General features: G+C 72.8%; 59 protein-coding genes and 1 pseudogene. 41 read left to right on the forward strand and 19 right to left on the reverse strand.

Translation table 11 applies throughout. The annotated features are described in order from the left end of the window. Positions 1–37: 37 nt before the first annotated feature. The 10 genes from ACFXOZ_RS24300 to ACFXOZ_RS24345 all read right to left on the reverse strand — a co-directional run bounded on the left by ACFXOZ_RS24300 (position 38) and on the right by ACFXOZ_RS24345 (position 7,333). Positions 38–529: an AAA family ATPase gene (locus ACFXOZ_RS24300; RefSeq protein ID WP_380592588.1), complete on the reverse strand. Its 492-nt coding sequence runs from the start codon at positions 527–529 to the stop codon at positions 38–40. A 131-nt stretch (positions 530–660) separates the two neighbouring features. Beyond that, positions 661–1,440 (reverse strand): hypothetical protein, encoded by a 780-nt coding sequence (locus ACFXOZ_RS24305; RefSeq protein WP_380592590.1) that lies wholly within the window; start codon positions 1,438–1,440, stop codon positions 661–663. A gap of 8 nt (positions 1,441–1,448) precedes the next feature. Then, on the reverse strand, positions 1,449–1,979 hold the full coding sequence (locus ACFXOZ_RS24310; protein ID WP_380592592.1) for a hypothetical protein: 531 nt from the start codon (positions 1,977–1,979) through the stop codon (positions 1,449–1,451). A gap of 221 nt (positions 1,980–2,200) precedes the next feature. After that, the gene (locus ACFXOZ_RS24315; protein WP_380592594.1) at positions 2,201–4,411 is read right to left on the reverse strand and encodes a hypothetical protein; all 2,211 of its coding nucleotides are present in this window, start codon (positions 4,409–4,411) and stop codon (positions 2,201–2,203) included. Positions 4,412–4,626: 215 nt separating this feature from the next. Beyond that, positions 4,627–5,976 (reverse strand): hypothetical protein, encoded by a 1,350-nt coding sequence (locus ACFXOZ_RS24320; protein ID WP_380592596.1) that lies wholly within the window; start codon positions 5,974–5,976, stop codon positions 4,627–4,629. Further along, positions 5,973–6,440 carry a hypothetical protein gene (locus ACFXOZ_RS24325; protein WP_380592598.1) on the reverse strand — a complete coding sequence of 156 codons (468 nt, stop codon included), beginning with the start codon at positions 6,438–6,440 and terminating at the stop codon, positions 5,973–5,975. The genes ACFXOZ_RS24320 and ACFXOZ_RS24325 overlap by 4 nt, the downstream gene beginning before the upstream one ends. Next, positions 6,437–6,631: a hypothetical protein gene (locus ACFXOZ_RS24330; protein ID WP_380592600.1), complete on the reverse strand. Its 195-nt coding sequence runs from the start codon at positions 6,629–6,631 to the stop codon at positions 6,437–6,439. The genes ACFXOZ_RS24325 and ACFXOZ_RS24330 overlap by 4 nt, the downstream gene beginning before the upstream one ends. Then, positions 6,628–6,771 (reverse strand): hypothetical protein, encoded by a 144-nt coding sequence (locus ACFXOZ_RS24335; protein WP_380592602.1) that lies wholly within the window; start codon positions 6,769–6,771, stop codon positions 6,628–6,630. Before ACFXOZ_RS24335 ends, ACFXOZ_RS24330 begins: the two co-directional genes overlap by 4 nt. Further along, positions 6,768–7,016, reverse strand: a complete 249-nt coding sequence (locus ACFXOZ_RS24340) for a hypothetical protein (protein ID WP_380592603.1) — start codon at positions 7,014–7,016, stop codon at positions 6,768–6,770. The genes ACFXOZ_RS24335 and ACFXOZ_RS24340 overlap by 4 nt, the downstream gene beginning before the upstream one ends. Beyond that, positions 7,013–7,333, reverse strand: coding sequence for a hypothetical protein (locus tag ACFXOZ_RS24345; RefSeq protein WP_380592605.1), 321 nt, complete (start codon positions 7,331–7,333; stop codon positions 7,013–7,015). The genes ACFXOZ_RS24340 and ACFXOZ_RS24345 overlap by 4 nt, the downstream gene beginning before the upstream one ends. Before the next feature lie 301 nt (positions 7,334–7,634). Between ACFXOZ_RS24345 and ACFXOZ_RS24350 the strand changes: the two genes are divergently transcribed. From ACFXOZ_RS24350 to ACFXOZ_RS24380, 7 genes are all read left to right on the forward strand, one after another. Next, positions 7,635–8,438: a GntR family transcriptional regulator gene (locus tag ACFXOZ_RS24350; RefSeq protein WP_380592607.1), complete on the forward strand. Its 804-nt coding sequence runs from the start codon at positions 7,635–7,637 to the stop codon at positions 8,436–8,438. 38 nt (positions 8,439–8,476) lie between these two features. After that, the gene (locus ACFXOZ_RS24355) at positions 8,477–8,722 is read left to right on the forward strand and encodes a helix-turn-helix domain-containing protein (protein WP_380592609.1); all 246 of its coding nucleotides are present in this window, start codon (positions 8,477–8,479) and stop codon (positions 8,720–8,722) included. Between the two features lie 477 nt (positions 8,723–9,199). Next, positions 9,200–9,457 carry a hypothetical protein gene (locus ACFXOZ_RS24360; protein ID WP_380592611.1) on the forward strand — a complete coding sequence of 86 codons (258 nt, stop codon included), beginning with the start codon at positions 9,200–9,202 and terminating at the stop codon, positions 9,455–9,457. After that, on the forward strand, positions 9,454–10,926 hold the full coding sequence (locus tag ACFXOZ_RS24365) for a hypothetical protein (protein ID WP_380592613.1): 1,473 nt from the start codon (positions 9,454–9,456) through the stop codon (positions 10,924–10,926). Before ACFXOZ_RS24360 ends, ACFXOZ_RS24365 begins: the two co-directional genes overlap by 4 nt. A gap of 202 nt (positions 10,927–11,128) precedes the next feature. After that, positions 11,129–11,578, forward strand: a complete 450-nt coding sequence (locus ACFXOZ_RS24370) for a hypothetical protein (RefSeq protein WP_380592615.1) — start codon at positions 11,129–11,131, stop codon at positions 11,576–11,578. 1,213 nt (positions 11,579–12,791) lie between these two features. Continuing rightward, positions 12,792–13,352 carry a hypothetical protein gene (locus tag ACFXOZ_RS24375; RefSeq protein ID WP_380592617.1) on the forward strand — a complete coding sequence of 187 codons (561 nt, stop codon included), beginning with the start codon at positions 12,792–12,794 and terminating at the stop codon, positions 13,350–13,352. Then, positions 13,349–14,605, forward strand: coding sequence for a hypothetical protein (locus ACFXOZ_RS24380; protein WP_380592618.1), 1,257 nt, complete (start codon positions 13,349–13,351; stop codon positions 14,603–14,605). Before ACFXOZ_RS24375 ends, ACFXOZ_RS24380 begins: the two co-directional genes overlap by 4 nt. A 19-nt stretch (positions 14,606–14,624) precedes the next feature. On the opposite strand, the gene ACFXOZ_RS24385 is transcribed toward ACFXOZ_RS24380, so the two are convergent. Further along, positions 14,625–15,188 (reverse strand): hypothetical protein, encoded by a 564-nt coding sequence (locus ACFXOZ_RS24385; protein ID WP_380592620.1) that lies wholly within the window; start codon positions 15,186–15,188, stop codon positions 14,625–14,627. 283 nt (positions 15,189–15,471) lie between these two features. On the opposite strand from ACFXOZ_RS24385, the gene ACFXOZ_RS24390 reads away from it, so the two are divergent. The 3 genes from ACFXOZ_RS24390 (at position 15,472) to ACFXOZ_RS24400 (ending at position 17,660) form a co-directional block, all read left to right on the forward strand. After that, on the forward strand, positions 15,472–16,446 hold the full coding sequence (locus ACFXOZ_RS24390; RefSeq protein WP_380592622.1) for a tyrosine-type recombinase/integrase: 975 nt from the start codon (positions 15,472–15,474) through the stop codon (positions 16,444–16,446). An 89-nt stretch (positions 16,447–16,535) separates the two neighbouring features. Then, entirely contained in the window at positions 16,536–17,285 is a 750-nt protein-coding gene (locus ACFXOZ_RS24395) for a hypothetical protein (protein WP_380592624.1), read from the forward strand. A 51-nt stretch (positions 17,286–17,336) separates the two neighbouring features. Next, positions 17,337–17,660, forward strand: a complete 324-nt coding sequence (locus tag ACFXOZ_RS24400; protein ID WP_380592626.1) for a hypothetical protein — start codon at positions 17,337–17,339, stop codon at positions 17,658–17,660. Positions 17,661–18,115: 455 nt separating this feature from the next. Here ACFXOZ_RS24400 and ACFXOZ_RS24405 read toward each other — a convergent pair. Next, positions 18,116–20,722 (reverse strand): annotated as a pseudogene (locus ACFXOZ_RS24405) (Tn3 family transposase); the annotation flags it as partial. Between ACFXOZ_RS24405 and ACFXOZ_RS24410 the strand changes: the two are divergent. Further along, positions 20,637–21,080, forward strand: coding sequence for a hypothetical protein (locus ACFXOZ_RS24410; protein ID WP_380592628.1), 444 nt, complete (start codon positions 20,637–20,639; stop codon positions 21,078–21,080). The pseudogene ACFXOZ_RS24405 and the gene ACFXOZ_RS24410 overlap by 86 nt on opposite strands. Before the next feature lie 163 nt (positions 21,081–21,243). On the opposite strand, the gene ACFXOZ_RS24415 is transcribed toward ACFXOZ_RS24410, so the two are convergent. Next, positions 21,244–22,632 carry a hypothetical protein gene (locus ACFXOZ_RS24415; protein ID WP_380592629.1) on the reverse strand — a complete coding sequence of 463 codons (1,389 nt, stop codon included), beginning with the start codon at positions 22,630–22,632 and terminating at the stop codon, positions 21,244–21,246. A 765-nt stretch (positions 22,633–23,397) separates the two neighbouring features. Here ACFXOZ_RS24415 and ACFXOZ_RS24420 point away from each other — a divergent pair. From ACFXOZ_RS24420 to ACFXOZ_RS24500, 17 genes are all read left to right on the forward strand, one after another. Then, positions 23,398–24,576, forward strand: a complete 1,179-nt coding sequence (locus ACFXOZ_RS24420; RefSeq protein ID WP_380592631.1) for a ParA family protein — start codon at positions 23,398–23,400, stop codon at positions 24,574–24,576. Further along, complete coding sequence (locus ACFXOZ_RS24425; protein ID WP_380592633.1) at positions 24,573–25,334, forward strand: hypothetical protein; 762 nt, start codon at positions 24,573–24,575, stop codon at positions 25,332–25,334. The genes ACFXOZ_RS24420 and ACFXOZ_RS24425 overlap by 4 nt, the downstream gene beginning before the upstream one ends. 346 nt (positions 25,335–25,680) lie before the next feature. Continuing rightward, positions 25,681–25,932: a hypothetical protein gene (locus ACFXOZ_RS24430; RefSeq protein WP_380592635.1), complete on the forward strand. Its 252-nt coding sequence runs from the start codon at positions 25,681–25,683 to the stop codon at positions 25,930–25,932. Between the two features lie 70 nt (positions 25,933–26,002). Then, positions 26,003–26,551, forward strand: coding sequence for a hypothetical protein (locus ACFXOZ_RS24435; protein ID WP_380592636.1), 549 nt, complete (start codon positions 26,003–26,005; stop codon positions 26,549–26,551). Positions 26,552–26,767: 216 nt separating this feature from the next. Next, the gene (locus tag ACFXOZ_RS24440; protein ID WP_380592638.1) at positions 26,768–27,244 is read left to right on the forward strand and encodes a transcriptional regulator; all 477 of its coding nucleotides are present in this window, start codon (positions 26,768–26,770) and stop codon (positions 27,242–27,244) included. A gap of 102 nt (positions 27,245–27,346) precedes the next feature. Beyond that, positions 27,347–27,523 carry a hypothetical protein gene (locus ACFXOZ_RS24445; RefSeq protein WP_380592640.1) on the forward strand — a complete coding sequence of 59 codons (177 nt, stop codon included), beginning with the start codon at positions 27,347–27,349 and terminating at the stop codon, positions 27,521–27,523. 177 nt (positions 27,524–27,700) lie between these two features. Next, positions 27,701–28,498: an NUDIX domain-containing protein gene (locus tag ACFXOZ_RS24450; protein WP_380592642.1), complete on the forward strand. Its 798-nt coding sequence runs from the start codon at positions 27,701–27,703 to the stop codon at positions 28,496–28,498. A 92-nt stretch (positions 28,499–28,590) separates the two neighbouring features. Then, complete coding sequence (locus ACFXOZ_RS24455; protein ID WP_380592644.1) at positions 28,591–29,307, forward strand: hypothetical protein; 717 nt, start codon at positions 28,591–28,593, stop codon at positions 29,305–29,307. A gap of 1 nt (position 29,308) precedes the next feature. Further along, complete coding sequence (locus ACFXOZ_RS24460; protein WP_380592646.1) at positions 29,309–29,983, forward strand: Crp/Fnr family transcriptional regulator; 675 nt, start codon at positions 29,309–29,311, stop codon at positions 29,981–29,983. 308 nt (positions 29,984–30,291) lie between these two features. Next, positions 30,292–30,654: a hypothetical protein gene (locus ACFXOZ_RS24465; protein ID WP_380592648.1), complete on the forward strand. Its 363-nt coding sequence runs from the start codon at positions 30,292–30,294 to the stop codon at positions 30,652–30,654. Between the two features lie 9 nt (positions 30,655–30,663). Continuing rightward, positions 30,664–30,858 (forward strand): hypothetical protein, encoded by a 195-nt coding sequence (locus tag ACFXOZ_RS24470; RefSeq protein WP_380592650.1) that lies wholly within the window; start codon positions 30,664–30,666, stop codon positions 30,856–30,858. A 95-nt stretch (positions 30,859–30,953) separates the two neighbouring features. Further along, positions 30,954–31,571 (forward strand): hypothetical protein, encoded by a 618-nt coding sequence (locus tag ACFXOZ_RS24475; RefSeq protein ID WP_380592652.1) that lies wholly within the window; start codon positions 30,954–30,956, stop codon positions 31,569–31,571. A gap of 101 nt (positions 31,572–31,672) precedes the next feature. Further along, complete coding sequence (locus ACFXOZ_RS24480) at positions 31,673–32,098, forward strand: hypothetical protein (RefSeq protein WP_380592654.1); 426 nt, start codon at positions 31,673–31,675, stop codon at positions 32,096–32,098. Beyond that, positions 32,095–32,742, forward strand: a complete 648-nt coding sequence (locus tag ACFXOZ_RS24485; RefSeq protein WP_380592656.1) for a hypothetical protein — start codon at positions 32,095–32,097, stop codon at positions 32,740–32,742. Before ACFXOZ_RS24480 ends, ACFXOZ_RS24485 begins: the two co-directional genes overlap by 4 nt. Further along, the gene (locus tag ACFXOZ_RS24490) at positions 32,723–33,166 is read left to right on the forward strand and encodes a type II toxin-antitoxin system RelE/ParE family toxin (RefSeq protein ID WP_380592657.1); all 444 of its coding nucleotides are present in this window, start codon (positions 32,723–32,725) and stop codon (positions 33,164–33,166) included. Before ACFXOZ_RS24485 ends, ACFXOZ_RS24490 begins: the two co-directional genes overlap by 20 nt. Further along, a complete protein-coding gene (locus ACFXOZ_RS24495; RefSeq protein ID WP_380592659.1) occupies positions 33,163–33,471 on the forward strand; it encodes a multiprotein-bridging factor 1 family protein in 309 nt (102 codons plus the stop codon). The genes ACFXOZ_RS24490 and ACFXOZ_RS24495 overlap by 4 nt, the downstream gene beginning before the upstream one ends. 273 nt (positions 33,472–33,744) lie before the next feature. Then, entirely contained in the window at positions 33,745–34,269 is a 525-nt protein-coding gene (locus ACFXOZ_RS24500) for a hypothetical protein (RefSeq protein ID WP_380592661.1), read from the forward strand. Positions 34,270–34,713: 444 nt separating this feature from the next. Here the strand turns inward: ACFXOZ_RS24500 and ACFXOZ_RS24505 are convergent, their stop codons facing one another. Next, complete coding sequence (locus tag ACFXOZ_RS24505) at positions 34,714–35,346, reverse strand: hypothetical protein (RefSeq protein ID WP_380592663.1); 633 nt, start codon at positions 35,344–35,346, stop codon at positions 34,714–34,716. Between the two features lie 464 nt (positions 35,347–35,810). On the opposite strand from ACFXOZ_RS24505, the gene ACFXOZ_RS24510 reads away from it, so the two are divergent. Further along, a complete protein-coding gene (locus tag ACFXOZ_RS24510) occupies positions 35,811–37,337 on the forward strand; it encodes a hypothetical protein (RefSeq protein ID WP_380592665.1) in 1,527 nt (508 codons plus the stop codon). Positions 37,338–37,578: 241 nt separating this feature from the next. Here the strand turns inward: ACFXOZ_RS24510 and ACFXOZ_RS24515 are convergent, their stop codons facing one another. The 3 genes from ACFXOZ_RS24515 to ACFXOZ_RS24525 form a co-directional block, all read right to left on the reverse strand. Beyond that, entirely contained in the window at positions 37,579–38,355 is a 777-nt protein-coding gene (locus tag ACFXOZ_RS24515; protein ID WP_380592667.1) for a recombinase family protein, read from the reverse strand. A 133-nt stretch (positions 38,356–38,488) separates the two neighbouring features. Beyond that, complete coding sequence (locus ACFXOZ_RS24520; protein ID WP_380592669.1) at positions 38,489–39,097, reverse strand: hypothetical protein; 609 nt, start codon at positions 39,095–39,097, stop codon at positions 38,489–38,491. 100 nt (positions 39,098–39,197) lie between these two features. After that, positions 39,198–40,280: an NlpC/P60 family protein gene (locus ACFXOZ_RS24525; protein WP_380592671.1), complete on the reverse strand. Its 1,083-nt coding sequence runs from the start codon at positions 40,278–40,280 to the stop codon at positions 39,198–39,200. A 430-nt stretch (positions 40,281–40,710) separates the two neighbouring features. On the opposite strand from ACFXOZ_RS24525, the gene ACFXOZ_RS24530 reads away from it, so the two are divergent. The 8 genes from ACFXOZ_RS24530 to ACFXOZ_RS24565 are packed head-to-tail and all read left to right on the forward strand — an operon-like array spanning position 40,711 to position 50,190. Beyond that, entirely contained in the window at positions 40,711–41,601 is an 891-nt protein-coding gene (locus ACFXOZ_RS24530; protein WP_380592673.1) for a hypothetical protein, read from the forward strand. Next, positions 41,598–41,948 (forward strand): hypothetical protein, encoded by a 351-nt coding sequence (locus ACFXOZ_RS24535; RefSeq protein WP_380592675.1) that lies wholly within the window; start codon positions 41,598–41,600, stop codon positions 41,946–41,948. Before ACFXOZ_RS24530 ends, ACFXOZ_RS24535 begins: the two co-directional genes overlap by 4 nt. Then, entirely contained in the window at positions 41,948–42,730 is a 783-nt protein-coding gene (locus tag ACFXOZ_RS24540; protein WP_380592677.1) for a hypothetical protein, read from the forward strand. The genes ACFXOZ_RS24535 and ACFXOZ_RS24540 overlap by 1 nt, the downstream gene beginning before the upstream one ends. Continuing rightward, positions 42,723–44,795 (forward strand): hypothetical protein, encoded by a 2,073-nt coding sequence (locus ACFXOZ_RS24545; RefSeq protein ID WP_380592679.1) that lies wholly within the window; start codon positions 42,723–42,725, stop codon positions 44,793–44,795. The genes ACFXOZ_RS24540 and ACFXOZ_RS24545 overlap by 8 nt, the downstream gene beginning before the upstream one ends. Positions 44,796–44,798: 3 nt before the next feature. Next, positions 44,799–46,331, forward strand: a complete 1,533-nt coding sequence (locus tag ACFXOZ_RS24550; protein WP_380592681.1) for an SCO6880 family protein — start codon at positions 44,799–44,801, stop codon at positions 46,329–46,331. Then, the gene (locus ACFXOZ_RS24555; protein ID WP_380592682.1) at positions 46,331–47,887 is read left to right on the forward strand and encodes a type VI secretion protein; all 1,557 of its coding nucleotides are present in this window, start codon (positions 46,331–46,333) and stop codon (positions 47,885–47,887) included. The genes ACFXOZ_RS24550 and ACFXOZ_RS24555 overlap by 1 nt, the downstream gene beginning before the upstream one ends. A gap of 1 nt (position 47,888) precedes the next feature. Beyond that, on the forward strand, positions 47,889–49,652 hold the full coding sequence (locus ACFXOZ_RS24560) for a type IV secretory system conjugative DNA transfer family protein (protein WP_380592684.1): 1,764 nt from the start codon (positions 47,889–47,891) through the stop codon (positions 49,650–49,652). Beyond that, positions 49,645–50,190: a hypothetical protein gene (locus ACFXOZ_RS24565; RefSeq protein ID WP_380592686.1), complete on the forward strand. Its 546-nt coding sequence runs from the start codon at positions 49,645–49,647 to the stop codon at positions 50,188–50,190. The genes ACFXOZ_RS24560 and ACFXOZ_RS24565 overlap by 8 nt, the downstream gene beginning before the upstream one ends. A gap of 92 nt (positions 50,191–50,282) precedes the next feature. On the opposite strand, the gene ACFXOZ_RS24570 is transcribed toward ACFXOZ_RS24565, so the two are convergent. Both ACFXOZ_RS24570 and ACFXOZ_RS24575 read right to left on the reverse strand, forming a co-directional pair. Then, a complete protein-coding gene (locus ACFXOZ_RS24570; protein WP_380592688.1) occupies positions 50,283–51,896 on the reverse strand; it encodes a zeta toxin family protein in 1,614 nt (537 codons plus the stop codon). Next, positions 51,893–52,132: a hypothetical protein gene (locus ACFXOZ_RS24575; RefSeq protein WP_380592690.1), complete on the reverse strand. Its 240-nt coding sequence runs from the start codon at positions 52,130–52,132 to the stop codon at positions 51,893–51,895. The genes ACFXOZ_RS24570 and ACFXOZ_RS24575 overlap by 4 nt, the downstream gene beginning before the upstream one ends. A gap of 98 nt (positions 52,133–52,230) precedes the next feature. Between ACFXOZ_RS24575 and ACFXOZ_RS24580 the strand changes: the two genes are divergently transcribed. The 4 genes from ACFXOZ_RS24580 (at position 52,231) to ACFXOZ_RS24595 (ending at position 55,823) form a co-directional block, all read left to right on the forward strand. Continuing rightward, positions 52,231–52,428, forward strand: coding sequence for a DUF397 domain-containing protein (locus ACFXOZ_RS24580; RefSeq protein WP_380592692.1), 198 nt, complete (start codon positions 52,231–52,233; stop codon positions 52,426–52,428). Positions 52,429–52,587: 159 nt separating this feature from the next. Beyond that, the gene (locus ACFXOZ_RS24585; protein ID WP_380592694.1) at positions 52,588–54,069 is read left to right on the forward strand and encodes a competence protein CoiA; all 1,482 of its coding nucleotides are present in this window, start codon (positions 52,588–52,590) and stop codon (positions 54,067–54,069) included. A gap of 247 nt (positions 54,070–54,316) precedes the next feature. Further along, positions 54,317–54,922, forward strand: coding sequence for a hypothetical protein (locus ACFXOZ_RS24590; protein WP_380592695.1), 606 nt, complete (start codon positions 54,317–54,319; stop codon positions 54,920–54,922). Continuing rightward, complete coding sequence (locus tag ACFXOZ_RS24595) at positions 54,915–55,823, forward strand: recombinase family protein (protein WP_380592697.1); 909 nt, start codon at positions 54,915–54,917, stop codon at positions 55,821–55,823. The genes ACFXOZ_RS24590 and ACFXOZ_RS24595 overlap by 8 nt, the downstream gene beginning before the upstream one ends. The last annotated feature ends 13 nt before the right edge of the window (positions 55,824–55,836 follow it).

Here is a 55,836-nt window from a genome sequence, read left to right on the forward strand (position 1 = left end):
CAGGATCTCCGCAGGCCGGCGCGCTGGCGTGGGCCGGTCAGGCGTGGTGACGGATCTCGGTGAAGCCCTCGGTGGGCAGCGCGGCGCGGGCGGCGGCGAGCTGCCCGTGCTGGTTGCGGAGGACGTCCTCGGGCACCCGGGCGCAGGGGGGCCGGCGGGCGTTGCGCGCGATGCACAGGTCGAGCGGGGTGTCGACCAGGACGGCGATCGAGGGGCGTCCGAGGTCTGCGGCGAGTTTGGCCAGGGCGATCCGGTGGTCCGCGACGAGCGAGGTGTTGTCGGCGAAGGTGGTGACGCCGCGGCGCAAGCGAGCGATGAGGATCTGGTCCTGGAGGAGGACGGCGTCGGCAGTGGCGTCCTGGTCGCCGGGTTCGGAGACGACGGCGCGCAGGTGGTCCAGGCTGACGATCTGGTGCGCGGGGATGTTGGCGGCGCGCAGGAGGGTGGACTTGCCGGAGCCGGCGGGGCCGACGAGGACGACCAGGGCGCCGGGGGTGATGTCGGCGAGTGCGGCGGGGGTCGGGTTCACGGGTGGTCTCCTATGTCTCAGTGGGACAGGCCCGCGGGCGCCGGGCCTGGATGGGATGGGCCGCCTACGGGGCGCCGTGGGCGGCCCTGGTGGCGAACGTTCCGCCGGGACCGCCGGTGGCGCCCCGGGCCTCAGAGGCTGCTGTTCGGTTTGCGGCGTCGGCCGCGGGGGGCCGGGTCGGGGCGGGGGCGGGGTTCGTGCTTGCCGGTGATGGCGACGCGCTGGGTGCGCTGCTGGTCGGCGGCGGCCTGGGCGGTGTGGGTCATGCCGGTGAGGGTGATCTCGTGCTGGCGGGCCGCGTCCTCGGCGCGCTGCTGCTGCTGGGTGGCGAGCAGGGCGTTGTGGGCGGCCTGGTTGCTGGCGGCGATCTGCACGCCGTCGCGGGCGAGGGAGACGGCGTTGCTGCCGGCCTTGGCGATGTCGCCGACGGCACGGGCGCCGTTCCCGGCGGCTCCGGCGATCTGGCCGACCGCGCCGACGGTGGCGGTGACGGTGTTGAGCCCGGCGACCAGGACGCCGCCGAGTCCGGGTCCGGCCTTCGCCGCGCCGCGGGTGCCGAGGGCGGGTGCGGGGCCTCCGGCGAGGGCGGACGGGCCCTTGGCGGGGACGGTCTTCTTCGGGTTCTTGGGGGGCCGGGCGGCGATCCCGGCGAGCTTCGGGCCGTCGAGGGTGAGCTCGAACCGGCCGCGGCCGGGCATGGCCTTGAGCGCCTTGTTGGTGACGGCGGGGTGGGTGAACTGGTGGGCGTCGTCGGCGCCGCACGTGAGGGTGGCGAGGTCGCCCTTGGGGGTGAGGGTGATGGTGTGGCCGTGGCCCTTGCCGGTGTCCTTGCAGGCCGGGCAGGCGAGGGGGGTTCCGTCGATGGTGAGCGGGCCGAGGATGCGGACGGCGCTGCTGCCGAAGCCGAACACGGTGCCTCCTACTTCTCGATGCGGATGGTCTGGGTGATGGTCTGGGTGATCGTCTGGACGACCTCGACGGTGGGGCTGGACTTCTTGGTGCCGGAGCCGAGCACCTTGGCGAGGAGGACCAGGGCGAAGGCGGCGCCGCCGACCTCCAGGCCGAGCTTGAGGAGCTCGCCGAGGGCGGAGGCGAGGGAGCCGACTGCGGCCTCGGCGAGTGGGGCCAGGGCGAGCGCGCCGCCGGTGAGGCCGAGCCCGACGGTGCCCTTGACCATCCACGGCTCGACCAGGCGGGGCCGCTCGACGACGGCCGACGCGGTGGCAGCCGGGGCAGCGAGGGTGGCACGGGTCTGCTCGGCGGCCTGCTCGACGGCGGCGAGGGCCACGGCCGTCTCGACGCTGTCGGCGTAGACGTAGCGCAGGCCGCCACCGGGGTCCTTGACCTCGTAGACACCGGGGACGGCGGTGGTGCTCGCCGCGGCGGTGTCGAGCGGGGTGTCGAAAGGGGGGACGAGCTCGACGGCGGGGCGGCGGGTGGTGCTGTCCATGATCGCGTCCTTGATCGCTGAGGGGTCGTAGCGACCCCTTGCCGGGGGGGTGGATTTGTGCCTATTTGCCCTGGTCAGAGGCCCTCCGGAGGGGGCTCCGACCCCTCGGCGACCCCTACGGTTCCGGGAGGGGTCCGGGCCTTCGGGGCAGGGGTGGCGGAGGGGGCCGACCTGGGGGTTTGACCCCCTCCGAGGGGTCGGGCGAGGGGTGTTTCGCCCCGTTATGCCGCAAGTGCGAGGCGCAGGGCGGCGAGGGTGTAGCCCTTGCCCGCCTTGCCCGCGAGGTTGGTCACGTCGCCGGTCTTGAGCTCGCGCTCGGTGTTGCGCAGCGCGCTCGCGATCTCCTTCGCGAGGGCGGCGCTCATCCGGCCGTAGTGGGTGGCCTCGGCGACGTCGGCCGGGCGGGCCCACTTCGGGTCCAGCTCGCCGAGGAGGTCCAGCACCTCGTAGGTGCCGATCTCCTCGACCTCGCGGCCGGCCCGCTGGGCGGCGGTCTCGAAAGCTTGGAGGAGAAGGTGCAGGATGCTGCCCGCCTGGACGATGCCGCGGGCGGCGTACCCGGCGAGGGTGCTCGCCTGGATGCGCAGCTCCCGGCCGCGCAGGCAGATCTCCTCGAACTGCTCGGGGGTGATGCGGTCGACCTGGACGCGCTCGGCACCGGCCTCCTCGGCGAGGACGCCCACGCCGATGATGCCGAGGCCGGCTGCGGAGTGGCCGCGCTTGGCCATGCCGTCGCCGAGGATCATGTCCGAGCTGGTGTCGTCCACGGTGTGCACCGAGTAGCGCTTGAGGATCACATCGCGGAACGCGGTCGGCACGCTCTTGGCGTCGGGGCGCTGGGCGGCGGCGATGACGATCAGGCCGCAGGCCCGGCCCCGGCGGATCAGCCGGGCGAGCTTCTCGACCAGGGCGTCGAATTCCTTCTTGCCCTCGCTCATCGCGAGGAGCGCGCCGAACGCCTCCTGGATCTCGTCGATGATCAGCGCCAGGACCGGCATGCCGTGCTCGGCGGCGAGCTTCGGCGTCAGCCGCATCTCGGGGCGGAGCTTCTTCGGCAGGGAGCGGATCAGCCCGAACCGGCGGTCCATCTCGTCGATGAGCTTGTCGACCAGGCCCACGAACCGGTGCACGGCGGTGGGGTCGGCGCCGATGATGACCTCGGTGGCGACCTCTTCCAGGGCCTCCCAGTCCGCACCGCCCTTGAAGTCGGCCAGCAGCACCTGGGCGTGCGGGTCGAGGACGACTGCGGCGGCCGGCACCCGCATGGCGCTGGTCTTCCCGAAGCCCTGCGCCCCGCCGAACAGCATGGAGCTCCACAGGAGCTGGATGGAGCGGACGGCGCCGCGCCGGTTGACGCCGAACGGCAGGAGGTCCCACACGCTCCACTGCTTCGCGGCGACCAGGGGGGAGGTGCGGGCGGCGTCGGAGAACGGGACCTTCTTCGCGCACCAGATCGAGACCTGGTTCTCGGGGCCGTCCTGGGCGATGTCCATCTGCTCGGCGGACAGGCCGAGCGATCCGGCGATCTTCTGGCGCTTGGCGATGATGTCGGCGGCGATGATCCGCGACGGCAGGGTGTAGCGGTGGGTGGTCGCGCCGTTCTTGTCCCGGTCCACCGGCCCGTACGGGCGCAGCTGCTCGTCCTGCCTGAGGAGTCCGTGGGTGCGCAGTGCGGCGTCGATCCGCTCGTCCGTGACGGGGCCGTGGTCGGCCGGCAGGGCGTCCAGGAACCGGTAGACGTCGGCAGCGACGTCGGCGGAGCCCTGGGTCTTGTCGCGGTAGCCGAGGGTGGCGAGGGTGGCGGCGATGGTGGCCAGCAGCGGCCCGGCGACGATCCACGCGCCGACCATGGCGGTGACCACGGCGGTGGTGATGCCCAGGCCGGCCATGGCGGACGCGGCGACGAACCGCCTGCTGGTGACGCGGTCCTTGGAGACGTCGGACTTCTCGGTGCGCAGTTGGAGGACGCGGGCGCCGTCGCGGGCCTTCTTCGCGCTGCGGATCGCGTCGTTGTACTCCCAGGCGAGGGCGTGGTGCAGGTAGGAGTGGGTGGCGGCGCGGGTTCCGTGGCCGGTGAGGACGGCGATGCGGGCCGCGTACACGGGGGTGCGCATGCCGTGGAAGATGATCCGGTAGGCGGCCATGTCGCGCTGCTGGCGCAGGACCCCGGCGAGGGTCTCGGTGTTGAGCGCCCATTCGGGCAGGGCGCGGACGGCCGCGGTGCGCAGCCAGCCGTGGGGGGCGGGGGCGGTCGGCTCGACCAGCGTGCCGACCGTCGCCCCGGCGCGGCCGGCCTCGGAGAGCTCGGCCTCGGTCTGCATCGCGGTCTCCAGCTCGGCGAGCTGCTCCACGGTGAAGTGCTTGCTCATGTCGATCTTGCCGGGCTGGTCGTCGGCGGGGCCCGGGGTGGGGTTCGGGGTGTACTCGGACACGGGGGGCTCCTTCGGAAGCGCTGGGGAGGGGAGGCGGGGCGTCGTGCTGTCGTGCTGTGCAGCTCTCTTGCCTGGCTGCTGTCGTGCTGGTGTTCTCCGCGGGGCCCGGCTGGCGGTGCGGCCGGGCGGCGTCGGGGGGGGTGGGGCGGGGTTGCCTTCCCGTGGGCCCGAGCCCTTCGCCGGGTGGCGCTGCCCCGCCCTACGCTGCGTGACGTCTACTGGTCGTTGCGCTCGGCGAGGATCGCGTCGCGCACCCGCTGGGCGTAGACCTTGTTCTTGCCGAGGAGCTTGGCGACGGCGGGGGTGGAGAACTCCGCGCTGGTCCCTTCGATCGCCTTGGCGAAGGTGCGGGCCTTGCTCAGGTCGTCCTCCGCGAGGGGCTCGACGGCCCCCTTGTGGGGCGAGCGTCCGGTCGCCTTCTTCCCAATCCCCCCAAGGGCTCCGAGGGACTTGGAGGCGCCATTGGAGGGGCCGCCGGAGGGAGCGCTCGGGGCGGTCGCGGCGGGGGTGCCGCCGTCGGTGTCGTCGCCGCCGAGGATCTCCATCAGCTCGCGGTCCAGGTCCCGGTACACCGACCGCTCGGTGACCAGGGCGAGCACGTCGGCGAGCTTGGCGTCGGCGTCGACGATCGACCGGTACGTCGACTCCGTGTAACCGAGCGGGGCGCGGTGGACCCGGGACCAGGCGTCCGCCCAGGCGGCCTCGCGGCCGACACTGCCCCGGGGCGCGGCGGTCAGGATCTGCTCGAACTCGGCCCACACCGCCGGCTGCGCCGTGCGGCGCTTCGCCTCGTGCTCGCGGTCGAGCTTGGCCTCCGCCTCGGCCTTCTTCGCCTTGGCCTTGTCGGCGGCGCGCTGCGCCCGGTCGCGGGAGTCGACGGCGGCCCGGGAGTCCATCCACTCGCGCAGCTCCCACAGGAGCGGGGCCAGCAGTGAGAACGCCCCGAGGGTGGTGCCGGCGACCAGGCCGAAGTCCGCGGAGGTGTGGGTGAAGTTGATCCACCCGGCGAAGCCGGCGAGGCCTGCGGTCAGTCCCCAGAACGGGGCGAGGGGCAGGCCCTTGCGCCGGGCCCAGCTCGTGCCGCAGACGCCGACCCACGCGAGGAGTTCCAGGCCGAGCGGGGCCGGGGCGAGCAGCCAGGCCGGGCCGGCGCTCTCCTGCCCGGCCTTGTGCAGCCCGAGGAAGTAGGAGAGCTGGGCAGGCAGCGAGACGGCGAGCAGGACGATCACGGCGACCAGGGTCATCCGCTTGAAGACGAACCCGCCCTCGGCGCGGGCCTCGGCCCGCTTCGCCTTCCGCCGCTCGGCGGCGTCCGTGGCGGCGTCGTCCTGCTCGCGCTGGACCTCGGCGAGCCGGGCCCGCAACCGGGTCTGCTTGATCTCCTCGGCCAGGTTCGCGGTCTGCGCCTCGGCCTCGGCGCGCCCCGCGTTGATCGCGCTGTTCGCCGCGAACGCCTCGGCCTTCGCCTTGGTCAGCACCGCATCGGCGGACGCCCGCTCGGCCGCGGCCTCCTGAGTCTTGGCGTCGGCGTGCCGTTCCTCCCAGGACCGGTACGAGCTGCTCATCGGGTCTCCTCGGACGGGTCGATGGCGCGGGCCTCGGCAACGAGCGGGCAGCCGACGGACGGCGTGCCGGCCGGGCAGTCGCAGCGGCCGAGGGCGTGGGCGAAGTGGGCGGCGTCCTCAGCGTGGACCAGGCCGTCGTCCTCGGGCTCGGGCACGAGCACCTGGTCGATCTCGGCGGGGTCCATGCCGAGCTCCGTCAGGGTGCGGCGGATGTCGGGGCGGACCTCGTCCGCGGTGAGCGGCTCGGGCCGGTAGCCGTAGCGCCACCAGGCGCGGGCCGAGAGGTCGGCGCCGAGGGAGACCAGCAGGGTGACGGTCGCCGTGGTCGGGGTGACGTGCTGCTCGACCGCCTGCGGGTTGACGGCCCACCCGGCACCGAGGAGCGCGGCCAGGACGAGGGCCTTGTTGGTGGAGCCCACGACGGTCAGCGCGGCGGTGCGGGCGGCGGTGGCGATCTTCTTCACTGGGTGCTCCCGTTCGGGTCGGTCGGGGCGACGGTGTGGCGGGCGACGGCCGCACGGCTCGCGCGGGCGGCCGGGGTGTCGGGGTCGAGGTTCGGGAGGCCTCGGCGGGGGTGGACCTGGCGCCAGAGGGCGAGCACCCGGGCGGTCTCCGCGTCGTGCGCGGTGCCGGCCGGGGCGGTCCGGGCGTTCACGGCCGACCCGCGATCAGCCGGGCGAACGGCCGCCCGGCGTCGATCCGGTTGGCGTCGCGGCCGGTCAGGGCCCATCCTCGCGTCGTGCTGTCGTGCTCCGCCGTTTTCGTGCTGCGGGGCTGCGCGGTGGTCGTGCTCACAAGTTGCTCCCCGCGGGGGCGCGCCGGACCTTGAAGTTCGCCGGGTGCTCGGCGTGCGGGGCGTGGTGGGCGACGACGTCCAGGGCGAGGACGGCCAGGACGACCGGCACCAGGAGCAGCCGGGCGCCGGCGGAGATCTGCACGCCGAGCAGCCACAGGGCCAGGACGACCGGGGCGATCATCTTGAGGCGGACGGCGATGCCGACGAACAGCTCGCGCGGGCCGGGCAGGTCGGTGGTGGTCACGCCGCGGCCCTCCCGGAATCGGTGGTGCGGGTCGGCTGGGCCGGGAACGGGATCACCTGGCGGTCGAGCTCGACGTCGACCGCGACCTCGCCGAGGTAGAGGCCGACGGGGTCCTCGGCGAGCATGTCCCGCGCGGCGTCCAGGCGGGCGGCCTTCTCACCGGCGCTCTCGTCGATCAGGTCGTCCGCGAAGGCGAACAGGTCGACGCCGAGCAGGACGGCGAGCTCCTGGAGCTCGTCCGTGCTGGCCACCGGGGCAGCCGAGAAGTTCATGGCGGATTCGGCCCGCAGGGCGGGACCGGGCATGATGGTGTGCACGGTGTTGATCACATCCTCAGTCGCTTGAGGGTTGATCCGCCGAGCTGCGGGCCTCGGGGTGCGATCCCGGGAGCCCGCAGTGCCGTTTCCGGCATGGCGGTAGTGCGGATTCCGCGCCTTCCGTCGGGGTGCGATCCCGTCGTTTGGCGACGTGATGACTCTGGCACTGCCAGTGATTCCATGTCAACAGTCCAGTACTGTTCGCGTGTCGCGTTGACTACAGTCCAGTACTGTTCGCGTGTCGGGGCTAGCTCAGTCCTGTACTGCTGCGGTATAACTTGGCCCGACGAAAGGAGTCGGTGTGTCCAGCCGCTATGAGGAAATCGCCGCTGATCTGCGCAGGCGGATCAACGGGGGAGAGTTCGCCGCGGGGTCCACCCTCCCCGACTACGACGGGCTGACCAGCGAGTACGGGGTCGGACGGGTCACGATCACCAACGCCATCGACATTCTGCAGGCCGAGGGCCTGGTCCGTCCGGTGAAGCGCGTCGGCCTGGTGGTGAGAATCCCGGGAGAGCGCCGGCGGGTCCGACGCGGCAGCGCAATCATGCGTGACCCCCAGCGGGGGTACATCTTCCCGGCCGCCTCCAGCCCGGGCGAGCCCTGGGTCGTCCACGGCCGCCCGAAGGCCTCGGACGAGCCGCTCCCCGCAGACGTGGCCGAGCACTTCGGTGTGGCCCCGGGGACACTGGCGACTCGCCGACGGCGGGTCACCTCGCCGGCCGGGGAGGGCCCCTTCCAGATCGCCGACGCCTGGATTCCCGAGGCTGTGGCGGCTGAGGCCCCGCAGGCGGCGGATCCGGTGACCGGTCCGGGTGGGTACCTCGACCGGATCGAAGAGGCCGGGCACGGCCCCCTGGAGTGGACCGAGTACACCCGGCCCCGGCTTCCGTCGAAGGATGAGGCCAAATTGCTGGAGATCCCGGTCGTGATGCCGGTCCTGCAGGTGCTCACCGTGGGCGTCTCCGCGAAGACGAAGACCGCCGTTGAAGCCTCGGTGCGGGTCATCCCGGGGGATCGGGTGGAAGTGGTCTCCGACCTTCGCCGGGACCGGTCGGCCCGATGGCCGGTTGAGCCCGTGAGCCCCCCGTCCACGGCATCCTGAGTACGGACCACCCCCCGAGGATTCAGGAGACCGACACCATGGTCACGACGCTCACCGATCGCCTGGAAGAGTGCTCTGTCAACGCCGAACGGGTGTATGCCGAGCTGGCGGCGCGAGCTACTCGGGGGGATGGCCTGGACCTGATGCCGCTCGTCAAAGACCTGGCCGACAAGCTGGGACTGAGCCGACGGATGGTCACCGACGCGGTGCAGGATCTCACCGACGCTGGCCTGCTGACGACGCGCCGGGTCTATGCTCTGGAAACCGACCGTCTCGGTGAATAGCCAGGCGACCCGGTATGGTGGCTCCCGGTGATCCCTACGTGACCGATGTGGACCACCACCCGTGCTGTGCCCGGCCTGTGCCGGGAAAGTTAAAACCCCCGCGGCATCCTGCCTGCGGGGGTCTAACCGGAACTCGTCTGATCTTGGCGGACGGTTCGAGTTCCCTCAAAAGTCGTCGCACTGGGACGACCTTCGGCTGCGAGCTGCGGTGTGCGGCCCCTTTGGGGACACCTCACCCGCTTCCCAGCGCTGCCTACATGCTACCGGCAGCACGGCCCTGGGAAAACCGCACCCGAAATAGGCACGCCAGTTTTGCGACATCGGAGGCACTGGCGTATGCGTGTGTTCACCTGCCCGACCCCGGCCAGCACTGGCGCCGGGGCCACCGGATGCAGCAGGACTGTGATCAGTCGTTCGGTTGGCGTGTCGCGCCCCCGAACCGTCGGCGGCCGGCCAGGCCTCGGCGGTGGTGACGCGATGACCGGGGCTGCGTTCGGGATCGAAGAGGCCGACGCCGTTCTCCGGGGTGCCCCCGCAAAGGCCGTCACGATCCTCCATGAGATGGCCTCCGGCGGCATCCTAGTGCATGCCCTCGACCACCTGGGCCTGACGCATCTCCTGTTCGCCACCGCCCGTGCTGAGGAAATCACGCCTCAAATTGTCTGGAAGCAGCTGCAGAGCCTGGGCCTCTCGGTCCAGGAGTTCCACGCTTCCCGGGACGGAAGTGCACGGTGAGCGGGTTCGAGTACGACGACGACCAGGGCGAAGAGCTGGTCCCGGATGAGGACTGGCCAACCTTCTTCACGATGGTTCCGGTTTGGCTGCTGCTGTGTGGGTGCAGCGCGCAGGCGTACCGGATGTACGCGTTCCTGGCGGAGCACATCAACCAGCGCGAGCCCGGCAAGCGGATCGCCTGCCCGAAGCAGGTGGCGGTGGCGCGGGTGCTCGGACTCAAGGACGACCGGCAGGTCGCCCGGTACCGGCAGGAGCTGGCGGGGCTGGGCGCGCTCCGGGTGGAGGAGTACCGGTACAACGGCGGGATGCGCCGCGGGTACCGGTACGTCGTGCGGTTCAACCCGCCCGCCGGCTTCGAGGGGCTGCGCTCGCTGCAGGCGTTCTACGAGGCGAACCCGGACGTACGCTCGGCGAAGTCCGAGGGCCGGACCAAGACCGCAAAGACGCTGGAGATCCCGGCGCAGGCCGGGCCGCAGACAGGTAAGAGCGCGGCTCCGGCGGACGGCGCAGCCGCGCCCGGCGCGGCGAAGCCGACCAAGCCGAAGACCGGCAAGCGCGGCAACGTCGCGCTGCCGCCGGAGGTGCTGCAGGTCCTCGGTGCCTTCCCTCAGCCGCTGCGGAACGCGATGAAGGAGACGGCGCACACCGACTCGCCGAAGACGCTGGTGACTGCGGTGACCAAGGCCCTGCAGGGCCGTACCGCCGAGCAGCTGGTCGACCGGGTGTCGCGGCGGTGGTGGCTGCACGGGTACGAGACGAAGTTCGGGGCCGGCGAGCTGAACCGGCCGGTCGGCGTGGCGGTGGCCATGCTGCGGCACGGCGAGTGCCCCGACGCGGGCTGCGAGGACGGCGAGGTGCTGGCCACCGGCGAGCCGTGCCGGCAGTGCATCGAGCGCGGCAAGGACTACCGGGTCGAGCGGGCCGCCACCCGCAAGGCGCAGAAGGAGGCGGCGGCGTCCGCCAGGCGCCGGGTGATGTGCCCGGCCTGCGAGCGCGACCGGGGCACTGACGGTGCGCTCTGCCCGGGCTGCACGCAGGCCTTCGAGCGGGAGATCGCCGAGGCGGCCGATCGGACGGCCGCCGACGTCGCCGCGACGCCGGGCCTGACGCCGGAGCAGGTCGCCGGGGCGCGCGCGCTGGTCCTGTCGCTCGCCGAGCAAGCCCGCGAGCAGGCCTGCGCAGACGGCGCGAACGACCTCGCCCAGCTCCTGGCGGCCCGGATCGCGGCGGAGGGTGCTGCCCGCGACGCCAACCAGGCCCGGGTGGCGTCGGGTTCCGCGCCGCAGGACCGCGTGCCTATCCCGACACCTGCTCTCGACCTGCGGTCGGACCGGGAGCCTGAGCCGTGCCGGGGGGTCAAGCGGGACGGTTCGCCGTGCCACCGCAGCACCGATGCCGAAGACGGCCTGTGCGGGCCCTGCCAGGGCGCGCAGCGCGCCAAGGCCGAGGACTTCGCCACTGTCTGCTGACTCAGCACCGCTCCGACCCGGTCCGGCCGCCTTGGCCGGGCCGGGATTCGGCGTGCCCGCAGGTCAACCACCACAGGCTCGTTAGCTCCGACAGGTCCAACGCGGACGCCGTGCGGAACCAACGGCCGCCTGCCCCGGGCTGCCGGTCGTATGGGACAACGGCCCGTTGGCCGTCACGGCACAACGGTCGTACGGTCCGATTGTGGGTGACAGCCGGCGATGCCAGTGGTGCCGGGCACCGCTGACCGGTGGCCCGGGTCAGCGGTACTGCCCGCGGCCGCGCACCTGCCGCCAGTCCGCCTATGCCGCCCGTCGGCGGGCCGCCCGGGCCACCGAGCCGCAGGCGGCGCTCGCCCAGTTCGGCCACGAGCTGCAGCTGCGCGTCGAAGCGATGCGGGAGGTGCTGCTGCAGACCGTCCTCGCGGAGGGCAGGGCGCCCGGCCTGCTGGCCTCGGCGGCCGCCGACGTCGAGCAGCACGTGCGGGACCTGGTGGTGGTTGCCGTACTGGCCGAGCGGAGCGCCGGCGCCTCCTGGGCGCGGATCGGGGAGGCGTTCGGCATCAGCGCCGACGCGGCCCGCCACCGCTGGCGCTGGTACGAGATCCGCCGGGCGCCGGCGAAATCGCCTGCCGCCCGGAGCGGTTCGGGGTGACCAACCGGCCGCGAAACCGGCCCGGTTTCGCGGCGCATCCATCGCGGTTTTCGGGCCGTTTTCGCGCAAAACCGCAGGTCACACCGGAGGTGGTGTTTTTGCCACGTCCGGCAGTAGTGAAAATGCCACCTCGCGTGGTGGCGTTTTCGCAGCCGTGCGAGGTGGCAAACACGCCGCGCCAGAACTACACCAAGGTCAACTAGACCAAGTTGACCTAGACCAAAGACGGGTTGCGCCTTCGGCGCGTAGCGCCGGTGAACGCCGTAGGCCATCTACAGGTAGTGGCGCGCGAGCGCTCGATGGCGGCTCCGCCGCGGCCGCCGGCGCGAGCGCCGGAACCGATCCGCCCACCGTCCTCCCCTAACAGGCCCTGGCGCGTCCGGCTGTCTCGGCGGGGACCACCCGCGGTGGTCCCCGCCATACCCACCGAACCCACCGTTGCCGAGGCGACCCCCCGCCCGGAAAGACCAGGTCAGAAACCGCAACCACCGCCGACCCGCACCCGAGTACGACGGGAGGACGGCACGCGGCGCCGCTCAAGGGCGCGAGGGCCTGTTAGGGGTCCTTTGGAGGGCGCGGGGCCGCGTCACCCGATCGGGTGAACGTGGGCGGTGACCTGCGGGTTTGCCCGTGGCCGGGGTCATGACGCGGCCCCGCGCGTCGTGGCTGGCCTCCGTACGGACAGTGGCCGTGGTGGAGAAGCGGAAGACCGGGGAGGGTGCGCGGTGGCCCGGAGTGCCGGTGGTGACCGCCTGACGGGCCGCGCGTGCTCCGTCCCCGCCCGTGCGGCCGTGGCCGGCCGCCCGACCGGTGCCGGGCGCGGCCCGCCGGTGGCTCTGGTCAGGACCAGGCGACCGGGCTCCGCCCGGGCTGACTACGGCGGGGGTCCGGTCGAAAACCGCTGTGCGGCCGCCTGCGGGCCGATCTCGGGTTTGCGCATCGCAGGGGGTGGATGTGGCGCGAGAGGGCGTCAGGGGGCCTCTGGGGCTTCCTCCTGGCGGTCGATCAGGCCCGACGTCAGGCCCCGGTGGTTGGCTGGCCGCGGGACGGGGACGCCGCGGACCCTCGTGTCAGGGATTCCTGACACGCCGACCTTTTGTCAGGAGTTCCTGACGTCACCGACTCGCGTCAGGATCGTTGACGTCTCCGAGTAGCGTTAGGAGAGCTTGACGCCATGGGGCGTCTGTCAGGAGGTATTGACATGGAGCCGGACATGGCAGTGGACGTGCCGGAGGAGGAGCACGTCGGTGAGCTGCTGGCGCTGGCGGGCAGCGGGGCCGAGCTGGACAGCCCATGGCACCGGCACGACGGCCAGAACGGCCGGGCCCGAGCCGTGGCCGGGCGGGCGACCTGCTCGTGCGGCTGGCGCGGGGAGATGGTCGCGCTCGACTTCGCCGACCGGGCCGTGACGGACGGGGTCGGGTCGGAGTGGTACACGGCGTGGGAACAGCACCTCGCCCACGTCGCCGGCGACCAGGTCCCCGAGGACGTCCTGCAGCTGATCGCGCAGTTGCGGCGGCGCCTGCAGGAGCTGACCGTCGAGCGCCCCCTCGCTGGCGTCCGGGCCGCCGACCAGGTCGAGCGGATGGGCCGGACGGTGATGTTCGACGCGGTCAAGGCGGCCCGGGCCGGGCGAGCGAGCTGGCAGGACGTCGGCGATGCCGCCCGGGTCAGCCGGCAGACCGCCCATCAGCGGTTCGCCGCGCTGATGGACGCGCCGACCGGGCGTGGCGTGCGGCAGGCGCCCCGCCGCGGCGAGGGGACCGGCTCGTGACCGTCGACACCGCGCTGACCGGCCGGGCGCTGCTGGCGGCGGCCGCCGCCGAGGTGGCGTCCTGGCCCGCCGTCTCCGACTCCCGCGCCCGCCAGGTCCGGTGGGTGGCCGGCGAGTACGGGCGCGCCCTGGAGCACGCCGACCACCCACTCGGCGACGGCGCCACCCGGGGCGAACTGTTCCGCCGGGTGCCGGTGGACGCCTACCTGGTGCTGGCCCGCAGGGGCGAGCTGCGGGTGCGCGCGGCCCGCGACCCGAAGAAGCCCTCCCCCCACAGTGAGCAGACGCGCGTCGAGGTGCTCGGTCTGCTGGCCACCGCCTGCGAGGCCCTGGCCGAACTGCCCCCGCAGCCGGACCCGCCGAGCAAGGCGCCGGTGGCGCCCCGGCCTCGGGCGCTGCTGCGGGACTCCCTGCACGAACTCGCCGACCGTGCCGACGCCCTGCCCGGGCAGGTGAGGATGCTGGCGATCGGCGCGGTCGTGTCGGACACGGCCGCCCGCTCCGGGGAGCTGTGCGCGGTCACCCTGGAGGACCTGGCGCCCACCCTGGAGGAGGTGCGGCTGCTGCGCCGGCCGCAGGGCCGGGCGGAGGACCAGGCCTACCGGGAGCTCGCCGCCCTGTCCGGGCTGGCCCGGGCCGCGCTGCGGCGCTGGCTGACGGAGCGGCAGGCCCTGATGGCGCGCGTCGGCGGCACCGCGACCGCGCTGTGGGTGAGCCTGCACGCCAACCACCACGACGGCCAGGCCGTCCCGCCCGGCACGCCGCTGATGCCGCGCGGCCTGTCCCGGGCGTGGACGCGGGCGGTCGCCGAGACCAACGACCAGATGGCCGGGGAACCGTCGTGGGCACCGCTGCCCACCCGCATGGAACAGCTGCGGCGCGGCGTGCGCCCGACCGCCACCGAGGCCCCCCGCGAGGTCGACGCCGAGAAGGCGGTCGACCTGCTGGCGGCGGTCACCGCAACCGCCGTGGCCCTGGCGGCCGCCCGGGCCGACGGCGGTGAGGGCTCCACAGCGGAGCTGCGAGCGCGCGTCGCCGCCCGCCAGGCCGTGCGCGACGCCTGGGCCGAGGGCATCGAGCACCACGTGCTCCTGGGCGTGCTCGGCGACGCCGGACTGCGCGAAACCGCCGACCTGGCGGCCGCGGGGTGGGAGCCCGTGCTACTGGCCGCGCTAGACCGGGCGGTGGGATGGGGCCGGCCCCGTCGGGCGGAGCGCACCGGCAACGGCCGCCACGTCCCCGACCACCGGTAGGCCGTGGCCACCGTGGCGACTACAGGAGGGCTTCGCCGGGGCGCAGGTAGCGCACCAGGTGAGGCAGGTACAGGACCGGCCGGCCCGGCGCCGCCTTGATCGAGTACGTGATCCCGCGCCGCTCCCACACGGAAGTGCCCACCAGGTCCATACCCGCCTCCAGGAGCCGCCGGTCGGCCGGGTGGTACACCCACACCACCCGGTGGTAGATGCGGCCGCCTCCCGGGAGCCCCTCGACGGTGAGCACCTCGGCGTCGTCGGTCGCGGCCTCGGCCGCCCTGACCAGCTCGGCGTACGCCGTGTAGAGCGCCCACCGCTCCCGGTCCCAGTCCACCCGCCGCACCTTGGTGTGGCTGCCCAGGACGTTCTCCGTCCACCTCCGCCGCCGGATGCAGCCAAGGCCGGCCAGCACCGCGTCGCGCTGGGCAGCGGTCAGCGGGACCTCCGGGTGCTCAAGCCTCGCCACCGCCACGCCGAGCGGATGGCCGCCCGCATCGTCCAGCTCGAACGTCTCCGAGCGCCCGAAGTCGTCGGGCGTGGGGTACGCGAACACCTCGCACAGTCCCGCCTGATCGCCAGCCACGCCCGGCTCAACGAACCGCCGCCCCGAACGACACCCGCCCCCGGGCCGGCCGCTCTGCAGGACGGTCGACACCAGGCCGGGGGTCGAGGAACATCGGAACGGAAACCGGCGCTAAGCCCGGATCGGTCCAGGTGAGCGGCTGACGGGCCGTCGGTGCCGGGTGGTCGTGAAGTCGTTCCACAGATAACGCCCTATTATCTGCGGTATCACTGAGCGCGACCTGCGGGGACGTCTTCCGCACGCTGCGTGAAGCGACCCTGTTATCTGTGGCAAGGGAGAGACGGTGCCCGCGGTCCTGCTGCTGCCGACCGGGAAGGCGCTGACCGTCCGGACGGCGGCCGACGCCTTCCTCGACTCGCTCGGCAACCCGAACACCGCCCGGAACTACGGCATCGCCGTCGGGAAGACCGCCGAGCGGATCGGCGAGGGCCGCCCGCTCGCCGCCGTCGCGGACGACGAGATCGGCGAGGCGCTGGAGCTGCTGTGGGGCAGCTCGGCGGTGAACACCTGGAACGCCCGCCGCGGCGCGGTGCTCTCGTGGACGAGCTGGTGCGCCGAGCGCGGCTACGACGGCCCAGCGGTCCCGGCCTGGGCCAAGCGGATGCCGCCGCCCGACTCCGACACCCCGGTGCGCTCGAAGATGGCGATCGACCGGCTGATCGCCCGCCGCGACGTCCACCTGCGGGAGAAGACCCTGTGGCGGATGCTCTACGAGACGTGCGCCCGCTCCGAGGAGATCCTGGACGTCAACATCGAGGAGCTGGACCTGGCCGGACGCCGCTGCCCGGTGAAGTCCAAGGGCGCCCAGCCCAAGGTCCGCCGCCGCGGCGCCGCCCGCGCCGACTACGTGCTGGAGACGGTGTTCTGGGACGCCGGCACCGCCCGGCTGCTGCCCCGCCTGCTCAAGGGCCGCACCCGCGGGCCGGTGTTCGTCACCCACCGCCGCCCCGGCCCCGGCAAGGTGCTCTCCGCCCGCGACGTCTGCCCGGACACCGACCTGGCCCGCCTCTCCTACGGCCAGGCCCGCGCGCTGCTCGACCAGCACACCGCGCTGGCCGGGCCCGGCACCGGCTGGGACCTGCACGAGTACCGCCACTCCTCCCTCACCCACCTCGGCGAAGCCGGGGCCAGCGAGCTGATGCTGATGGCCAAGTCCCGGCACAAGAAGGCGGAGAACGTCCGCCGCTACTTCAAGCCGTCCGCCGAGGCCATCGCCAAGGTGACCAGCCTGCTCGCACCTGGCGACGCCCGCCGCTGAACACGTCAACCTTTTCAACCGAAAAGGCTGGACTGAGGCGTTAACCGAACGTGAATCGGCCCGCTGACGTCACCTCTACGCTGGGTCGCATGACGGTTACTCAGACCACTGGCGTCCTCACCGCCGTAGCCACCGCCGCCGGCGCGACAGGCGTCACCGGCGACGCCGCCTACGTGCACACCCTCGCGGACGGCACCGTGGCTGCCTGCCTGGTGGACGGCATCGGGCATTCGCCCCGGATCACCGCGCGGGCCGCATTTCTGGCGGAGGTCGGCGCCCGAATCGGGGCGACTCGGGGCCCGCTCCACGGACTCCTCACCGCTGCGGAGATGATCTCCGACCCCGGTCCGGAGGACTGCCCGGAGGAGGATGCGGTGGCGGTTGTCGCCGTGGCGCACCCCGACCGCGGGGAAGTCTCGATCGCCTGGACCGGCGACTGCGCGGCCTGGAGCTACGACCCGGACACCGAGAAGGTGGTGCGGCTGACCACCGATCACACCATGGGCGAATTCCTCCGCCAGGTGCACCCGGGCGGCCCGCCAGCCCGCGCCGACCACCATGACGACTGGGTGCGGGTCAGCCTCGCCCGGTCGTCCATCGCCACTGTGCGGGAGACGGAGACCACCGCCCGGCTGGTGCTGCTGGCCAGCGACGGCGTCCACAAGCCGCTCGGCGACGGCTTCGCCGATCTGATTCGCTCGGTCGCCCCCCTTCATGGCCCGCAGCGACTCGTGGACGTCCTGCTCCAGAGCGCCCTGGCCCGCGCCGTCTACCCCCACCAGAAGGGCGAGCGGGACGACGCCACCGTGATCGTTCTCGCTCTGCCCGAAGGCTGCTGACCACGCCTGCCGCCGGACGCCACGGATCGGCTCCCCGGTCGTTTCCCCGATGTGAGCACCCGCCCGTACGAGCACAGCCTCGGCCTCCTCTTCCTGGACCTCGCCCCGGAGCACCTGGGCGAGCAGGATGCCGCCCTCTCCCTGATCGCCCACCTGCGTGAGAACGGGCCGGCCCGCATCCGGCACGCTCTCGCCTGCCGGCACTTCGTGCTGACCGGCGACCCCTCCCGGCTCGACTCCTACTTCGCCGCCGCGGACATCGGCCCCGACGATGAGTTCGGCCGCGAGGAGGTGGCCGCCGGGCGCCAGTACGTCGAGCAGGGGCGGATGCTGGAGTGGGTCGCCACCGGGATCCACTCCTTCGACGCCGAGTAGCGCCCCGGCGGTGCCCGGGGTGCCGGTCCACTCGGCGGGCCGGACGTACGGTGGAGGCATGGCCGGGCGGCGCCGGTGCGCGCACTGCTTCAAGCCGCTGCGGGCGACCGCCCGCAGCGATGCCCGGTTCTGTGGCCGCGCCTGCAAGGCCGCCGGTCGCCGACAGTGGCGCCACATCGCGGAGGCCGTCCGCATCGGCCTGGCCCTGGTCACCGGGGAGGACGACGAGCGGGTGGTGCGCTGCCCGTCGTGCCGCCACCGCTTCGTCCTCGGCCACCTGCACCGCCGGGACTCCGTCTACTGCAGCCCGCGGTGCAGGCAGGCCGCCTACCGGGCGCGCCAGCGGGTCCGCGAAGCCGTCACTACCCCGCCGGGCGTGACGGCTCCCGTACCCCTCTGCGGCCCGCTGACCAGCGCGGACGCTACCGGGGAGACCACGGCGGCGGGGAAGGCGCTCACCACTCGCCGGCGGCGTTCGGGTCGCGCAGGGGCCGCAGGCCACCGGGCAGCTCCGGCAGCTGGAAGGAGTACCGACCGAGCATGTTGACATGGTGGCGCACGAACGGCGAGAGCCGGGCGACGTCCTCGTCCTGGACGTCGAAGCCGCCGACGCGCAGGCGGGCCAGGGCGGCATCCATGTAGCGGGTGTTGAAGAGCACCAGGGCGTTGAGGACCAAGCCGAGCGCGCCGATCTGGTCTTCCATGCCCTCCTGGTAGTTCTGGTAGAGCTGGCCGGCGCGGCCGTGGAAGATCTTGCGGGCGAGCGCGTGGCGGCCCTCCTGCAAGTTGGCCTGGGTCTTGATCTGGCGCCGGTAGGAGGGCTCGTCCGCGAGCCGCAGGATGTGCAGGGTCTTGGCGATCCGGCCGTAGTGGGCGATCGCGTCGCCGAGCTGGGTGGGCCGGCCGTCGCGCGAGAGCATCCGGATCACGTCGTAGGCCCGCACCGCGCCGGTGTGGATCGAGCCGATGATCCGCAGCACGTCCTCCCAGTGCTTCTCGATCCGGTCCAAGTCGACCCGGCCGCGAGCCGCGTCCTGGAAGGGGCCGTAGTCGGCGGTGCGGTCGATCCGCCACATCTTCTGGTCGGGCAGGTCGGCCAGCTGCGGGGCGTAGGTGAAGCCGGCCAGGGTGAGCAGGCCGAACACGATGTCGCTGTAGGAGGCGGTGTCGGTGACGATCACCTCCGGGCGCTGGCCGCCGTCGCGGTCGTAGAGGACGTCCAGCACGTAGAGGGAGTCGCGCGGGGTGCCGGCCACCACCTTCCCGCCGAGCCCGGCGGCCTGGTCGTTGATCAGGTTGAGCCAGGTCGCCCCGGCCCGGCGCCCGCCTCCGCCGGTGGAGGCGCCGAAGTACTTCGGGTTCGGCCTGGCGTACACCGAGGGCACCGGCACGACGAACCGCATGCCGTCGACCGAGGCGACCAGGCCGCCGCCCCACGCCTGCGCAAGCGGGATCGACGCCTGGGCTCCGATGAGGGAGGCGTTCGCGGCCCGGTAGGTCTCCAGCCGCAGGTACGTCTGGTCCACGTGGGACAGCCGGCCGTACTTGAGCGCGTCCGGCCCGCCGATCACCGGGGTGTAGCCGACGTTGCAGCCGTGCGCGACCAGCAGCGCCGCGATCGTCACGTGCAGGTCCTTGAGGCGGGCCTCGCCGCCGGTCACCGAGGTGAACGCCTGGTCCGCGCCGGTCCAGGAGAACACCTCCGGCAGATCCACCCGGGGCAGCATCGAGTTCACCTGCGCCCGCAGCTCCAGCAGCGAGGCGGGCTCCGGCTCGGGCTCCAGCGCCGCGAAGTGCAGCCGGCCGTCGTCGTCGAAGACGATCTGCGCGTTCGCCGGCACCCGGGAGGCCACCTCCCGGTAGGTGCCGTCCAGCAGCGCGGCCCGCGCCGCCAGGTGCTCGCCCGCGTCCTCGGGCAGGCCCAGGGAGGCCAACACGGTCGGCTTCGCCGCCTCCCACGCCTCGCCGGCCAGCAGCTTGGCCCGCGGGTCGCCCCACTTCGAGGAGTTCTTGGCGAACACCTCCTTGCGCCGCAGCAGCCGGTGGGCCTGCTCCAGCACGCAGAACGTGTACGCCTTCCAGTCCACCTCGCCCGGCTCCAAGTGCGGCGCCGCCAGCACCAACCGCTTCCACGAGCCGGACAGCAGCTCGGTGTCGATCTCGGCCTGGCCCACCTTCTTGCGGCCCATCAGCTCCGGCAGCGATTTGAGCGCCTTCACCACCGGCAGGCCCTCCGGGGTGGCTCCGAAGTCGACCACCTTCACCAGCAGCTTCAAGAACGGCCGCACCGTGGCGAACCGGGTGACCAGCACCCGCCGCCACGCCTCGTCGGCGTCCGAGTCCAGCGGCGGCGTCAGCTCGAACATCGCGGCGATCGCCGCCGCCAGCTCGTCGCGGGTCACCACCGCCTCGATCTCCTCCCACATCGCCGCCAGGGTGGCCACCTTCGGCTCGGTGACCTCCCCGGTGTCGGTGTCGACCTGCTCGGCCGTGGTGTCGAACACGACCTGCAAGGCCACGGCGAGCTTCGCGCCGGCCCGCTCGACCTTCGGCAGGGTCCGCAGCTTCTCCTTCGCCGTGTCCCGCTCCGCCCGCGCCAGCAGCCTGGTGGCGACCAGCACCTCCAGCAGGTCCAGCGCGTCGTCCACCGCCCGCGTGGTCAGGTACACCGCGGTGGCCAGCAGCGTGGCGAGGCGCCGGGAATCGCCGTGGCGCCGCAGCAACGACGCCTTGCCGTCCACGCCGTACCGGGACAGCTCCGCCAGCCGGCGCGGCGGCACCCCAGCCACGTCCACCTCGCCCAGGCCCAGCGCGGCGATCTCCTCGGCGCGCTCCAGCGCGGCCTTCATCTGCGGCCCCGACACCCGCACCGGACCACGCCGCAGCCGGTCCAGCTCCGAGACCCGCTGCCCGGCCGGCACCGTCAGCAGGTCGTCCAGCACCGCCCGCTGGCCCGGCGTCAGCATCCCGTGCAGGGTGTCCCACAGCCGCTGGTTCGCCGCCTCCCGCACCGACGCCACAAGCCGGGCCAGCGTCGTCACCCCCGGCAGCAGCACCCGCCGCGGTCAGGCCGTCGAGTGCGCCGACGCCCGCGAGGAGGCCGTGCTCGACCTCGACGCGGACGAGCTGCGCGAGCTCGCCCAGTTCGCCCGCGCGATGGGCGAGGCCCCGACGGCCGCGGTCGACCGGGCGGTGCGCGCCGCGCTCGCCGAGCTCGCCCTGTGGGAGGCGGAGCTCGCCGAGCTCGGCGAGCTCCTGGTCGCCGCCGAGCCGGAGCGGCCCGAGCTGCCGTCCGGGGCGGCCGACGTCGGCCGGGAACTCGACGGGCGGCTGCACCGGGCGCGGGCCGCGCTTCTGGCGGCCGTGTGCGAGTACCACCACGGCGGCTCCGGCCCCGGGCCGGGCACCCGGCCGTGGTGACGCCCGGGACAGCAGCCGACACCGGTTCGAGGGGACGGGGCTGTCGCCCGACAGGTGGCGCCGGCCGTGGGCAGGGGCGTCACTTCCCGCTGCGGCGGGCACCGGGGTGTCGGGTGTCGGGCGCCACCTGTCGGGTGCGGGGGTCGGGTCGTGTCGGGGGCCGTCAGGGCCGGGCCGACACGGCCGGGGGGCCCTGGACGGCCCGCAGGTGTCGGTCGGCGGCCCCCGCCCGCCGCATCAGCCGCTGACCGGTCCGCTCCGGGACTCCCAGCCGGCGTCCGGCCTCCGCACCCGACAGGGCCGGTTCGGCCTGCAGCCACTGGAGGATCTGCTGCAGCCGGGGGTCAGTACCGGCGGGCTGGGACGTGACGGCCAGCGCGGTGGCGCCGTTGGTGGCGGGTTGAGGGGCTGTCGGCCCGACCGGCGCCGACACCCGGCTCGTGACGGTCCGTGTCGCGGGCAGGGCCTTGCCCGACCCGACAACGCCCGCCCCCGCCCCGACAACGGACCCGACAGCGCCGGCTGTCGCGACGCGGGTCGCGGCGGGCCGCCCCGAGGTGACGGCCTGGCGGGCGGGCACCGGCCCGACAGGGGCACCCGACACCGGGGGTGTCGGTGCGCCGACGGCGACCGGGCTCGCGGCCGACGTGGCGGGGTTCAGAGTGTCGGCCTCCCAGGGCGACGGGAGAGCGGTCCTGGCGAGGGTGTTGCCGTGCTGGGCGACGGCAAGCTCGGCACGCAGGAGGTCGTGCAGCCGGGGGTCCCGGGCGACACCGGCAACCCGGAGCGCTTCCTGTTGGCGGCGGTTGACACGCTTCGCCCGCCACGAATCCTCGGGGAGCAGGCGCAGGCGGACGGACAGGGCCACGGCGCGGTCGAAGGCCCGGTCTCGGGCGATCTGGTCGGCGGCCCGTTCGCCAGCCGCCATGCCGAGGCGGGCCAGCAGCCGCTCGCGGGACTCCCGGGCAAGCATGGACAGCAGGTTGTTGGAGGCCTGGGACCCGCGGCCGTGGCGGAGCTCGATGCCCATCGCCAGGTGCCACAGCACGGCGGCGCCGACCGGCCCGAATCCGATCCGGAACACCGCCTCGGCGAGGCTGTGGGACTCGGCCACGGCCGAGACGGAGGCGAGAGCGGTGATCGCCCACACCAGTCGGCCCGCGGTGCCCGTGCTGCCGGTGTCCCGTAGGGACTGCCGGGCCATCAGTGCGCACGCCATGAGGGAGATCTCGGCCACCGCGAACAGCATGGTCCGTTCGTGCGGGTCCGTGATGGACAGCTTGTCACCCGCGAAACGCCAGTTCGTCGACAGGCCCACGCTCGTGGCAACCAGGGCGCCCAGGGTCGCCATAGCCGATCCCGAGCTGAAACTCCATCCCCACCTAGGGGCCTTCTCGTCCTCGCCCGCGGCGATCCGCGCCAGGCGCACGGCGGTCCGCGCCCGGATGAAAAGAGCGAGGACGACGGCGACGGAGACGGCGAGCACGACCGACGCGACGGCGGCAACCCCGTACCAGGGATGCCCTTCCAACCAGGTCAAAAATCCGCGCACGTCACGTTCCTCTGCTCGCTCATCCGGCTCTCCGGTGATCATCTGACGGGACGAGGGTAGTCCGGCGGAACTTCCGTTCAGATTCCGCCCGCTTCCGCGCTCGGGACGGCTGGCGCCTGGGTGGGGTGCCGATGGTTCTTGGCACACTGTCAGGCCGGGGTCTTGGATCGCTCGTGGCGCCAGATCAAGGGGAGCTGATGGGCTGGCATTTCCCCATGTCAGATGGGGTTCCATGGCCCGGCTGCACGTCTTGGCACGCTGTCTTGTGCGAGTAAAGAAACCCCAAAGGAGCACCCGGTGACACGGGCTTGGTCACGCTTTTGTTAACACTCTGCAGCACCCTGGCGTGTCGCCTGCCGCCTACGCGTTGGCAGACGCTCCCGCTCCCCCAAGGGTTCACACCATCGCTCGCAGGCCTGCCCATGCGTTCATCCACACCTTCGGGGCCACCAGTGGATGCGCCCTCATGTACGCGGCTCGATACGCACCTGGGCACAGGAGAGCAGACGCGGTGAAGAGCGATGCTCAGCGCGCTTTCGTGCGCACGTCGGCGTGCTGTTGAGTCAGCACTGGGCGGAGCGACGGCGATAGCGGCCCGGCGCGCGCGGCCGGACGCCCTGCAGAACCGGACAGTGGCCGTGAGGCGCGGTGCACCGTCAAGGGCGCGGTGCGCCGCGGGGCCGGACGCGTTTGGTTGGATAGTGCTACGAGCACTGCTGTGGCGACCGGAGTCCGGGACCGCCCGCGAGAGGACGAGAGCGAGAGATGACCCAACCCGCCGTACCCCCGATCGCGGGCGTGCCCGCGACCTTCGCGGGGCCCGCCGTCCTGCCCCAGCCGACGGTGCCGCCGCAGAGCGCCGGCGAGGAACCGGAGGTGGACGCCGAGGAGACCGCGCCGGCCCCGCCGCTGAGCGTCCGGGAGGATCCGCGGTGGGAGCCTCCCACCCGGGGCCTGCGCCTGGAACTCCTGGTGGCCTGGCTGAGGCCAAGACTGACGCGCACGATCGCGGTCATCAACGGCAAGGGCGGGCAGGGGAAAACCAGCGTGGTGTGCAACCTCGCCGTGCTGCTCGCCGAGGTCCTCGTCCAGTCCGGCTCGAAGCGGCGCGTGCTGGTGGTGGACCTGGACCCGCAGGCCAACACCGGCCTGGACCTCGGGCACCAGGACCGGGAGGGCGACGACGGGGGCGAGGGCCTGGAGGACGCGGTCCTCAAGGGCAGGCCGCTGCACGTCATCCGGGACGTACGCCCGCAGCTCGACGTCGTGCCGAGTGGCGACTCCATCGAGCTCCTCGGCTCGGACATCATGAGCCGTGTCACCCGCGACGGGGACACCGCCTGGCTGAACCTGGCCCTGGCGCTCGCGAAGATCGCGCACGAGTACGACTGGATCCTCATCGACTGCCCGCCGGGGGAGGCGAACATCCAGAAGCTGGCGCTCGCGGCCGCCCGGTACGCGGTGATCCCGGCTCACCTCGACGCGGCGTCCCGGCGGGGCCTGGCGAAGGTCTCGCGCCGGTTCGAGGACGCGGGACGCTACAACCCTGACCTCGACCTCCTCGGGGTCGTCCTGTTCGATTTCCAGCGGAGGATGAGCCGGCCCAAGGACGGCAGTGCGCCGGAGCCGATCGGCCAGGTCGTGCGCCAGCGGCGCCGTATCGAGGCGGTGTTGCGACGGGTGGGCTCTGACGCGCCCGTCTTCGAGGCCTTCGTCCGCAGCGCGGACCTGGTGGCCGAGCAGTGCCGCGACCGGGGGCAGACCGTGTTCGAACTGTCGCGGTCCACGGACGGCGTCCAGTGGTGGGAGCTGCGCGCCGGCCGGAAGAACGGCACGGTCCTGGCCTCCGACCGCGCGGAGGCCGTCGGGCAGGACTACGAGGACCTGGGCGCCGAGATCGTCGACCGGGTCCTCGCGATCGAGCAGCTGGAGGCGACCGCGTGAGCGACAACCCCGCCGTCCGTCCGCCGGCCGAGCCCGCCGTCAACGGCTTCGGGCCCGGCCGTGGCCGAAACCGGCTGCTCCAGAGCATGGCCCCCGGGGCCGTGACCGCCCCGCCGTCGTCGACCCCCGCCCCGGCCCGGCCCGCAAACCGGGAACCGGCCGCCCCGCCGCCCGCCGTCCCGGCCGCCCCGCAGCCCGATGCCGCGCGCGTTGCCGTCCAGGACGTGCGACCGGCCGTGAACCATCTGACTGCACCGGCCGGCCCGTCGGTGCCCGACCACGGACCGGAATCTCCGCAGGCGGTCCCGGCGCCAGCACCCGAAGGCCTCGCGGACGATGACGACTACGCACCTGACCCGGAGGAGGGGCTGACCCGGGAGGTGAAGCCGTTGCTCCCCCTGTCGGTGATCGCGCGGTTCGAGAAGTTCGAGCGGCGCACCCGGCTCCCGCGGGCGGTGATCCTCCTGGACGCGATCGACCACTGCCACAGCACCGGCGTTCTGGGCAGGCTGCTCGCCCCGCAGGCGGTGCGGCCGGAGGGGTCGCTGTTCCCCCGGCGGGCCCCGGCTCATCGCCGGCTGCCGAAGACCGAGAAGGAGACGCAGCTCTCCTTCCGCCTCACGGAGGCCGAGCGGGCGGTGATCGACCAGCTGGTGCAGGAGTGGAGCCGCAAGACTGGGCAGAAGATCCCGATGTCGAGGCTGATCGCGGCAGCGCTCGACGGCTACCTGCCCAAACCGAAGCCCAAGAAGGCATAGCCGTGACAGAGCCTCCCCCTTCCCCGATTGCCTTGGGGAAGGGGGAGGCTCTGTCACGCGTTCTGCGGCGGCCGCGCGGAGTGACAGTGCGACGACACGTCAGCACGAAGGTGGTGGAGCACGGTTGCGCGCGACACCCGAAGCGTCATACGCTTCGGGTGTCGAGAGACGCCGGTGGGGCCGCCGGGCAAGGGCGACCCCACCGATGAGACGCAACCGTTCGAAGGGTCCGAGCATCCCGTGATCATCGTATCCGCCACCGAAACGCACCGCCGCCCGCGAGGCGCCGACCCGCCCCGCCGTGGCCCGACACCCCGCGCCGGGCCACGGCCCCGAAGGAGCACCCATGCCGAGCAAACGCGTCCCGGACGCCGAGCTGCTGATCCGCCGCAAATCCGCGAAGGGGGAGAGCAAGCTCGACCGCAAAACGATCACAATCCCCCACACCCTGGTCGCCGAGGTCGAGAGCCTCGCCGCAGACGCCACCTTCTCCGCCGTCACCACCGAGGCCTTGCGGACCTGGGTGGCCACGAAGAAGCGCCGCGCCGCCCTGCACACCAAGGGCCAGTCCGAGTCCGAGTCCGACAAGACCACCTGACCCGCCACCGGTCGCGGGCGGCACGACCTCTCACACCAGCCGCCGCCCGCCCTCCCCGAAAGGACACCCCATGAAGGTCACGATCGTCTCCTTCGGCTTCCTCCACGGCGAACCGCCCGCCGCACACGCCGTGTTCGACCTGCGCGAGCACTTCCACGACCCGCACCGGGCCACGAAGGGGCAGAAGAGCTTCCGCGCCCTGACCGGCCAGGACCCCGAGGTCCGGGACGCGGTGCTCGGCACCGCCGGCATCCCCGAACTGATCGAGGCCGCCGTGATGACCGCCCGCGCCTACGCCTGCGGCCCGCGCGCCGCCGAGTTCGACCTCACCCTCGCGTTCGGCTGCGCCGGAGGACGCCACCGGGCCCATGTCACGGCCACGGAGACCGCCCGGCTGCTGTCCGCCGAGGGCTACGACGTCACCTTGATCCACCGCGACGTCCACCACGACAGCGTCGAGCGTGACGGCCGGGGCCGGCGCACCGCCCCGCCGAACCTGTCCGGCTTCGACTTTCGCGGTGGCGTGGGCATGGTCCTCGGAGACGTTGGCGAGATGACCATCATCCGCGGCCCCCGGACCGGCCCGGGTGATCGGCCCACCTGGCCGATCACCGACTGACCGGCCCCCGCCGCCGACCCGACCCGGGAACGGCCGACCGACCGCTGACGCGGCGACAGCAGAGGCACAGCACGACAGCACGACAGCGGCGGAGCACGGTGCATGCCGCAGCACCCTGTGGTGGCGGGCCCCGGCCCCGACTCCGGGCCGAGGCCCGCCACCCGGCCAAGATCCCGCCGAATCCGCGCACCAGCCAGATAGTCCGGAGGTCATCCCGTGGACACCACCGCCGCCGTCACGTTCGTCGCCGTGTTCGTCGCCGTCTTCACCGGCCACCAGGTCGGCGACTACTGGGTTCAGTCGTCCTGCCAGGCCGCTCGCAAGGGGGAACGGGGCTGGGCGGGGCGTTGGGCCTGCACCCGCCACGTGCTCGGCCTGACCGCCACCAAAGCCGTGCTGCTCGTCCCGACCGCCCTGATCCTCGGCCTGCACCTCAGCGCGCTCGGCGTCGTCCTCGGCCTCGGTGTCGATGCCCTTACTCACTGGTGGGCCGACAGGCGGACCACTCTGGCCTGGCTGGCGAAGGTGACGGGGAAGGCCGAGTTCTACGGCCTGGGCGCGGACGTCCTCGACACCTCCACCGCCGAGGACGGCATCACCGGACGGCATCTGGGCCGAGGCAGCCATGCGTTGGACCAGAGCTTCCACGTCCTGTGGCTGTTCGTCGCCTCCCTGATCGTCGCCGTGCTCTGACCACCTGCAGCGGCCCCCTGATCACCCGGGGCCTCGCCTGCCTCGACCAGCAGTAACCCACCGCAACGCCGGACGACCGTCCGAGCAACCGAAGGAGACGCCATGAGCACCCAGCGCTACTGGGCCGAGGTCCACGTCCGCACCACCGCCGGCGACCTGCTGACCTACTACGGGAAGGCCGGTACGAACCCCTCGGAAGCCCGCCGGTCGGCCGAGGCCGTCGCACTGGCCGAGAACCCCGGCGGGCGGGTCGAGGGTTACCGAGTGACCCGCGACTGACCCAACCTCCCCGGGGCGGCCGTCACAGGCCGCAACCAGCCGGCCGCCCCGGTCCCAACTCCCCCGGCCCAACGTGGCCGTGACGCCACCCACAGAAGCGCCACAGACGGCGCCCTGGCGCAGACGACTCACCAGTCGTTCCACATCCTCTGCACAGATCCCGAAGGGAACCCCGCAGTGAGCCACACCGAGCAGACCGCCGAGCAGATCGCCGCCGCCTCCGACCAGGTCCACACCGGCCTGCAGCGCCTGCTGGCGCTCGCCACCCCCACCGCCGACGCCGCCCCGCACCTGGCCGTCCTGCGCGCGCTGTGGGCCCCGGGCGGCGAGAGCCGGCACACCGTCGTCCAGGAGCTGGCCGACATCCTCGACACCATGTCCGTCTCCCTCTCCGGTGCCGACGACCCCCGCGCCGAGCTGGCCGCCGAGATCCTCGTCAACGCCCACGACGTCCTGGAGGACTCGGTCGGCGGCGACCACGTCGAGCGCGCCCAGCGGCTGCTCGCCGAGGTGGCCGAGGACGCCGGCAGCGACCAGGCCGAGGAGTACGCCGAGGACCTGGAGGCGATCCGCTACACCGCCGACGTGGTGTGCGTCCGCGAGGGCGACGTCCCCGCGGTGCTGATGATCCGGCGCCGCTGGGCCCCGCACGAGAGCCTGCTCGCCCTGCCCGGCGGCCACATCGACAAGGGCGAGACCAGCCTCGACGGTGCGGTCCGCGAGCTGGCCGAGGAGACCAGCGTCCAGGTCTCGCCGTTCGACCTCGGCCTGGTCGGCGTCTTCGACGGGCCCAACCGCGATCCGCGCGGACGGTACGTCAGTGTCGCCTACCTGGTGACCGTCCCGGCGGGCACCGAGGCGGTCGCCGGCGACGACGCCGCCGAGGTCGACTGGGTGCCGCTCGCCGACCTCCCGGACGAACTCGCCTTCGACCACGCCGACATCGTCTCCGCCGCGCTCCGCGCGCTGCGCTGACCGGCCCCGCCGTACCCGACCGGTACGACACCATGAACCCGGGGGCCCGCCACCGCGCGGCCCCCGGGCCCGTTCCCGAGGGAGACCAATCCGTGAGCGACACCTCCGCCAACGACACCGTGCTCGCCCTGCTGCCCGACATCCCCGAGGTCCTGGCGGTGCTCGACACCGTGGACGACCCGCTGATCGCCTGGCTCCAGCCCGCCGAGGGCCTGGGCCCCGACGAGGAGGACTGGGTACTGCCCGGCACGCTCAACGTCGTGGCCGTCACCGCGGCGTGGGACCGCATCCTCGGCCTGCGCCCGCAGCTGCTGCTCTGGGGCGAGAACGAGCGCGAGGGCGTGCCCGGCGCCTACTCGCTGGAGACCGCCTCCACCGGCTACCAGCGCGCCTCGCTCTACCCGGTGTCGGTGCCCCGCGCCGACCTCGCGGTGATGGCCGGCCTTCTGGAGCACCTGCGCCGCGCGCTCGCCCGAGACCGGCCCGCCGACCACGGCGACCTCGCCCAGATCCTGTGGGACGCCGCCGAGCGGCTCACCGACCAGCGCGGCAACAGCGTCTCCCCGAGCACGCGCCGGTACGAGGCCGAGGACCTGGTCGCCGACCTGGAGACCGCGCTGCAGCTGCTCGACCCCGGGCAGGACCCCGACGTCGCGCTGCTGCTGGAGGCGATCGGCGCCCCGGCCGAGGGCAGCACGGTGGTGCTCTCCGGCCCCGCCGCCGAGGCGTACGACCGATGGACCGGCCGCCTGATCACCAGGACGGCCCGCAGCTCCTTCGACGCAGCCCTCACCCGCTGGGCGAACTGAGATGCTGACGCCCGGCGAACGGGACTCCCGCCGCTCCCGAACCCTGGCCGACCTGATCACCGGAGCCGGGGGCGGCGCCGCCGTCCGGTTCCGTCCCGGCCAGACGCTCATGCGCCAGGGCGACCCCGGCACGCACGTGCTGCTGCTGCGTGGCGGCTCGGCCAAGGTGACGCTCCGGTCCAGGACCGGCGCCGAGGTCGTCCTCGCCCTGCGCACGGCGCCGCAGATCCTCGGGGAGCGAGCCGTCCTGGCCCGGGCGTGCAGGTCGGCCTCCGCGAGCGCGCTGACCGTGGTGGACGCGCTCGCCGTCCCGGGCGCCGACTTCCGGAACCTGGTCGACGCGAGCCCCCAGGCCATGGCGGCGGTCCTCGGAATCACGGTCGACCGCCTCCAGGAGGCCGACCGGGGCCGGCTGGAGCTGGCCACCCGCACCGTCACCCAGAGGCTCGCCGCCCGACTACTGGCCCTGCTCCCGCAGATCGGGGCCACCGACCAGGTGGAGGGCGCCGTACGGCTGCCCCTCACCCAGCAGGACCTGGCCGACTGGGTCGGCGCGTCGCGCGAGGCGGTCGTACGGACCCTGCGCCAGCTGCGGGCCGATGGCATCGTGGCCACCGAGCGGGGGCAGATCGTCGTCCACGGCCAGCAGGCGCTGCGGGAGCTGGCGGGGAGCTGAGGCACCCGGCCCCGGACGGCACAGACCCGCAGCCGCACCGGCCCCACGGACGGCACTCGTTGCGGGGACCGAGGGGCTTAGCGCGCCGCCGCAGACCTCCGCAGGTTCGTGCTGGCCAAAGGCCCGACATTGGCAGCACAGCACGACAGCGTTTCAGCACGACAGCACGAAAACGGCGGGGCACGGTTGCGCGCGACACCCGAAGCGTCATACGCTTTGGGTGTCGGGGAACGCCGAAGCCCGGGCGTTCCACACGCCGTTGAGACGGCCGCCGCCGTCCGTCGCCCGCTGACCCGAGAGGCCACGCCATGACCAGCAGCCACCTGCCGGACCACCCGATCACCGGCACGGTCGTCCACCAGGGCACCTCCGCCGACAGCGGCCTCGCCGGGGAGCTGGAACACCTCGCCCCGGCCGCCGCTGCGGCCCTGCGCCTGCTGGCCGACGCCATCACCCGCGGCGGCACCGACCACGGCGACGTCGTCCAGGCCCTCAAGGACTCGCAGGTCGCCGAGGCGTTCGCCTCGGTCTTCGACGCCGCCGCGGCGCGCGTCTGGGACGACCACGAGAGGGCCGGCGGCGACCCCTACGACTTCGACGTCCGCCTCGACGCCGACAACCTGTCCGCCGTCGCGATCGACATCCGCGACGCCATCCGCCCCTGGATCTAGGAGACCCCCATGACGTTCCGCCAGGACCAGAAGGTCATCGTCGTGGCCTGCAAGGACGACTCGCGCGCGGTCGGCCTCACCGGCTGGATCGTGGACGGCGCCGAACCCGGGCCGCTCACCGACTACCGGTGGACGGTCCGCTTCGGGCGCCTGCTGATCGGCCCGGCCCTGTGCGAGAGCGCCGAGCTGCGCGCCGCCGACTAGGACCCGCGCCACCACCGAACCCCGCACCAACACAGCGGCGGGGCGCCACGACCTCTCACAGCCGGCGCCCCGCCCATCCCCGAAAGGACGCTTCCATGATGACCCACCGCATCACCGAGCCCTACGCGCGTTCCGTGCACGGCACCCAGGCCCACGAGGAGATCACCGGACTCTCCTGCGCCGCCCTCGCCGCCCAGGCCGCCCGAAACTCCTACGTCGCCGCCCTGCTGGCCCGCAACCCCGCGGCGAGCGACACCGAGCGCGCCAAGCTCCACACGGAGGCGGCGAGCTTCGCCGCCTCGGCCGAGGCCCTGGCCGCTGCCGCCCGCGTGGAGTCCGGCCTCGGCGGCACCGACCAGGTCGCCGCCGGGATCAACCGCCTCGCCGACCTCATCGAGGACGAGAACGCCGACACGAACGCCACCATCGCGACCGGCACCGCCCAGCGCGAAGGCGCCAAGGCCTGCGAGGAGCAGGCCGAGGACCAGGCGCTGGACGTGCTGTTCGACGCCGGGCCGGACGGCGTCACCGACACCGACTTCGCCGACCTCCTCGCCACCCGCGGCCTGGAGGTCCCGCGGCGCCTGCGCCAGCAGTGGCTCCACAACTGGTCGCGCCACGACGGCCTCAACGCCGTGAGCCGCCACACCCCCTCCGGACTGGCCATCTTTGTGCATGCGGCCCACGCGGCCGCCCGCGGCACCCGAGACTGACGACCGAGGTCGTGCCCGTCCCGCCCGGCCAGCCCGGTGCCGGGACGGGCACGGCCTCGGCCGCCAGGCCGACCCCGCCGAGCATCAAGGAGCGCCACGCAGTGAGCAGCAGCAGCAAGACCGACCCGGCCGCGACGGCCCGCCAGGCCGCCGCGGCGATCCAGGAGCTCAACCACCAGACGCTCGACATCGACTCCATGTCCGCGCCCGAGATCCACAGCACCGTGCGCGCCCTGGCGGACCTGGTGGACCGCCTCCCGCAGGCGTGCGAGCAGCTCGCCCACCTCCTGGAGCGGGAGCTCGCCGCCGACCGGGTGTGCATGGAGGACGGCCGCGACCCGGCCGCCCCCGTGGGCCAGGCCGCCGCCGGACTGCGCCAGGTCGCCGCCCTCGCCTCCCCCGCGCACCGCGTCAACTACGGCGACCCCGCCGGGGAGTTCGCCGCCGCCGTCCACGACGCGGCCGAGTGGCTGTACAACATGGCCGGCGTCTCGACCGGGTCGCACGCCGAGGAGGACAACCAGTGAGCGGCGCCCCCGACCCGGTGGAGGCCTACGAGGACGCCCCCGAGCACATGGTGGAGGTCCAGGCGCTCCTGAACCTCGCCCGCGCCCACTCCGACACCCCGCTCCCCCAGCTCCGGGAGTGGGTGCTGCGCAACGGGGCGCTGAGCGACCGCACCGCGCTGCGCGACCCCGGCGACAGCGCCGACGTCCTGGGTGCCGAGTTCGTGGCCGACACCGGCGAGCGGGTCATCCGGAACGCGGTGCGCGCCGGGTACGAGCTGATGGAGCTCGACCGGCGCGACGGCACCGGCCTCGGTCCGCTCGGCCCCGACGCGGCCGACTGGGACGGCGAGGGCGGCACCCTCGGCTACCTGCGCCAGGAGTACCAGACGTGGCGGACCGCGCAGCTCCACGACATGCGCGCGGTCGGCAAGGCGATGCACGCCACGACGGCCGTCGCCGACGACAGCACCCTCGCCTGGCAGGCGGCCAGCCGGGGCGAGCCGTGGAGCCGGGAGCGGCTCCTCGACCTGGCCCGGCGCAAGGTCGCCGCCTACCGGGGCGCCGTCGACTACGGCCTCGACGCCGACTGCGTCGCCGGCCAGCACCGCGCCGAGAAGGAACTCCGGGAGCTGGAGGCCGCCGATGGCGACCCCGTCGCGTAGGCACCGCTGGCTCGCCAGCGCCGAGCACGGCGTCCCGGAGGCCGGGCGGGAGCTGTACGCGCTGGAGCTGGAGGAGGAGGTGCGGCACTGGCTGGCGAATTGCTCAGACGCCGAGTACGCCCTCGCGCAGACTCTCGCCGGGCTCCTCGCGCAGCGCGGACCGGCGATGATCCGCAACGCCAAGCAGGCCAAGGGGCTGGAGAACGGCGTGTTCGAGCTGCGGGTCGACGCGCACCGGATCACGTACTGGTTCCCGGCGGACCGGCACGCGATCGTGTTGCTCACCGTGTTCCGAAAGCAGCGCGACAACGACCGTGGCCAGAAAGACCGGGCCTACGGGGTGAAGAAGATGTGCGCCGAGCACCACCGGGCCGGCGGGGAGCATGATGTGTTCACCAGGACCAGGAAGGGCGGTGCGCGATGAGGAGCAGTGACCGGCACGGCCGGTGGGAGCTGACCGACGACTGGGAGGGCTCGCCCGAGGAGTCCGCCGCGCGCTGGCAGGTCGCGTTCGGTGAGGCCGTGTACGGGTCCCGCACGGCACGCGGCTGGTCGGAGGCCGAGCTCGCCGAGCGCACCGGTTTGACCGAGGACGAGATCGACCGCATCGAGGGCAGCGGCGTCTACCCGACGGTGCCCCTCCTGGAGGCCCTCGGCCGGGCCTTCGACGCGGTCGCGGAGATCGACGGCACCGACCACGCCATGACCTTCGCCGACCGGGCCGCCTGAGCGGTCCACCGACCGAGCCCGGCCCCGTGAGCAGCACGGGGCCGGGCTCGACCGCTTCCGCTTGCCATACCGCTGTGTCGTGCTGCGACGCCTGCGCGTGATCGTTCTCACGTGCTGTCACGCCACCGTGCCAACGCGCTGCCCCGGCCGATACCCTGCCGGACGAACGGGACGGCTCCGGCCGGGAAAGAGGTTGACGATGGTAGAGGACGGAAGCGGGTTCCGCGCCGCCGAGATGGGCGAGGACGCGGCGATCCGGGCGGAGCTGGCCGCGTGAGCGTTCGCCGCACCGGACCGTCGGCCGTCCGGCCGGACGCGCCGCCCGTCGCGGCCGGCCGCAAGCGGAGGGAGATCGCCCCGGCGCCGGACGGCCGGGCCCGCCGCCAGTTCAACACGTACCTGCCGACCGAGACGCTGGCGGGCCTACGGGCCGTATCGCGCGTGGACCAGCAGGAGAAGTGGGAGGTGTTCCAGCGCGCGCTGGAGGAGTACATCGGGGTGTGGAAGCGCCAGCAGGCACAAAAGGCCAGTGCCGCATCCACCGAAGAGCGGACCGCCGAAGGGCCGGCCTCCGAGGAACCGACCACCGAGGAACCGGCCACCGAGGACCCGGCCACCGAAGAGCCGACCACCGAAGGGGTGGACTGGCAGACCTTCAACAGCCTTGCCACCGTAGACGTCATCGTGGCGGTCGAACGCATCCGCACCCACGACCGGGTCGAGATCCGGGAGGTGGCGCGCCGCGCGGTGGACCTGTACGTGGCCGTTTGGGCGTTGAAGAACCCCGGGATCATCTGATCCAGCCCGCAGGCCTCTCCGATCATCTGGGGTTCCGGAGTCGTCTGAGCAGGTCAGCGAGGATCTGGGGCCGTAAGGCTGGAACGCGCTGTCGACGAGCCTCGTCGAGTCCTACGACGAGCGCCTGCGCGGCATCAACCGGTGCTACTGGGCGCGGCGGGTGATGTACGAATGGGTCTGGCCCGGCGAGTGGGACAAGCAGTTGTCAGGCATGTAAGGCACGTAGCCCGCCGTGGTAGCTCTATACCGTCCCCGCCCGGGCCGATGCCCTGTTGGCCGACCTCGCCGACCTGCTTGCCCGCCGTTATCTGGGGTGCTCAGGAGCTGTAAGGCACGTCAGGCAAGTGGGCCCGATTGGTCCGTGCCTTACAGATATCCGAGGGTTCGTCAGGCACGTACGGCGCCGCTGGCACGCCAAACTTTTCGGTCGAAAAGTTTGGATCGTCAGTTCGAAGTCTGGCGTGCGGCTCGGACGGCATCGGCCAGCGCCGTACGACGCTGCTGGTCCTCGCGGATGATCCGGCCGATCTGGACATCGGTGACGCCGAGGACCCGGCCGGCGCGGGTCTTGCCCCCGTGCTCGGTGCCCGCGAGTTCGGCGACCAGCTGGGCGTAGGCGCGCTGCTGGAGGGCGTCCTCGCGTGCGATCTGGCGCCGCCTCCACCTGATCTTCACAGCGGCCTCCGCCGGTTCGACCGGCAGCGCCAGCAGGAGAACGGCCGCGTACTCGTCAAGCGCTTCCTGGTCGCGGTCGAGGTAGGAGTGGTGGTCGGCGTACTGGGTGAGGTCGTCCTGCCGGTCCTGGATCAGGTCCACCACGTCGCTCAGCTGCGCGGCGGCGTCGGAGGGGGCCAACTGCTGGACCGTCCAGCCCTCACCGTCCAGGGGGCTGTTGTCGTAGGCCCACCAGATGGTCCGGGTCTGCGGATCGAGTACCAGGTGGTGGAGCTCGGTGTCGAGCAAGGCCGTCAGCTCGGTGAGGTCGTAGGCCGTGGCGCTGGTGTTCTCCGCCAGGTGAGCACGGACGGTGTCCCAGTCATCGGCGACGGTCTCGGACAGGGGCTGTACGGCGGTCATGGCGCTCTCCTCGGTGTCGACGGGCCTCGCCTTCGCCTACATTCAACGTCCCCCCGTCGAGAATGTCAACGGGGGGACGTTGGAAATGCCTTCGGGGCCAACGTGCCTTACTTGGCTGAATGCCGATCAAGGCTCTGGTCAGCGAGAACGGCGCGGAGCACCAGATAACGCTGGAGCCCAGCCCCCTCGGCCGGGCAACCCGACGGGTAACCCGACGGCCTTGGTGGTGCTGTTCCGTGCGAGCTGGCCACCTCCAGTTGCCACCAGGCCTACTCTGGTGTCACCGGCTGGACGCGCACCGCCGGTCGCCCGCACCGTGCCCACGCCGCCGGTGACGACGGGCCAAGGTCTCCCGGGGCCCGCGTCGGTGACGGAGAAACCGTCGCCCTGGTGTTTGCTGTCCTGCTCGGCCCCGACGACTCGGCCGGCGGGAGCGTGGGTCTCGCCGACGTTTGGAGTCCGGCATGCCGAAGAAGCAGAGCACCGCCTCGAAGAAGGCCCGCACCGCCGCCCGCGGCGGCGAGAAGTTCACCGAAGCCCGGCGCGCGGCCGTCCCCGTCCTCCCCGCCACCGTGCTGTCCGCCACCGAGGCCGACGCGGCCCGGTACGGCTGGGACGAGCTGGTGGTCTCCGCCCTGGCCAGCACCGTCGATGGGGACGGCGTCGTGCCGGTCCGTACCGTCTGGCCGGAATGGCTGCCCGCGAGCGCAGACCATTGGGGAGTCGCCGAGCCCGCCGTCGACGGCTGGCTGATCCACCAGTATCCGAGTCAGGCCGCCGCCGTTCAGGCCCTGACCAAGGGGCAACGGGTACCGGTCCCCTACCACGACGGCTCCGGCCGGGTGCGCACGGCGGCGCTGTGGCCGCTGGTGATGTGGCCCGAGGAGGGTCTGGGCTGGGAGTGGGCGCACACCGGCTGGTCGGTTGAGCGGCCGGGCCGGATCGTCGGCACCGCGGGAGCCCCGTTCTTCCCCAGCACTGGGCTGCCGTTCGAGGTGAGGCGCTTCGACCTCCCCGACGGCGTGCTCGGCGAGGACTACACCGGCAGCGCGCCCCGCTGGAGCACCTGGGCGTGGTGTGCGGACCGAGAGGCCGCTGTCGAACTGGCGGAGGCCCTCGTCGCCCACCGGCTCCACGAGCCCAAGCGCCGCGCCGACTCCGGCACCGTGCAGGCCCAGGTCTGGCAGCACGGCAAGTGGCTGAACGACTGGCTGAACGACCTGCCCGCCTTGGTGCACACCGCCGACGCCGACCCCAACCGGCCGGTCGTGCCCCGGCTGCCCTTCAACACCGAGGTGCCCGGCCGCCCGGCCTCGGCTCCGGCTGGCGACGAGCCGACCTGGCGCCGTGGGGAGAAGCACCCGCCGAGCTACGAGTTGCGGGTCTGGGACACCGCCGGCAGCGGGCGGTGGGTGACGCTGGGCTGGTTCCTGCTCGGCCGCACCGGCCCGAACATCGCCGCCGACCTGCTGCGGGTCGGCGCTGGCGGCCGGTACCCGTGGGCGGAGACCTGGGGCCCGCACCACCCGGACGCCTGGGCCCACGACTGGACCGAGGAGGGGCGGGCCGTGACGGACCACCACCCGGACATGTCGAACGCCGAAGACTCCGCCCGCCTCGACACCTACCGCCGGGAGCGGGACGACGCGCTGGCCGCAGCCCTCGCGGCCCGCAGCGAAGGGCGGCTGACCGTGGCCCAGGCCACCCAGAAGCTGCAGGCCGGCGGGCAGGAGTACCGCGACCGGCTGAGGATCGGCCAGGTCGTGCTGCTCGACGTCCTGCACAACCGCCGCCGAGACCTGCCCGAGGGGCCCGAGCGCACCAAACTGCGCCGGCTGACCGACAACGTCGAGGAACGGCACGAAGTCCCCGGCTGGCTCGCGCAGGCCGCCCGGGACTACCTCGCGGCCGACCCGCAGCCGCACTACACACCAGGGGCCAAGCAGCACCGGATCGTCGCGCTGGAGGAGTACCTCAGCCCCGGTCGCTGACCGCCGTCGGCACGGCCCCAGCCATCCAAGCCGGGGCCGTCGCCATGCGCCCGGCCTAGCCCGGTGTTCACCGCGCCCACCGACTCGCTCCGACCGTGGGCGTTCTGGGGTGAGGTGATCGGCCTCCTCGTCGACACGATGCGGGCCATCGCGGGGTTGGATCGCCACCCCGGCGGGACCGGAGGTGCGCAGCCAGGGGCGTAGCCCCGGACCGGAGGTCGGCGCAGACGCCGGGGGCGCGTCAGGGGGCGTCGGAGAACAGTGGCTCGACATGGACACCGCGGGCGGTGCACGGGTCGCACAGGCCGGTGCTGGCCGGGGCGTCCGACTCGCCGCACGAGCAGCAGGCGACCAGGGGCTCGCGCTTCCTGCGGGGGCGCCGGGGTACGACGTCTTCGACCACCGGCTCGGGGGCGGGCGCGCTCTTCGCCTCGGCCTTGATGCGGAAGACGGTGGCGCGGCCGATCTTGAAGGTCGAGGCCACCTCGCGGGCTGCGGCGTTCGCCGTGACACCCTCGATCTCCAAGCGGGCGAGTTCGGCGAGAACGGCCGGCCGGTCCACCTCGCGCGGGCGGCCCCACTCGGCGCCGCGCGTCTCGCGGCTCGCGCGGACCGAGGCGCGGCGCTCGCGCTGGAACTTGAGCTCAAGCTGCGCGACGGCGCCGCCCATGGCGATGACCAGGAGCGCCTGCGGGTCGTCGCCGTTGCGGGTATCGAAGGACAGTGGGCCGTCGAGGGCGCGGATGTGGACGCCGCGCTCGCGCAGCATGTTGAAGGCGCCCACGCACCGCAGGAAGGTGCGGCCGATGCGGTCGAACTCCGGCAAGGTCAACAGGTCGCCCGGGCGGAGCAGGGCGAGGACGACGGCGAGCTGCTGGTGCTCGAAATCCTCGCCGGGCCGCCCGTCCCGGTAGATCCTCTCCTCGGGGATGCCGGCGGACCGGAGGGCGTCGAGCTGCCGCGCGAGGTCGTGCTGGGTGGTGGAGATGCGGGCGTATCCATACTCGTACGCAGTCATGAAAGCAGTCTCATAAGTCGCTTTGGGACGCGTCAAGGGCGCTACACCGTGAACGGTCGGTCAAATCAGACCATTTCAGGCGTATTGGAGGGCGATTCACCCTTTCGTGAGACCAGTCCGAAAAGGGGGTGGACTACTTGCCGACAGCGACCTGCACTTCACGGGTGACCTTGGCCTTGGAGCCGGCCACGGCGGTGAGCATGGGCAGGATGTCGCGGCCGACCGCGGCGCGCTCGGCCGGGTCGGCGATCGCCCGCCACTCGGCGAAGGCCCGCTGCGCGTTGGTCCGGGTCAGCTCGTGGCCGACACCGGCGCTGGTGGCCTGCAGACCGGTGACATGCAGGTACAGGCGGGCGGCCTCGGCGCGCCGGCCCTGCAGATGGGCGATCAGCGCGCGCAGCTCGCGCGCGCTGATGACGTTCGGGTCGCTCGCGCCGAACGCGGCGGTGAGTTCCTGGTCCAGGCGCACGGCCTCCGCGCTGGCCAGCAGCAGCGTGACGTTGGTCTGCGGCCTGGTGAGCGCTTGTGCGAGCGCCGCGAACCGTGCGGCGTGGTCGACTCCGATGTCGACACCGTGCTCCGGAACGGGGGCGCGCGCGGCGGCGACGACGGACGGCTCCTCGTACCGCGGTTCGTCCTCCGGCACTTCGGCCGAGCCGGGGCCCGGATCGGCGGTCGGCCCGGCCCAGTACTCGGGTGTCACGAGTCCCCAGGGGCGTGCCTGCTGGTCGTCCTGCAGCAATGGTGCCTCCCCGATCGAAGTCGTCCTGGCGAGAGTCGTCCGTCCGGACGAGTTGTCGCTGACGACAAGTTGATGGCAATTCATCCGGAATCCGACAGGTCTAACTGGGGACTACACGCACGACGTGGGTGATCCGGGTCATCGCCGATGTGCTGTTGCGCCAGCCGCTGTAGGCGACGGTCCGGGTCTGGACGCCGGTCCTCGGCGCCTCCACGATCCAGCCGTTGCCCACGTACATCCCCACGTGGCCCGGCGCGTCGTCGGAGCCGTCGGAGCCGGCGTTGAACACAAGATCGCCGGGCTTGACGTCGTCGACGCCGACCCTGGTGCCGATCTTGAACTGTTCGAAGGTGGTCCGGGGGATGGTCACCCCGGCGTGGGCGTAGGCCTGCTGCATCAGGCTGGAGCAGTCGCAGTGGCCCTGAGAGTTGCCGCCGAGCGGGTCGGTGCAGTCGCCGCCCCACTGGTACCAGCCGCCGCGCTGGGCGAGGGCCCACGCGACGGCGGTCTTGATCTGCTGGGGGGTTCCGTCGGGTAGCTGGTACTCCGGGGGCAGGTCCACGGTCACGGTGTCGTCGGTGGTCGTGAACTTCCGGACGTCCGCCATGATCTTCTTCACGTAGTCGTAGGTCTGCCCGCCCGCGAACGAGGCGGGCGGCACGCCCTTGTACTGGTCGACCCTCCCCCAGCCCGCGTTGTAGCCGGCCAGGGCGAGCTCGACCACGGACCCGTTGTAGTCCGGGTGCTGCTTGGCGGTCCTGAGCAGGCTGCACATGAAGCGGCCCTGCGCGGCGATGGCGTCGCGCGGCTCCCACACGCTCCCGCCGTTGCCCCAGGTCAACCAGGTCTCCGGGGTGAACTGGGCGATCCCCTGCGCCTGGCCGGAGTTCGCGCGCGGGTCGAACGCCGACTCGGCGTTGATCTGCGCGGCCAGCACGCCCGCGCTCAGGCCCTGGTCGCAGGCGACGGCCGCGTCCTTGATGAACTGCGCGAACCGCTCGGGCACTCCTCCGGGCCCCACCCGCAGGGTCCCGGACGAGGCCACCGGTGCCACCCCGCCCCCGACGGTGCCGTCCTGGTCCTGCGCGGCCGCCGCGATGAACATCACCAGCCCGACGCCCAGCGCGAGAGGGCTGACGGCAACCGCCCCGACGGCGGCCACCATGCCCGCCTTGATCTTCACCCAGACCCCCCTCGGTCGAGAACTCCACACGCCGTGGCGCGAGTTCAGGTGCGCATTCTGGCATTCGCGTGGGACATCCCCACGGAACACATCACCGCTGATGGGGACACGTCCACCCATACGGTGCGTACCAACAAGCGCGTTTCGGCGTTAAGCCGGTAAGCCCCTCCCGTGCCCTTCGCAGATTGCCATAGATGTGACGGATGGTCAGCAACAAAACGGCTGAGACATCTGTCGGCTGTCGAGACTAGACTGCCGCCGACACACACGGTGACCGGGGGGTGACCGAAGCGGCGACGCCCATCCAACAGGGCGAACAGCCCGCCGTCATGAGTACGCCTACTCATGACAACGCAGGCGGAAGCTCGGAAACCTGATGGTGCCGAACACAACAACGGGGGGTGCGGTGGCACGCAGAACTGTCCCGGCGGTGGAGCTCCCTCTCCACGGCCGGCTCGTCGTGCCGGTCCTGGCCGCCGTCGGCGGCAGCGGGCGGTCCACGGTGGCCGGCCTCCTGGGCGCCGTCCTGGCCAGGGCGGCGCCCAGCGCGGTGTTCGACCTCGCACCGCGGCTGGCCTCGCCGTGGCCGGCCTGGACGGCGGAACCCGGTGCCGGTCTGGCCTCCATCCCGCCCGACCGCCCGTTGAGCCGCTCTCAGGCGCAGGCCGCGGCGGCCCGCCTCCCGGGACCGGGCGGTTCCTCCTGGCAGGTCCTGACGGACCACCGGGAGTGGAGCGCGCCCCCGCTGCCCCCGGTCGAGACACCCGCGGCCTGGTACCAACTGGCCGCCGTCGGCGGCTGGCCCGCCGTCGTCGCCGACACCTGCCACCCGATGGCGCACGACCTGGTCGCCGCCCGTACGGGCGGCGGCGCGGGCCTGACCGCCGCCTGGTGCGCGCTTCCGGTGAGCGTGCCGGTCGTGTGCGCGGCCGCGACCGGCTCGGGGATGGCCGCGCTGCAGACCGCGCTGTCGGCGGCCGCCGCCGAGGGCCTGCCGCTGCAGCGCATGGTCGTCGCCCTGGTGGCGACCGGCGACGGCCGCGCCCCGGCGGCGGTACGGGCGGGCGAGACGATGCTGGCGCCGCGGGTGGCGGCCGTCGTCCGCGTGCCCTACGACCCGGACCTGCGAGCGCACGGCCTGCGCGACGCCTCCCGGCTCGGTGCCCGCTCGGTGCAGGCCGCCGAGCAGCTCGTCCAGGCCGTCGTCGCCTCCGCCCGCGAGAGCTGGGGCGACCCGCTGCCGGTGGCCGCGCAGCCGGCCCCGGCCGCCCCTGCAACCCCGTCCCACGTCCACCTCGAAGAGAAGGTGCTCCTGCCGTGAGCCAGATCCTGCACGCCGTCACCACCCTGCTGAACGACCCGCACCCGCACATCCTCGCGGACAACCCGCCGCCGCTGGACAACCCGATCCCGACGTACAAGCCCCAGCTGCCCGCGAACGTCTCCAAGCCCACCGGAACGATCCTGGGCTGGGTCGCGGGCGGGGGTCTGTCGCTCGCCGTCCTCGGCGCGCTGCTGGGCTGGGCGGCCGTTTCCATCGGGGAGAACAGCGAGCGCGGCGGCATGGCGGCGCGCGGCAAGAAGGCCATCGTCATGAGCCTGGTCGCGGGCATCGGCATCGCCTGCACCTCCGGGCTGGTGTTCGCCGCGTACTCGATGGCGGCCTGATGCTGGACCGACACGACCGCGCCGCCCGCGGGGCGCGCCTGCGCCTGATCGCCATCGGGGTGGTGGCCGCCGCCGTCGTCGCCGCGGGCGGCGTCGCGCTCGTCAACGGCCTGTCCGACGACGGGAAGACCACGGAGCCGAACGCGGCCCCGGCCTCGACCGCCCCGGTGAGCCCGGGGCCGACGTCGTCGCCGAGCCCGTCGGCCACCAGGACGCTGACCCCGAACACGGCCAAGGCGGTGCACCTGAACAAGCCGACCGGGCAGAAGGACGGGGCGAGCACCGGGTTCCCGCGCTACGGCTTCGGCGCGATGTCCGCCGCGGTCTACCACCTGGACGAGCTGTCGATGCTGGACGACGACATGGTCCGCCGCCAGCTCAGCGTCATCACGGCCAAGGGCAGTGAGGACTCGATCGACAAGGCCGTGAGCGACGTCCGCAAGCTGCGCGAGAAGGTGGGCCTGCCGCCCTCCGGTGGCACCCCGGCCGGGCTGACGATCACCACGAACGTGGACGCCGCACAGGCCTGGTCGCTCAACAGCGACGGCTCCGTGATCACGGTGTGGATGCACTACAGCCGCACCGCCACGCTTCCCAAGGGTGGCCCCGACGACAGCCCGCTCAAGGACCAGCTGGCCAACATGATCCTGCAATGGGAGGACGGCGACTGGAAGATCACCACGGACCCCAAGTGGACGGCGAAGAAGGGCGACCCGATGCCCTACAACCCCGACTCGCCGGCGTCCGCCAAGGACGGGTGGGGGGTGGTGATCCGTGACTAACCGCGGCCTCCTCCGGCTGCTGACCGTCCTGCTCGTCGCGCTCATGTCGTTCGGTGTGGCGGCCGCCCCGTCCGCGGTGGCCGACGACCCGACCGGTGAGGCACGGGCCCACGCCCCCAACAGCCCCCCGGCCGACCCCGACCCGCAGTGGCTCAAGCAGTGGAACGACCGGTCCGAGGTCAGCTGGGGCGTGGACACCAACGGCCACTGGTGCATGATGCCCGAGGCCAACAACTGCGTCCCCTACAAGCAGCCCGACACCCACGACTCGTGCGAGGAGCACCAGGTCGGGTGCGACGACCCGAAGGTCACCGAGGAACGCCGGCAGCGGGAGCTCGCGAAGCTCGCGGAGTGGGAGAAGGCCACCGACCACGGCGCGTTCGGCTACCAGAAGATGGACGCCGCCCTCAAGAAATGCATCGACGGCGGCCAGCTCTTCAACGACTGCAAGACGCTGAACGCCCAGCTGATGGTGCCCGACGGCGGGCCGGTGGCCTGGGTCGAGGGCAAGATCAGCAAACTGGCCTCCGACGCGCTGAAAGAAGCCGCTGGCGCCATCGGTGAGGGTGTGGTGTGGCTGCTGCAGCAGTTCGCCGACTCCTTCAACGACGCCTCGACCATCGACCTGAGCAAGGTCGGGATCGGCAACATCACCGGCATCCTGACCGCACTGTCGGCGGTGATCGCCGTGTTCCTCGCCATCGTCCAGTTCGGGAAGGTCGCCGTCTCCCAGCAGGGCGCGCCGCTGGCGACGGTCCTCAAGGGCCTGGGCAAGTACGCGGTGGTCCTGGGCGTCTACGCGGGCGCCGCGCAGGTGGTCCTGAGCTGGATCGACCAGGTGTCGGCCTGGGTCATCAACCTGTCGTTCAAGGGCGGCGGGGACGGGCAGGCCGACGCCGCGGCCGCGATGAAGCAGCAGCTGGGCACGCTGTTCTCCGGGCTCGTCGGGACCGGCGGCGCCGGCGCCGCCGGCGGGGCGCTGATCACCGGCGGCGGCGTGCTGAGCCAGGCCGTCGGGGTGGTCATCGTGCTGGGCATCCTGTCGATCCTGGTGATCGGCGCGCTGTGGATCGAGATGTTCGTCCGCCAGGCCGGGATCATGATCCTCATGGCGGCGATGCCGATCGCCCTGGCCGGTCAGCTCAGCGACGAGACCCAGGAGTGGTGGCCCAAGGCCCGCCGGGCTTTCACGGCCATCGCGCTGTCGAAGCTCGCGATCGTGGTGTGCTTCGCCGTTGGCTTCAACTCCATGGGCGACTCCCAGGGTGTCAAGAACGTGATCGTCGGCCTGATCGTGTTCTTCCTCGCCGTGTTCGCCTGGCCGGTCCTGGCCCGGTTCCTGACGATGGTGGAGGCGGGCGGCGGCAACTCGGTGGCCGCCGGCATGGTCTCCTCCATCGGCTCCAGCGTCGGCGCGATGTTCGGCGGGTACGCCGGCGGCAGTCTCGCCGTGGCCGGGGCCGGGTCCGTCGGCGGAGGATCCGGCTACACCAAGGCCCTGGAGCAGGAGACCAGCCCGGCCGCACCCGACGGCGCCTCGGGCGAGGCCGCCCCGACCGGTTCGGGAGCCGGCAAGCGGTTCTTGAAGGGCGACCCGAACCGGTCCTTCAAGTCGAAGCTGGGTGGGGCCGTGGGAATGGGCCTGCAGCTCGCCGCCGCGGGGACCGCCACGCTGGAGGGCGCGGCCGCCAACACGTCCGCGAACGCCGGCCTCGGCGCCCCCGGCAGCGGCCACGCCACCGTGATCCCGCCCCGTACGGGCGGCTCCGCACCGTCCGGCGACGGAGCGCAGGGCGAGGGCGGCGGCGCGGCCGCCGAGGGGCCGGGCCCGGCCACGAGCTCGCCCGAGGCCGAGGTACCGGCACCGGCGCCGGGAGCGGCCGGGGGCCCGGTCCCCCAGTCCGCTCCGCAGGACTCCGTGCCCGCACAGCCCGCCGCCGCGCCGCCGCGTACCTCGGACACCCCGCCGTACGGAACGCCCGCCTGGATGCCCGATCACAATGCCCTGAACTACGGCGCGCGGGGCCAGCGGCCTCCCCAGCCGCCGACGTCCGAGGGGAGCTGACCCATGTCCCTGTCCCACAGCGAGCCGGACACCTACACCGGCTGGCAGCGCGAGAAATCCGGCTTCATCGGCGAGCTGTCCGGGGTGGGCTTCGGGCTGATGGCCGCGGCCTCGGTCGTCGCCCTGGTCCCGGTCTACGCGCACAGCTGGGGCGCCGCCCTGGTGGCGCTGCCGCTGGCCGGCGTCCTGCTGCTGCTCGCCTACGGCCGGGTGCTGGGCCTGGCGGCGGAGGAGTGGGTGCTGCTCGCGGTCCGGCACCAGATCGCGGTCGCCACCAAGCGAAACCTGTTCTACAGCGGGGTGTTCGCGCCCTCCAACGATGAAGGGGATCAGCCGATGGACCTGCCCGGCGTGCTGGCGCGCCTGCGCATCCTCAACGCGCCCGACGGCCAGGGTGGCCAGCTCGGCGTCGTCCACAACCCGATCGACAACACCTACACCCTGATCGCCCGGGTGACGTTCCCCGGCCTGGCGCTGGTCGACACCGATCGGCAGAACGCCCGGGTGCGCCAGTGGGCGGCCTACCTGCGCGGCCAGTGCAAGGAGGACGGGGCGGTGATCCGCATCCAGGTGCACCAGCGCTCGCTCCCGGACGACGGCGAGGCGCTGCGGTCCTGGACCGTGCGGCACGCCACGACGGACGCTCCGGCGGCCGCCGTCCAGGCGCTGGACGAGCTGATGGTCTCCGCCGGGCCGGCCGCCACGATCCGCGAGACGTACCTGTCGGTGACGCTGTCGGCGGCCCGCGCCCGACTGGCCGTGCGCGGGGCCGGCGGCGGCCAGGTCGGCGCGGCCGCCGTCCTGGTGCGCGAGTGGCACGCGATGCACGGCTCGCTCAGCAGCGCGGGCCTGCAGGTGGTGGAGCTCCTCGACCCGCGCCGGGTCGCCGCCACGATCCGCACGGCGTACGACCCGGAGGCCCAGCAGATGCTGGCGATCCGCGGCTCTGCCGCCGAGAACGCCTCGTACCAGGGCGTGCCGCCCGGCGTCGACCCGGCGCTCGCCGGCCCGGCCGCCGCCGAGTACACCTGGGGGCTCTACCGGCACGACGGCGCGTGGACGGTGACGTACCAGGTGCGGAACTTCCCCCAGTCCCAGGTCTACGCCACGTTCCTGCAGCCCCTGCTCCGGCCCCGGACGAACGCCCGCCGCTCGATGTCGCTGGTGTACGAGCCGGTCGGCCCGGCCCGGGCGCGCAAGGAACTGAGCAAGGAGAAGACGCGGCGCCAGGCCGCGCGGGCGCTGCGGGCGAAGACCGGCAGGACCGAGTCGGAGGACGAGCGGCGCGAGGCGCAGGTCGCGCACTCGCAGGACGTCGCCCGCGCCTCCGGGCAGGGCGTGGTGCGCATGGTCGCGCTGATCGCCGTCACGGTCACCGACTTCGAGGAGTTGGAGACGGCGTGCGCCGAGCTGCAGGCCGACGCTAGCGACGCCGGCCTGGAACTACGGCGCTGCTGGGGCGCGCAGGACGAGGCGTTCGCCGCCGCCGCGCTGCCGCTCGGCATGGGCCTGCCCCCGCGAAGGATGGCGATCTGATGGCCTTCCCCTTCCTGCGCCGCGGCGACCGCGGCGACACCATGCTCGAAGCGACCAAGGTCAGCGACCTGTTCGATCCGGCGGAGGCGCTGCCCGCGCAGCGGCAGCCCACCGCGCGGGAGCTGCGGCGGGCCCGGCTGCTGGAGGACCCGTCGGCGGCGATGCGGATCGCCCCGAAGAAGGGGTGGCACCAGCCCTTCGCCGGGCGGGCCGCCTCGCACGCCAAGGCCGAGGTCTTCCGCGCGGACACCGGCCGCGCAAGCGGCGTCTATCCGTTCCTGCACGCCGCGTCGCTGCCGCCGGTCGGCGCCTACATCGGTTTCAACACGCTCACCATGCAGGCGTTCTCCGCGCACCCGAGCGTGTGGGTGAAGGAGGGGCTGGCGACCAACCCGAACGTCATCCTCACCGGCATCCCCGGCTCCGGGAAGTCCGCGCACGTCAAGGCGCTGTGCTTCCGGCTGATGGCGTTCGGGCACCGCACGCTCATCGCCGGGGACGTCAAGGGCGAGTACGCGGCCCTGTGCCGGCACTTGGGGGTCGAGCCGGTACGACTCGGCCCCGGCCTGCAGGGCCGGCTCAACCCGCTGGACGCCGGGCCGCTCGGCGCGGACCTGCACCTCATCAAGGACGGTGCCGAGCTGGCGGCCCGTCTCACCGAGATCCACCGCCGACGGCTGACGCTGTGCAAGGCCCTGCTGGAACTGCAGCTCAAGCGGGTGCTGCTGCCGCAGGAGGAGGAGTGCCTGGACGTCGCCGTACGGGAGGTGACCGGAGCGCTCGGCGGGGCCGGGCACACCCGCCTGGACACCCCGACCCTGCCGTCGGTGTACCAGGTCCTCAAGGACCCGACCACCGCCATGGCGCGGGAGCTGCGGGTGCGCGGGGACGACGTGCAGACCGCCCGCGAGCAGATGGCCAGCATCCGCTCCGCCCTCGGCAGCATGATCTCCGGCCACCTCGGCGGGCTGTTCGACGAGAAGACCTCGGTCAGCCTGGACTGGGACGCGCCGATCCAGTCCGTCGACATCTCCGCTCTGCAGCAGTACGGCGACGAGGTCGTGGCGATGGTCCTCACCTGCGTCTCCTCGTGGGCCCAGTCGGCGATCGACAGGCCCGGCCGGCCGTGGATCGTCGTCCGCGACGAGCTGTGGCGCCAGATGCAGTCCGGCGGCTCCTCCATGGTGCGCAAGATCGACGCGGACCTCCGGTTGAGCCGGGCGACCGGCACCATCCAGCTCCTCGCCACGCACCGGCTGAGCGATTTCGAGGCGGTCGGCGCGGCCGGCTCCGAGGCAGTGGCCATCGCCAAGGACCTGATCGCCTCCTGCGAGACGCGCATCCAGTTGGCCCAGGACACCAAGCCGCTGCGTCTCACCCGCGAGGCGATCGGCCTCACCGACGCCGAGTGCGACCTGATCGGCAGCTGGGGCGCCGGGCAGAGAGGCCGGGCACTCTGGAAGGTCGGCCGCGGCGGCGGCAGCCACGCCGTGCAGCTGCTGCTGTCCCGCACCGAGAAGGAGTTGTTCGAGACGGACGAGAAGATGGTGATCTGACGTGGCGTCCGACAACCGGGTGGACGACGGGACGTTCCTGGTCGGGATCGCGGCCGGGGCGGTCGTCTCGCTGGGCGCGGCCTCGCTGGCGGCCGGGGCGCTGGCCGGGCTGCTGTCCGAGGGCGCCCCGCCCAGGATGACCGAGCCGCTGCCGGTCACTCTGCTGCTGTCGGTAGCGCAGGGCCCGGGGTCGGTCTACCAGCCGGCGCCGCCCGCCTGGCTGTTCTACAGCGCGTTCGGACTGCTGGTCGTGCTCCTGGCTGTCCTCGCCGGAGTCGTCGTCCGCCACCTGGGCAAGCGGCGGCGCCGCTCGCTGGCGGGCGGGGCGACGTGGGGCGGGGCGAAGGTCGAGAAGGCGATGGCCCTGCCCGACGACCCGAAGGAACGGCCGGACCACCTCACCGCCGGGCGCGGCCAGCAGACGGGCAAGGTCGTCGGCGTCATCGAACGCTCCGCCTCCGCAATCGCGTTCGGCCCGCCCGGCTCCGCGAAGACCAGCGGCCTGCTGGCCCCGAACGCGGCCGAGTGGCAGGGCCCTGCCGTCGTCACCACGACCAAGGCCGCCGATCTGGAGGAGATCTACGCGGCCCGCAGCCACGTCGGCCCGGTCTGGGTGATCGCCCCGGCGGGCATCCCCTCCGGACCGTGGAAAACCGCGCACTGGTCGCCCATCGACTACGCCACCGACGAGGAAGCGGCGGAGCGGATGGCCGAGTGGATGGCCGACGCGAGCCAGAAGAACCACGACCCGAAGGCCGAGGTCTGGATGACCCAGGCCCGCGCCATCGTCGCCGGCCTGCTGCTCGGCGCGCGGATCGCCACCGACGGCGGGATCGCGGCGTTCCGGCGCTGGCTCGCCCTGGGCGAGGCGGCCGTCGACCACGTCCGCGCCGTGCTCGACTCCCGGTACCCCGAGGCGGCGCTGGACTACGCCCAGCCCTGGGCGACCCTCCACGACGGAGGCAAGGGATCGGTCCAGCTCACCCTGAACGTCCTCGCGGCGACGTACCGCAGCGCGGGCATCCGGGCGGCCTCCGCACGGACGGACTTCCGGGCAGAGGAACTGCTGGAGCGCAACGGCACGCTGGTGCTGATCGCGGCGCCCAGCCAGGCCGAGCGCTTCGCGCCGTACTTCACCTCGCTGATCGCCTCGGTCCTCCACGCGGCCGAGACCCGGTACGAGCGGGTCGGCAGGCACCCGAACCGCACACTGGGCCTGTTCGTGGATGAAGCGGGTAACTTCCTGCGCTACCCGAAGCTACCGAACGTGCTGACCACCGGCCGCGGCATGGGCATCGCGGTCCTGAGCATCTGGCACGACTACTCCCAACTCGTCGCCCGCATGGGCCACGAAGGGGCCAGGACCATCATCTCGGCGAGCACGCTGCGGCTGCTGCTACCGGGCCTGGCGGACGACGAGACCCTGCGCTACATGTCCTTCCTGTTCGGCAAGGAACTGGTGGAGCGCACCAACCGCAGCAGCGGCGACGGCCGGGAGTCCACCTCCACCAACGTGGTGGAAACCGACCTGCTACCGGTCCACCAACTGCGCGAGATCCCGAAACACACCGCGATCGCAATGTACTTCAACCAGCCACCTGTCCGTGTGAACATGCGCCTGACCTGGCGCGACCCCGACGTCAAGGCCTGGCTGGCCCGGCCTCCCGCTCCAGACCTGCCACCCCCTGCGGCCTCTCAGTACAAGCCGGTCGCCGACCCGAGCGCACTGCCATTCCAGATGAAGGAGGAGAACAGCCATGGCTGATGAAGACCAGCACGTCCCCACCGAGCCACAGGCGGCGGCTGTCCCACCCAGCCCACCCAGGCGATGGGTCTGGTCCGCGATGACGCCCGTCGACCGTCAGCAGCGGCTCGGTGAACTGGGGCAGTGGGTGGACTGGCTGATCGACCACCACCACCTGCACCGCAAGGTCCCGCGTTGCTGGTACCGGGACGGGCACGAGCCGGTGCTGGAGATCCTGACGGCGCTCTACCTCGGCTGGGTGCGCACGTACGTCGGCGACCCGAACAAGACGACCACCCTCGGCGAGATCGCCTGGATCAAGGAACTGCACCTGCTGACCCCGTTCCTCGCCGCCCCGGCGTGCGAGGCCAGCCACCAGGCGCCGCCGCCCCGGCCGGGACCGACCGGTGAGGGGCTGTCCGACTGGATCGACAGCGATCCGGACCGGATCACCGCTGTCCCCTACCACCCGGCCGAGGCCGAGGCCGGCCGGCTGGCCTACGAAGTGCACGCCGCAGAACAGCGGAAGAAGGCGGCCGCGAGCCGCGCAAAGTCCTGAACCGCCAGCACGAGCAGGCGCCCGCCGGTCTTCCGGCGGGCGCCTCGGTGTCTCTGCTCTCTCCAGGGGCCCGGCAAGGCCGGGTTCGGGTACTACCGGGAGAGTCCGCTGCGGCGCTGGCCTTGACCGAGTCCCGCCCCGTACTGCTGGGTCTGCTGCTGGACGGTGCGCTGGACCGCCTGCACGCGCTGGGCGTCCTCGGCGAGGCGCTGGGCCGGGGGCTGGGCGTCGCGCCGTCCCATCTCCCGCTGGATCAGCCCCGCCGCGGTGCCCAGGTCGGAGACGCGCAGGCCGGCTTCGGCGGCGTCCGTCCTGGCCGCCCCGAGGCCTCGCTCCCGGGCGGCGGTCGTGCGGGCCAGGACCTCCTGCGAGGTGCCGCCGGCCTCGTGCCAGGCCGCCAGGACGGCCTCGTGCTCGGAGGCGGGCCCGGCAAGTCGTGAGCTCGCCTCCAGCTGCTCGCGCGCCGCCGCGAGGCGCAGTTCGGCGTCCTGGCCGGCGGCGCGTAGGTCGCTCAGCTGCTGTTCCAGGGCCTGCCGTTCGTCGCCGCGCACGGCGGGCCGGCCGAGCAGTCCCCGTTCCTCCAGCCGCTGCTCGACCGCGTCGGCCTGCCGCCGGGTCCGGTCGGCGTCGTCGGCCAGGTGCTCGACCAGGACGGCGTCCGTACGACTCTGCAGGATGGCGTCGACCTGGTCGGCGCGGACGGCGACGCTCTGCTGGACGGCGCCGCCCGGGGCGAGCGAGGCGGTGATCTCGTCCACCCGGGCCTGAGCCGTCACGACCTGGCGCCGGGCGGCGGCGGCCTGCTCGACGGCGTAGGCGAGGCCCGCGGACAGGTCGGCGTCCGGCACGTCCCGGTAGTCGGCCAGCTGGGCGGCGGCCTTGCGGTCGACCGAGGCCAGGCGCTCCGGCCACTGGTCTCCGGCGCCGTCCGCCGCCTCGGCCCGCCACTGGTCGAAGAGCTCGCGGGTGGGCGCGCTCCACAGCTGGTGGCGTGTCTCCTCCAGGACTTGCTGCTGGTCGGGCTGGGCGGGCCACCCGCCGTCGGCCTGCCTGCGCTGGCTGTCGGCGATCCGGCCGGCGATCGGGTCGGCGACGTGGATCGCCTCGACTCCGGGCCAGCTCTTCGCGGCGGCGAGCACGGGCCCGACGTTGGCGTAGACCGTCGCCTGCATCTCCAGGGGCGGCAGGATCGCGTACCCGATCCCGCTCGGGCCGATGGCCTCCTGGTAGCGGTGCATCACGCCGAGTTCGCTCATGGCGGGGTGCATGGCGGTGTAGGCGAGTTCGCAGCGGTAGCCGGCGGCGCTGAACTTCTGCACGACGCCGGAGGTGTACTCAATGCCGGTGTGCGGGCCCACCAGGACGATGTTCTGCCGGTGGTCGATGGCGTGCTGGCGGACGCGCTCCGTCAGCTGTCCGGCCACCGGGGAGAAGTGGCGCATGGCCGCAAGCATGCCGTCCTCCCTGGCCATCCGGGCGTACCCGGGCAGGTACGCGAACACGTCGTCTCCGTCGAGTACCACCGGGTCGGCGATACCGAGCTGCTGCGGGACTGCGGTCCGCATGGTTGTCTTCCGGCTGCCCTGCGGGCCGCCGAGGATCACCATCCGGGGATCGTCCTGGGAGGGAGCGGTGAGGGTGGGCCGCAGGTCGCGTTCCCAGATCGCCTCGATCTGCCCGGCGTCGGGCAGGGGCGGCGGCGTCACTCGCCGACCCTCACGGAGGCGAGGACAGCCGGGTACTCCGCAAGGATCGTCCTCAGCCGCTCCGGGTCGGCCGTTCCCAGGGTCTGGCGCTCCTGGATGTAGCGGGCCCTCTCGGTCCGAAGACGCTCAGCGTCGGCCGGTTCGGCAAGCGCGATGAGCGAGCTGTACTCGGCAATGATGGCACTGAGCAGGTCGTAGGCGATATCGGCGGCGTCGGGGTCGATGGCTCCAGACATGGAGTCAACCTACCGCCAACTCAGTGGATCTACAGTTGAGTTCCACGCGCACCGGCGGCGCCTTCGTCGTCACCCACACACCTCCGAAGGGATCCGCGATGACCGAGACCGACTGGTTCAAGAGCTCGTACTGCGACGACAAGGAGTTCGCGTGCGTGGAGATCCGCGTCGTCGGGCCCGGAGCGGTGGCCGTGCGGGATTCGACGGATCCGGACGGCCCGGTCCTCGCCTTCCCCGCCGAAAGCTGGACAGCCTTCCTCCGCATGGCCGGGGACAGCGGCCAGCTTCACGTCTAGCGCGTCTGCTCCCGTACGGCGAGCGAGAGCGCCTCGTTCGCGTGCCGGGACGGGCCGTGGGGAAGACCGGAAGGGTCAGTAGCGACCCGGCGGCGACTCTGCTCCTGGGACAGCGTTCTTCGGCGCACTGGTCTCGTCGTCGAGACATCAGGGGAGCCGATGGCATTTCGCGCCGTGCACGCGCAGTGGGGGACGGTCTTTTCACACCTGCCGGATCTTGGTTGCGCTCGCAGCTGGGAACAGGTGTGGAAGACTCGGCCGCCCGAGCCGCTGACCTGCGACGAGTGCAGCCACCCAATGCATGCGAAGACCTCCCGCACCGGGCTGCGGTTCTTCGCCCACGCCCCCGGTGCCCCGACCTGCGCCCTCGGCCTGGAATCCGTCGCCCACCACCTGCTGAAACTGGAGCTCGCCAACGCGGCCCGCGATGCCGGCGCCCACGCTGGACTAGAAGTCCGTGGCCCCGACGGCACATGGCGGGCGGATGTACTGGCCACCGACCCCGCTGGGGCCTGGAAGATTGCCCTGGAAGCCCAGCTCGCACCGATCACGGACGCCGAGATAACCGCCCGCACCGAGAAGATGTCGGCCGACGGCGTCACCTCGATCTGGTTCAGCGACCGGCTCCGACCGCCCTGGCTCGGCACCGTCCCCTCGATACGCCTGACCCAGCCGGACGGGGAGCAGCACCTGGTCGTGGCCGAGGGCTTGGTGCGGTTCGTCGGTGACGGTTGGAAGCCGGTCCGGGCCCCGCTCACCGATTTCCTCGCCTGGGCGTTCTCCCGCCGCATCGTTGCGCACACGCCCCGGACACCGCTGTGGGGCCATCGGTCGCTGGCTACGGTGTGGACCGCGCCGCAGTACATCGCCGCCGAGACCGCGCACTTGGAGGAGGAAGAGCGGCGGCGGCGCATCCAGGAGGCCAAGGCGGCTGTGCTGCAGCGGGCGAAGGAGAAGAGGCGGGAGGAGATCCGGGAGAGGAACGTGGTCACCCGCGCCAAGGCCCTTGCGGAGGCCACCGCCGCAGAGCAGGCCGCCCGCTCCCGGCCGCCCACCAGGCAGTGGCAAGTGGCCCGCGTCTTTCGCCTCGGCGTCAAGGAAGCGCTGGCCAAGCTCGCCGACGAGCACGGTGTCACCGCGACGGTGGGCCTGAGCACCGGTGACCCTCGCTACGCCGGCGGAGTCCCCTTCGTGGACGAATATGGCGTCCCGGTTGCGGTCTTCGACCCCGACCCCGCACGTGTACGTGGGGAGGCGTTCCTGCTGCTGGCCGGACTGCTGCTGATCTTCCCGAGCAAGGCTGCTCAGCGCCGGTTCGACAACGCGACCAACATCAAGAAGAAGCACCGGCCGATCGACGGCTACCGCACCGAAATCCTCGGGGCACCCGAGGGCGGGCCCGGCCGCTCCTGGGGCCGCCGCACCTGCACCTGCGCCACGCCGCAGCTGGTGGCGACGATCCAAAACGCGCAGTACCCGGCCGAGCCCAGCGAGCAGATGGGCTCGGCCACCGCCCTCTTCCACGCGGAGTGCCGCGCGTGCGGCGGCCGGTACGACAAACCATGGCGCCGGACCGGCAGCACATCCCTTCCTCGGCAGCAGCGGCGTCCGGTCGAGGAACACCGGGACAGCGCCATGTAGGCCCATGGGGGTCGGAACGGTCAGCAGCGACACAGTACGACGGGCAACCTCGATTCAATGACAGCAGGAGGCGTAATCGGTCGTTTACGCCCCCTCGGACTTGGACTGGATGATCCAATCGGCGACCAGCGGAAACGCGCCTCCGATCCATTCGGCACAGCCCGATAATTGCGCCTCCCCTTTTCGCCCCCTTAGGGTGTTCCCCAACCGCCGAACCGTCACGGCTCGGCCCACCGAGGGGACACCCATGTCCGTCAGTGACTCCGAACCCACCTCCGCCACGCCCTGGGAGACGCCCGTCCCCGAGGAGGAGAAGCCCTTGGTCGCCGCCGTGGCGGCCCACCCGATGCTGGACAGCGTCGGCGCCCTGGCGCACCTGCTCGCTCAGCTCCCCCCCGAGATGTCCCTCTGGCTCGACGGTCACGCCCGCGAGGACCCGGACAACCGCCCGCGTCAGCAGTTCCTCGCCGTCACCCCGCGCATCGTCGGGGTGACCTCGCCTGCCGGGACCGAGCGGTCCATGGAGCCCGGACTGGAGCTCGGAACGGTCTACGTCCCCTTCGACAGCGACCCCGGCTCCCAGGCGGCTGCGGCCGTACGCCGGGACCTGCTCCCTGAATGCGCCTACGCCCGCGCCGAGGAGCGCATGGAACAGGGCGCCGTTCCCGGGGCCCTCGGGGACATCGCCTCGGTCCTCGAAGACGTCGGGGGCCTGCTCCGGGCCGCCGCCGAGTGGCTGGACAGGGCCTCGTCCGACGCGCAGAACCTGCACGTCGAGGCGTCGAGGATCAGCCAGGCAGCCGAGCGGGTCGCCCAGATGGCGAAGTCCATCAAGGACACGGACTGTGGCTGACCGGCTGTACCTGCGCCACTCGACGGACAAGCAGACCAACCTCCGCCAGAGGCACAGCCTGGCCTCGTACCTGAACGTCGGCGCTCCCGCCTACGAGGACCCGGCGACCTCCAGCCGCCTGCACCCGCTGAAACGCAGCGGCTTCTTGCAGCTCCTGGACGAGGCCGCCGTTGGCGATGTCGTGCGCCTCGCCGACGCAGCCCGCCTCTTCCGTTCGGTCAAGGACGTCCTCGACATCCGCGACGTCCTGCGGCGCCGGGGGCTGCACCTGCGCATCGCGTCCGGGGCCTGGTCCGGTATCGACCTGACGTCCGACGACCCCATGACGAAGCTCTTCGTCACGATGCTCGCCGGGGTCCTGGAGTTCCAGCGGGACATGATCAGCGAGAACACCAAGGACGGCGTCGCCGCCGCCCGGGCACAGGGCAAGACCCTGGGCCGGCCCGCACGTCTCACCCCGGAGCAGGCCGCCGACATCGTCACGGCGCACGAGGGCGGCGCGGCGGTGAAGGCGCTCGCGAGGGAGTACGGCGTGGACCCGAAGGTCATCCGGCGTGTCCTGGACGCCGCCGGTGCCCGTGAACTGCCCGAGCAGCTGGACGTCCTCCCGGCCCCGGCCGCCGAGCGGCAGCCGGACCCGGAGATCACCCTCGACCTGCCCGGCCTGCTCGCCGACCACTTGCTCGCTCACGGCGACGAAACGGTCCGTTCGGCGCTCGCCTCCGGGCGGACGATCCGGCGGGGGCAGGGCCACCTGGTCCGGCTCGCCGCACCGCTCGCGCTCCACCAGGCCGCGCTGCAGCAGGCTGCCGACCTCGCCGACGAAGCAGCCAGTCCCGCCGGACGCAAGGCCCACCGGGTCTACGCCGCCCGAATCACGACCGCGTCGTCCGCACCCTAAGAACGAGCTCCCC

It is taken from the genome of Kitasatospora sp. NPDC059160 (genome assembly GCF_042755465.1).
Lineage (GTDB): Bacteria > Actinomycetota > Actinomycetes > Streptomycetales > Streptomycetaceae > Kitasatospora.

Bases quoted from the DNA above. Each gene is read 5' to 3' on its own strand.
- ACFXOZ_RS24395 (WP_380592624.1), top strand. From the start codon at position 16,536: ATGACGGTTACTCAGACCACTGGCGTCCTCACCGCCGTAGCCACCGCC.
- ACFXOZ_RS24590 (WP_380592695.1), top strand. From the start codon at position 54,317: ATGTCCGTCAGTGACTCCGAACCCACCTCCGCCACGCCCTGGGAGACG.
- ACFXOZ_RS24375 (WP_380592617.1), top strand. From the start codon at position 12,792: ATGGCAGTGGACGTGCCGGAGGAGGAGCACGTCGGTGAGCTGCTGGCG.
- ACFXOZ_RS24510 (WP_380592665.1), top strand. From the start codon at position 35,811: ATGCCGAAGAAGCAGAGCACCGCCTCGAAGAAGGCCCGCACCGCCGCC.
- ACFXOZ_RS24435 (WP_380592636.1), top strand. From the start codon at position 26,003: ATGAAGGTCACGATCGTCTCCTTCGGCTTCCTCCACGGCGAACCGCCC.
- ACFXOZ_RS24430 (WP_380592635.1), top strand. From the start codon at position 25,681: ATGCCGAGCAAACGCGTCCCGGACGCCGAGCTGCTGATCCGCCGCAAA.
- ACFXOZ_RS24580 (WP_380592692.1), top strand. From the start codon at position 52,231: ATGACCGAGACCGACTGGTTCAAGAGCTCGTACTGCGACGACAAGGAG.
- ACFXOZ_RS24540 (WP_380592677.1), top strand. From the start codon at position 41,948: ATGCTGGACCGACACGACCGCGCCGCCCGCGGGGCGCGCCTGCGCCTG.
- ACFXOZ_RS24460 (WP_380592646.1), top strand. From the start codon at position 29,309: ATGCTGACGCCCGGCGAACGGGACTCCCGCCGCTCCCGAACCCTGGCC.
- ACFXOZ_RS24565 (WP_380592686.1), top strand. From the start codon at position 49,645: ATGGCTGATGAAGACCAGCACGTCCCCACCGAGCCACAGGCGGCGGCT.
- ACFXOZ_RS24475 (WP_380592652.1), top strand. From the start codon at position 30,954: ATGATGACCCACCGCATCACCGAGCCCTACGCGCGTTCCGTGCACGGC.
- ACFXOZ_RS24490 (WP_380592657.1), top strand. From the start codon at position 32,723: ATGGCGACCCCGTCGCGTAGGCACCGCTGGCTCGCCAGCGCCGAGCAC.
- ACFXOZ_RS24585 (WP_380592694.1), top strand. From the start codon at position 52,588: ATGGCATTTCGCGCCGTGCACGCGCAGTGGGGGACGGTCTTTTCACAC.
- ACFXOZ_RS24575 (WP_380592690.1), bottom strand. From the start codon at position 52,132: ATGTCTGGAGCCATCGACCCCGACGCCGCCGATATCGCCTACGACCTG.
- ACFXOZ_RS24515 (WP_380592667.1), bottom strand. From the start codon at position 38,355: ATGACTGCGTACGAGTATGGATACGCCCGCATCTCCACCACCCAGCAC.
- ACFXOZ_RS24470 (WP_380592650.1), top strand. From the start codon at position 30,664: ATGACGTTCCGCCAGGACCAGAAGGTCATCGTCGTGGCCTGCAAGGAC.
- ACFXOZ_RS24555 (WP_380592682.1), top strand. From the start codon at position 46,331: ATGGCCTTCCCCTTCCTGCGCCGCGGCGACCGCGGCGACACCATGCTC.
- ACFXOZ_RS24310 (WP_380592592.1), bottom strand. From the start codon at position 1,979: ATGGACAGCACCACCCGCCGCCCCGCCGTCGAGCTCGTCCCCCCTTTC.
- ACFXOZ_RS24445 (WP_380592640.1), top strand. From the start codon at position 27,347: ATGAGCACCCAGCGCTACTGGGCCGAGGTCCACGTCCGCACCACCGCC.
- ACFXOZ_RS24495 (WP_380592659.1), top strand. From the start codon at position 33,163: ATGAGGAGCAGTGACCGGCACGGCCGGTGGGAGCTGACCGACGACTGG.
- ACFXOZ_RS24465 (WP_380592648.1), top strand. From the start codon at position 30,292: ATGACCAGCAGCCACCTGCCGGACCACCCGATCACCGGCACGGTCGTC.
- ACFXOZ_RS24320 (WP_380592596.1), bottom strand. From the start codon at position 5,976: ATGAGCAGCTCGTACCGGTCCTGGGAGGAACGGCACGCCGACGCCAAG.
- ACFXOZ_RS24420 (WP_380592631.1), top strand. From the start codon at position 23,398: ATGACCCAACCCGCCGTACCCCCGATCGCGGGCGTGCCCGCGACCTTC.
- ACFXOZ_RS24355 (WP_380592609.1), top strand. From the start codon at position 8,477: ATGGTCACGACGCTCACCGATCGCCTGGAAGAGTGCTCTGTCAACGCC.
- ACFXOZ_RS24505 (WP_380592663.1), bottom strand. From the start codon at position 35,346: ATGACCGCCGTACAGCCCCTGTCCGAGACCGTCGCCGATGACTGGGAC.
- ACFXOZ_RS24360 (WP_380592611.1), top strand. From the start codon at position 9,200: ATGACCGGGGCTGCGTTCGGGATCGAAGAGGCCGACGCCGTTCTCCGG.
- ACFXOZ_RS24550 (WP_380592681.1), top strand. From the start codon at position 44,799: ATGTCCCTGTCCCACAGCGAGCCGGACACCTACACCGGCTGGCAGCGC.